Here is a 57,671-nt window from a genome sequence, read left to right as displayed (position 1 = left end):
AATCCTGTTATCACCATCTTTGATCAATCTGAAAAGTTCATTGCTAATGGTACTATTGAATTTAAAGAACAATGAATCCGTTGCTTTGACACGAGGGTTAAAGGACAGCTCTGCTAATGGTGTGTTTTCATAAGCAAATTTTTTATTGCTGAATATACTGGCTGCAGTCACATAAAATGGTCGTGAAGTCGTTGGCTGTGTCGGATCAATTGGTGTCAGGGTGATATCATCCGTAACACGATGAACAGCGATTTTTTGCACTTTGGTTGTATCACCAGAATAGTATTTGTTTGGACTTAGAACCAAAGACACAGAATCCAATACCGCATCATCTGGAATGGCGGTACTGTTTATTGTACCAATTCCCAAACGCATATAAGAAGTTGATTTGACAGTACCAGTGACAGCATTGCTATTTTTTCCTACCAGAATCGTCCCCGTATTTGAAGTTGGAAGAGGATCCAATTGGTAAGTGGAAACTTTCACGGAAACAGTATCAATTGGTACTACGCCAATCGTTTCATCTCTTGAGTTATCCAAAGAAAGTGAAATGTCTTTATTACAACCGACAAAAGCTGCCAACGTAAAAAGTGGAAGTAAAAATTGTATACTACGTCTCTTAAAGTTTTTGATCATATTAATTTTTGAATAGTGCAAAAGTAATCAATGCTTACTGTTAATCAGTGTTATATTTTGTTAAATATGGTTAATTACCACAGCGATTGCAAATCTAGTAATTTAAATTTGTTTTCATTATGGGTAGAAGATTTAAATTGCTGATCAGCTTGATCGTTTTAATAGGCACAGGAATCACCGTTGTGTTGGGGATCTGGCTTTACGGAAGTTATACCAATCGGCGGGATCTTTTTCTGTCCACAGCTGAGCGGTCGCTCTTTAATGCGGTGCAGGAGGTATACCAGGCGGAAAATGGTGATCAACGATTGGATGGACCTGAGACCGAAAGAGATCAGCTGCTCAACGATGTGAAAAAAGAACTTCTACCTGCGGTACCGGAGACGGAGCTTGATCAGGCTTTGCAAAGGGTACGTGCCCGCCAGCCGCACAAAGAGCATGCTTTTCGTGGAGATCCTGATCGAAAAGGTAAAATGTATTCCAAAGATCGTGATCATCAGAATGCCATTATTCCGCCCTTTTTGTTCCGTGATTTTGAAATGAACAAAACGAATCTAGACCAGATCGACAATAAATTCAAAGAATCACTGAGCAATAAAAGCATTTCGGTACCCTATGAACTAAGTATCGTGACGATTCCACGTGAACAGGTGAAGGACGTACGTCGCGAATATAGGGAAAAGAACCTGGCCTGGACCAGACCGATGATGGTCAACCCCCTAAAGAATGAATTCCTCGTTGTCAAATTTCAGGAGGATTGGAAATACCTGCTGTACAGCTTGAGCTGGCAGTTACTGATTTCGCTGTTGTTGATTGGTCTTTTGTTAGGAACCTTCTTTTACCTGATGAAAACCATTTTTAAACAGAATAAAATGGCGGAGCTCCGAAAGAACTTTGTTGACAATATGACCCATGAATTGAAAACTCCAGTATCCACCGTAATGGCGGCGATTGAAGCCATACAATTATACGGGGTGCGGGAAGATAAGGTAAAGATGGACCGTTACCTTGATATTTCTAAAAAGGAACTTGAACACCTCTCCGGCATGATTGAAAAGGTCTTGCAGATGGATATTGACGCCTCTCGGGGAATAGTATTGCAACGGTCGGATTTTGATATTGTCGCGATGGTGGCAAGTGCGATTGAAGTGGCTCAGCTTAATAAAACAAAAACAGTCGAGGTGGAGCTCTTTGCTGATCCTGGATCGATCCTGATCAAAGGAGATGAGTCCCATTTGAAAAATGTCATCAATAATCTATTGGAGAATGCCATTAAATATGCTGGACCACATGTTAAGATTAAAGTTGAAATAAAAGGGGCTAAGGAGCATGTCCAGATCCATATTACGGATAATGGCAAAGGTATTGCAGCAGAATACCATCAGCAGATCTTCGATATGTTTTTTAGGGTACCTTCGGGCAACTTACATGATGTGAAAGGTTTTGGACTGGGGCTTGCTTATGTTAAGCAGGTTGTCAAACGCCATGAGGGCAAGATCAGTGTAGCGAGTGAGCTGGAAAAAGGGAGTACTTTTATGATCAGGTTACCATATTAACCTAAAGAAAGCTATCTTCAACATAACGTTAGTATAGAAAAAGCATTATTATTGAACAACAGGAATTATGATTAATATTTTATACGTAGAGGACGAACCGAGTCTGGCGATGATTGTTGCAGATAGTCTGGAGGCCAATGGTTTTCATGTCGTACACTGCAACAATGGGCAGGAGGCCTTGGATTCTTTTAGCATAGCGAAACCGGATATAATGGTTGTAGATGTGATGATGCCTGTCATGGATGGGTTCACCTTGGCGGCAAAAATCCGCGAGATGGACACCTTGCTTCCCATTATCTTCTTAACAGCGAAAGTGCAGACAGAAGATGTGGTCCGGGGATTTCGTCTCGGGGGAGATGACTATGTCAAAAAACCGTTTAAAATCGAAGAATTGGTCGTACGGATCGAGTCCCTGTTAAAGAATAGCCCCAAAATGCTCTTTGGACAGAAGCTGATGATCGGTGATTATACACTAGACAGTTTAAAGCACCAGCTGATTTATCAGGATGAAATGCTCAAGTTGTCTTTTCGTGAAAGTGAACTCCTCCGTAAGCTCTACGAACAGAAAGATAAGGTGATCGCCAGAGAAGAGATCATGCGTGCTTATTGGAGCCACGATAAGTACTTTACAGGACGAAGCCTAGATGTATTTATTAGCCGTATACGGAAGTATTTAAGCCAGGACCCAAGGATCAAAATTACCAATATACGAGGGGTCGGCTATATGCTTACAGTGGATTGATAACTGTGTTCCACGTGGAGATTTTTTATTCTTTTCGCATTCGATTAGCCTTCCCACCCATACCCCGTATATGATAGGTGAAACTCAAGATAGCATATCGGGTAATTGCATTGGATTGGGATACACGTACCCAAAGGTCGTTGACCTGTTGATTGACGTTTTTATTGTCATTAAAAATATCAAAAACCGTTAGATTGATCTCTGCATTTCTCCTTTTGAACAGCTTCTTGCCGACAGAAACATTCCACAATAAACTCGTTGTGCTGGGGGCGTTGAGGATACTTCCGTTATATAAATAATTGAACGTCGAATTTAAGGTCCAGCTTTGCAATAATGTCAACGCAATGGAATTGCTGATGGTATGTTTATAAACAGAATAATTGGATTTTTCAGTTGCCGAATTTTTTGAATACGATAAATTCCCATTATAATCCAATCCGATGATCAGTTCCTTACTGAACGCTGTGTTCACGCCAACGCGTTGACTCATACCATATGTTTTTGCATCTACTTTTTCCAGATTCAACAAGGTGTAGTTTTGATTGAAATATAGATTATTATTTAGGTTGATATTGAGCTTTAAGGGTTCTATACGATAACCAAGGCTATTGTGCCACTTTAGGTTGTAGACACCATCAAAATTTTCGGGTTTGATATATTGCCCTCCCGGTCCCAGTATGACATCGTTCTCAATGGTAAATGCCGAATCGGTTGTAAAGATGGTATTTGAAATCTTATCCTGAATAAAATCTGCCGTAAAATCTGATGTAAAGCTTCGGCCAGAAGCCTTATTGATAGACCTAAACTGCATAACCAGGTTGTGGTCATATTCCTGTTTTAGGTTTGGGTTGCCTGAAGTAATACGTAGTGGGTTCTGATTATCTATAAAGTCTTGTAACTGTTCAATTGCAGGCGTATTTGTTTTGGCATTGTAGCGTAATTCAATACGTGTTTCCTTGTTGAAATTATACTGGAAATTTAAGTTTGGCAGCAGACTGTTGAAATGGCTCTTTGTTTTTAATTTGTTTGGAAATAGTTTGTCGTTTAACTGATTGGCGGTCTGATAATCCAATCCGATTTGAAATCGTATACTATCTTTTTTATTGAATAAATAGGATACCCCAGCACTATGGTAAACAAAGTCATTGCGAAATTCATTCGAAAGACGGTTTTTCAATTCTCCCAATTGTTCGGTTTCTGCGAGGAATTCATACGTTTTACGGTCAGAATAACGGGCCGTATTTCGGAAGGTGTAATTACCCTGCAAACGGGAATATTTATCCAGCATCTCCGTATAGGCAATTTTTGAGCGAAAGCCATTGTTGTCACCATTGGAGTAATTACGATTGTTTGTGGTGTCAATTCGACTAAACTCCCCATTTCTATAATAGGTATTCAGGGCATAGTTTGCGGCATTCCCCTTGTTTGTGCTGAAAGAACCATTAAAGTTGAAGCTAATGGTTCGTCCCGGTTTGTTTAGCCTACGCATATAAGTCAGATCCCCGCCCCAGTTGAAATTTTCGCCAAAACTACTATTGTTCCTGTCGGATTGGTTGAGCATTTCGCTCAGGTTTAATAAGGTACTGCCCAGCGAGCTGCTATGTCTATTGTTGCTCTGGTAGGAGAAATTGGGCTGTATGTCCAATTTTTGAATAGAATCTATTTTCCAGTTCGCGCGCAGGGAGAAAGCGTGATTGTTTGTGTAGGTGCTGCCAGATTGCTGTTGATTGTTGATCTGGTTGGCTCTATTGCCTGCCGTATATTCCGTTTTGTTTTGGCTGATGGTATTATTGTCGGTATAGTTGTAGGTATAATTGGCGTTGAAATCCATCCGGTCCGCAAAAAAACGGTCGAGATAGTTGAATCCAGCATTGAAACGTGTTGTGACGCCCTGTCCTGTACGCCCCCGCGTGTTGCCTCGTGGCGCAAAACCATTGGGCTGATTGACGTTATTGGTATTGATATCTATGGAATATTGACGCTTTGGATTCATTTTGGTGACCTGCGTATTGATGGCATACTTCTCATCCGGACCAGCTCCGCCACTGATTTTGCCAAAATAAGATTTTCTTTTATCCGGTTTGGTGACAATATTGATCACTTTCTGGCGTTTGCCATCATCAAATCCGCTGAATTTTGCTTGTTCGGTTTTGTCATCAATAAGCTGAACTTTGGCAATGACATCCGCAGGTAAGTTTTTAAGGGCGACTTTTGGATCGGTGCTGAAAAACTCGCGACCATCAATAATAATCTTACTTACGGCTTCCCCCTGCGCCTTTACATTACCATCTTCGTCAATTTCTACACCCGGGATTTGTTTGACCAGTTCGTCGGCATCCGCAAATTCAGGTGTAACATATTTTTTGGCATCAAATTCTAAGGTATCGCCTCGCACCTGTATACTCGTCGGTGAGATGCTGATTTCGTCCAGTACGATCTCCGAGCTGTTGAGCTTAAAATTGACCTCCACAGTTTTACCAGCTAATTTGATCTTCCGAATATCTGCCGTATAGCCCATTGGCTGTACCGAAATCAGATAATCACCATTGGGAAGTGTGATACTGGTAAACTTGCCCAGGATATCCGTTGGTGTTTGCAGCTTACTGGAGTCTTTTAAGGCAATGATCGTAACACTGGCACCTGAAATAGGTTTTGAACCGTTGCTATCCATGAGCTTCCCCGAGATATACTGCTGGGCAAAAGCATTCATTTTTAACAGCATTAAACTAAGGGAGAGTATAACAGTTGTCCAGGTCTTGATTTTCATTGGTTGAGGATGTCTGCGTGGCTTTAGGCGTTGTTGTTGGTTCTATTTTTTTTATTTGTCAAATTTATGCGACTATTTGATACGAATTACTATCATTTTAGTTACAATAATCCTAACTGAACGGAAAGATTAGATATATTTGCAGTAGAATTAGAAATCAACTGAACGGCATAGTATATGAAAGAAAGTGTTTTGAGTAGAAAAGAGCGTATTATGAAAGAAGCATTGCTGCTTTTTTCAGACCAGGGCTATACCAATACGTCTACCAAAACAATAGCGCAGAACGCTGGCGTTTCTGAGGCTTTGATATTCAAACATTTTGGTAACAAAGACGCACTCTTGGTCTATTTGATCAAATCCGGATATCGCAAGGTCCTGACCCATCACCGTGGGATGATGACCTATCGTGAACCCAAAGACTTCTTACGTACTATGATCAACCTTCCCAATAAGTTGGTCAGTGCCGAACCCATATTCTGGAAATTACAGGAACGACTGTCGCATCACCCGTTCTCCAAACAACAACATGAGCAGTTTATGAAACCAGTGCAGCCGATTATCCATCGTGCTTTTGAAGAACTGGGCTATGAAAATCCTGAATTGGAAACGCAATTTCTCCTCTTGATCATTGATTCATTTTGGAAAAAGGAAGCCATCGGCGAATTGGAGCATGTTATGGAATTGACACTGTTTCTGGAGAAAAAGTATAATTTGCTTTAGATTATAGTATTGAGTATCTAGTATTGAGTATTTAGATTCTGGTTGTTTAAGCTTACAGCTGATACCTCATCTTATCTTTTAGTACCTAGTATTTAGTAATGAGTATTTAGATTCTGATTGTTTAAGCTTACAGCTGGTACTTCTTTTGCTTTTACTCTTGGGTATTTTAGGCTTGCTTAAGCTTATTGCAGAGACTTAGCTATAACTGGCGTTCATTACCTAATCAAATCCATAACCAGATTCATCCCGAAATCGGTTCCCGACAAAATCAACGATAAACAATAGGTACATCCGGCAGCACTTCTCAGGTATTGTATCATTATATTCCCCTTTATTGTGTTCGAAATGCATCTTGTTGCATGTTTTAATAAAATTGTTGCAAAAACAATTTCATATTATCCAAAATAATAACGTTATTAGTATTCTATTTAAGACATTATACAAACTAATTTATGTTCAAAAAATTCAGTCTGGGCCTATTGGCATTGGCCAGTGCGCTATCATTTGCGAAGGCACAGGACAAGAAAGATTTTGTAAAATACATCAATTCCCAGCATGATTGGGTAGATGCCGTATTTAATACCTTGACTCCAAAGGAAAAAGTGGCCCAGTTGTTCCTTGTAAGGGCACATACTAATCTTGGTCAGAAATATATTGATTCCGTGGCGCAGGTTGTTCAAGATGAACATCTGGGTGGTCTTGTGGTTTTCCAGGGCGGTCCTGTGCGTCATGTGGACATGTTCAATCGTTATCAGTCTTTATCTAAAGTGCCCTTAATGATCACTTTTGATGGAGAATGGGGGCTTGGTATGCGTATGCCGGATTCTACGTTGTCATTCCCTTATCAGATGACGCTCGGTGCTGTGCAGGACAATCAATTGATCTATCGCATGGGACGTGAGGTTGCGCTGGATTTTCATCGTATCGGTATGCATTTCAATTTTGCACCAGATGTGGACATCAATAACAACCCCAAAAATCCGGTCATCGGTATTCGTTCTTTTGGCGATAATAAATATAATGTCACCAAAAAAGCGAAAGCCTATATGGACGGTATGGTGGATGGTGGTATCTTGGCTTCCATTAAGCACTTCCCGGGACACGGTGATACAGATGTAGATTCACACTATGACCTGCCTAAGCTTCCTTTTGATAAAACCAGATTGGATACGCTGGAACTGTACCCTTTCAAAGAACTTATTAAAGCCGGTGCACCAGCGGTTATGGTTGCGCATATGAATATCCCTATTTTGGATGACACCCCGAATATGCCATCCTCTATTTCTAAAAAGGTTGTTACAGATCTATTGCGGAATGAACTTGGCTTTAAAGGCTTAACAGTGACTGACGCGATGGATATGAAAGGCGTCAAAAAATTCTTCCCGAATGGTGAAGCCGATGTTCAGGCAATCATTGCCGGACACGATCTCCTTGAGGTATCCGAAAATAGTAAACGCGCAATTGACCTTATTCTGAAAGCAATTGAAGAAGGTCGGATCTCGCAGGCAGATATTGATGCACGTGTGAAAAGAGTATTGGCTGCTAAACTCTGGTTAGGCCTAGACAAATACCAGGCAACCCCGCAGCAGAATCTGTATGCCGATTTACATAGAACGTCTGCAGTTCAGCTGATTGATGAATTGTCCAATGCTGCTATTACAGCCCTCAACAGCACCGAAAAATTAAAATCCCTTAAAAAAGATCTACCTACAGCGATTATCAATGTCGGTGTTGCTGCCAATCAAACATTCCAGAACGAACTGGCGTCGGGATTGACCAACGAAACACAATATTTTGTGCCAGACAGCTTGAGCAAAGATGATATGAAACGTCTTGTGAAAGAAATCAAGAAAAACAAGCAATACATCATCGCTGTACACGATACGCGGTTACGCCCACGTCCTACAATGCAATTGAATGAAAATGTACAGAACCTGATGAAGAAGTTTGCAAAAAAATCCATCTTGACCCTATTTACAAATGTATATGCATTAGATGGGGTAGAAGCATCGAAGAAAGCGAAGACAATTTTGCTCGCTTATCAAAATGATGCTTTTATGCAGCAAGCTGCTGCCAAAACAATATTGGGACAAAATGTTCCTAAAGGAAAATTGCCTGTTACCATCAATAAAAAATTCAAGTACGGACAGGGCAAATAAAGTCGCTATAAAATCACACCAATAAAAGAGCCCTCCTGGATCGCGCTGCTGTCATCAGCACAGCGGATCCGGGAGGGCTCTTCTTATTTTTTTGTCAATGTCAATCGTACAGACGAAGATTAGCTCTCCTCATCTTCCTCCCGACTGTCAGAAGGACGACTCTCATTTTTCAGTCGATCTATTGCGGTGACGACATATTTATAACGTTGATTCTGTTTGATGTCATCATCTGTATATTGGAGTTTATCGGCATCGTATGTGATAAAGATAATTTTGCTTGGATCTTTGATATTGATGTGCTCACCTACGACAAATCGATAGACGACATAACCATAGGCCGATTGACCATCGCTTGCCACATCCGGTTTCTGCCAAAAAAGCGTGTTCATTTTTCCGTTGGCGGATGATTTTACCAGCAAGCCGAAAGGAGCGTTTGGAGGAATGCTGTCCAGCCAAGGCATCGTCGGGGGTAAAGCAGGGCTACGATATAGGTCATTTCGCATGGAGTCCTGTAATCCGGCCAAATTGTCCATGAGCGATTTGGAACTGAAATAGATACTTCCTTCGACATCGTGTTCTTCGCGTAGGTGGCGTACCTGTCGGGGGATCTGACTTTTGTCGGTCCATCCGGTTTTATTTTCTGTTACACGGTAAGCTCCATGTCCCACATAAAAATGCCGACCATAGGTATGCCGTTGCCACCAGGATACCAGAACCTCATATGCCGCGGCGCGGTTTTTAAATGGAAAGTAAATCTGTGGATTGATATAGTCGATCCAGCCTTCCTGCATCCATTTTACACCATCGGCATAGAGCTCACGATAGGCACTTAGCCCACGTGTTTCCGAGCCAATACTATTGTTTTCCTTATTATCCCATACACCACATGGACTGATTCCATATTTGACATAAGGTTTTATCCTTTTGATCGCAATGCCGAGGTCACGCACGAGCATGTTCACATTATTGCGTCGCCAGTCTTCAATATTTTCAATGCCATTATTATACTGGGCAAAAGTCAGCTGATCCGGGACGGATGTATTCCGGCTATCGGGATAAGGGTAAAAATAATCGTCAAAATGAATACCATCCACATCGTAATTCTTGACAACATCCATAATGACATCGATGATATATTTACGGACATCGGGCAGCCCCGGGTTGAAAAGTTTTTTTCCTGCGTATGTAAAGAACCATTCGGGGTGACGTTTGGTGATATGGTCCTCTGAGAAATGTGCGGGATTCAAGGTAGTTGAGGCCCGATAGGGGTTGAACCAGGCGTGCAATTCCATGCCTCTTTTATGTGCTTCCTCAATGGCAAATTCTAAAGGATCATAAAATGGCGACGGGGCCAGCCCTTGCTTTCCTGTCAGGTATCTGCTCCAGGGCTCACGACCTTTGCCATAAAAAGCATCTGCTGCAGGCCGCACCTGTAGGATGATTGCATTTAGACCCGCACTACGGTGCTGGTCCAGGAGGTCTATAAACTCCTGCTTTTGCTGGGCAACGTTGTTGCCCGCTCTGACCGAAGGCCAATCTATATTACCTATGGTTGCAACCCATACACCACGAAACTCTCGCTTAGGTATTTGTTGGGAATATGTTCTGATCGAAAATAAACAGATAAAAAAAGCAAAAAAAGAATATAAATATGTTTTTCCCGTCATTCTATAAATTGTAGCCAACAAAGATAGGGAAGCATTTCTTACTTTTTCCCTAAAAAATGTAAGATGTTTGTTGGATACTTGTTAAAAGAATGTCAGCTTGGTTTTCAAATTGATAATAATGCAAATACAGGTAACATTGTACACTTATTTGTGCTAATTTAGATGCGGTTTTCACAAAAGCTATGAAAAGCGAGCTAACCGCAACAATAAAGATTATGAGCAAAGAACAAATATCCGTTTTTGATATGTTTAAGATTGGTATCGGACCATCCAGTTCGCATACCTTAGGTCCTTGGCGTGCAGCCCAGCAATTTACCCATGTCCTCAAGACAAAAGGTGTATTGAATGAGGTCGATCAGGTCAAGATTTTGCTTTATGGATCTTTAGCCAAGACCGGTGCTGGACACGGTACAGATATCGCTGTTCTGCTTGGACTGAGTGGCGATGATCCCGTTACCTTCGATGTGGATCAGGTGACACCAAAAGTGGCGCATATCAAAGCGGTAGGCGAACTGGAGGTTGCAGGTGAGCGCACGATCCCATTCTCCTATCAGGAAGACCTCCTGTTTTTGTACACGGAGAGTTTACCCTTCCATCCAAATGCCGTTACTTTTCAGGCTTTCCTGTCAAGTGGTAAAGCCATTACCGAAACCTATTATTCAATTGGTGGAGGCTTTGTCGTTCAGGAAAATGATACTGAAAGTGTATTATCCGAAGTGGATCTTCCTTTTCCGGTGGATACCGCGCAGGAGTTGCTACACTGGACGATGAAAACAGGCTTAAAGATATCAGAACTTGTCCTTGAAAATGAGTGTGCATGGCGGGAGGAAAGTGAAACTGTTGCCGGAGTCCTGAATATCTATAAGACGATCTATGAGTGTATCTATCGTGGCTGTCACACTGGTGGTACACTGCCAGGAGGCTTGAATGTGGAACGTAGGGCTGCAAAATTAAATAAAAAATTGATGCAGGGGCGTAGCTACCAAGATTATGAATCATGGATAACGGCAATTCGTGAAGGTGGACAGAATTTTCAATATATCCTAGACTGGGTAAGCTGTTTTGCGCTTGCTGTCAATGAAGAAAATGCTTCTTTTGGACGTGTTGTTACCGCTCCTACCAATGGTGCTTCGGGGGTTATACCAGCCGTTTTGCAGTATTATATTACTTTCCATGATGGTATGCGAGAAAATAGAATTGTGCAGTTTATCCTAACAGCTTCGGAGATCGGATCCATCTTTAAAAAGAATGCGACTATTTCGGCTGCTATGGGTGGTTGTCAGGCAGAAATTGGGGTATCCTCAGCAATGGCTGCCGGTGCGCTGACAGAAGTGCTGGGCGGATCACAACGGCAGGTGCTGATGGCTGCGGAGATCGCCATGGAACACCATCTCGGATTGACCTGTGATCCGATCGGAGGACTGGTACAGATCCCTTGTATCGAACGCAATACCATGGGGGCGATAAAGGCGATTACAGCAGCGCAGCTGGCTTTACAGTCAAATCCTGACAAAGCCAAAGTAAGCTTGGATACTGTGGTCAAAACCATGTGGGAGACCGCTTTGGATATGAATGCCAAATATAAAGAAACTGCAGACGGCGGCTTGGCAGTCAATATTCCATTGAGTTTGCCGGAATGTTAGGGGTCAACTGAGTCTTCTTGTTTTTTGTATCTTTGCTGCAGTAGAATATATATACTCATAATTAGTGTACGCGAATGAAATATTGTGCAATCGCCTCCGGAAGTAATGGAAACTGTTATTATATCGCCAAAGATGATTCGGCGATCTTAATTGATGCTGGTATCAACAGTAAGCATATTCATCTCCGGATGTATAATCTCGGGATTATTCCGACACAGATTAAGGCAATTTTCATTACACACGAACACTCCGATCATATCCGCGGATTGTCAGTTTTTGCAAAAAAATACAATCTGCCGGTATATATCACGAAGGGAAGTTATGAAGGATCCAGACTACATCTACCATCCCACCTGGTCAATATCATTGCGCCCGATGAGGAGGTTGAAATCGGGGGGCTTAAAATTTATGGAATCCCCAAATATCATGATGCAAAAGAACCCTGTAGTTTCCTTGTCTCTGATGGAGTTCATAATATCGGTGTGCTGACCGATATTGGACGGCCCTGTGAAAATGTGCAACATGTGATCCAACATTCGGATATTCTCTTGCTGGAATCCAATTACGATGAGGATATGTTGCATACGGGAAGATATTCCTATTTTTTGAAGAATAGGATCAGCAGCGGGTGGGGGCATCTTTCCAATCGTGTTGCGGTTGAATTATTCAATCAATATAAAACCGATCGTCTCAAACATCTGATCTTAACACACCTTTCCGGTGAAAATAATACAGTTGATCTTGTTCATGCGACATTTGAACCCCATTGTGAACATATCAAACTTCATGTGGCTACGCGTTATCAGGAAACGGAATTGTTTGATATTACCCAGATCTTAAATAAACAAACGGTTTCATCACCGACGGTCTGTCTTGGTTAATTAAACTAAGCACTGCTTCTAATAAGGTGACCGTTACTCATGCGGTCAATCACCACTCCGAATAAACTCAACATGACTCCTGATAAAATCAACGATCACTCTAACTTTTTTGCTGATACTGATCCGCTATGGGAACTGCTAAATAGAGAGATGGTTTCATTGTCGACAACCTGCTTCGGAAAATGAATGCATCCGCACCTCATATAGTCGATCACCAGTCCGAATAAAGTCGACCGCTACTCCTGATAAAATCAACCGCTACTCCTGATAAAATCAACGATCATTCTACTTTTTTTGCTGACACCAATCCGCTATGGGGCACCCTAACGGAATGAACTAAAGAAACCGTCCGGATGATTTAATTAATCAAGATCTTGTAAGTTCTTGTTTTACAATTGGATTTCGTGAAAAAATCGTAGAAAACTCCAGAAACGAAAAAATTAAAATATAGTTGATATCCAAATAATTCCTTTTATATTTGCTTTGTTTTTAATCAGTCTAAATTATTTAACAAGAATTTGCTGGTCTAATTAAAGACAAAAACACCATGCAATAGACGGCAATCTATCACATGGCGAAAAGCTACAGACAGCGGCAACTGTCTCTAGTTGACTGAAGCAGCTCGCTGCTCCAGTTGCTTCCGATATAGGATATGGAAGAACTTGCAAGATAACGAAATTTGCGGTTTTATTCGTTAACCGTTTTTTTTACCTGTAAGCTCCTCCATAATAAGTTGAAAAACTATACGCATCAATCAACATATTATGAAAATTTTAACATCACTCTTTGCATTCCTTACAGTATTGTTTTACTGTAACAGCAGTTCCGCTCACGCACTTTGGATAGAATCCGCTCCTCATGGTACAGTCAATCAGTCGCATGAAGTAAAAGTCTATTATGGTGAATATGTTACCAATGAAAGAGATCAGATTGAAAAATGGTATTCTGATGTGAAGGATTTCACCTTGTTATTGTATGTTCCGGGAAAAGCCCCTGTTAAAGTACAATTGACCAATAAAGGAGATCATTTCAGCGGTTCATTCCAACCAACTGAGCAAGGAACTTACTTTTTATCGGTCGTAAAGGCACCTAAAGATCTGGGTGGCCAGACAAAATATGAGTTTTCCTCACTAATGCCCGTTGTCATTGGCAAATCAAGCAAATTGGACTATAGCGCATTAAAAAATCCGTTACAGGTTGAGTTGCTCAATTCAGCAAATGCAAAGAAAGGCGCTAGCTTACAGGCTAAGATAACCAGCGAAGGAAAAGTTGTTCCAAATGCCAAGGTATCTGTTTTCTCGTCCACAGGCTGGGGAAAAGAATTTGTAGCTGATGCCAATGGTGTTGTTACCTTCGATGCCCTTTGGGCTGGTGCTTATGTACTCGAAGCAAGTACATTTGTCGAAAAGGCAGGTGAGCATGAGGGAAAACCCTATGCATCGTCTTGGCAGGGAAGTACAACCTTTTTTGCCGTAAAATAAAAATTGATACCTACAACTTAGATGGATTCATTTTAAATCTCACATTCAAAATGAATCCATTCTTTATTACATATCTACCAGTGAAATACGCATGAATAAAACTTTATCCTTTCTAGCCATTCCGATGATCAGCTCAGTTTTTTCTGTGGCGCAGGCGCAGAGCAAATTGAAGATTGACGGTATCCTTGTCAATGAAAAATCCGAACCTATTTCGGGTGCAACAATTAAACTATCGAATACAGGTGTGACTACCAGTACCGATAGTGAGGGACACTTTACTTTTTATAAACTTGCTCCGAATACTTATACGATCGAGATCAAAGCATTTGGTTACAGCAAACATACGATAACAGCAGTCCTTAATGGAGAAGACAGTCGTCTGGGACAGATTAAGCTCAGCAACCAGTCTGAGTCTATCGATGAGGTTGCCGTTTATGGAAAATATTATCAGAACTATAAATTCGACAGCATATCCGGATCACTACGTTTAAAGACACCTATTTTGGAGCTGCCGCAAAATATCCAGGTAGTTTCTTCAGATCTGATGGCCGATCAACAGGTTTTCGACATTGTTGATGGCATCACACGTAATATCAGCGGTGCAACACGTCAGGGACACTGGGACAATCAATACGCCAATATTCGCATGCGCGGATCCAAGATCCCTGCTTTCCGTAATGGTATGAATATCGAGGCTTCATGGGGACCTACCGCAGAGGATGTATCCATGATCGAACGTATCGAGTTTGTCAAAGGTCCAGCGGGTTTTATGCTTGCTAGTGGTGAGCCGGGAGGTTTCTACAATGTTGTCACCAAAAAACCAACAGGCCATACCAAAGGATCCGTGACACTCAATACCGGAAGTTTTGATCTATACCGCGGCGCTGTCGATTTGGATGGAAAGATTACCAAAAGCAATAAATTGATTTACCGCCTGAACGTTGCAGGTCAGAAAAAAAAGTTCTTTACCAAATACAATAATAGTGATCGTCTTGTCATCGCTCCGGTGTTGACTTATAATATCGATTCGCTGACGGCGATAACAGCCGAGTATACTTTCCAGGGATCGTCTTATTTGACCAATGGAAACTATACGTTCTCACCAAAGGGTTTTGCTGACCCAGGTATTGCCAACGACTTTTTCTATGGTGATCCAGGGATGAAACCCGGTAAACTGCGAGATCATAGCGCCTATCTTTATTTTGATCGAAAACTTAGCCAAAAGTGGAAATTCCATGCGCAAGCCGCTTATTTTAATTTCGATATGAAAGCAACCAGTACCTGGTTGGCTTATATGACTGCCGAAGGCAATATGCCACGTACTTATAGTATCGCCGATGAGCATGGCGAAAATAAATTTGGACAGTTCTCTTTTAATGGGGAAGAGCGCACGGGAAATATCAGACATCGGATTTTGGCCGGAGTGGATTATGGTAATAAAAAATTCTGGGGTGATTTTAGAAGTTTGCTGCCCGAGGACCCCATTACAAAATTGAGTGTGATCCCCTGGGATCCGTTAAATGTCTATAATCCCGTTTATGGCATTCCGGAATCCGTTTTCCCAGAAGCTGACCGTTCATTGAGCATTAAGGAACGGGCAAAGAGCCAAACGTATATTACAAACTCATCATATACTTCCTTCTATGTCCATGACGAAATGGCTTTCTTAAGTGAGCGCCTGAAATTATCTTTGGGATTACGTTTTACCTCATCCAGTGTGGTTTCAAAAACAGATGCAGATCCTACAAAAGATAAGGTATGGAGCCCACGTGTGGGATTAAACTATTTGGTGACTCCTTCAACAAGTGTTTATGCCCTGTTCGATCAGTCCTTCGTACCTGTCGCGGGAACCGACTGGGAAGGCAATGCTTTCAAGCCTATACGCGGTAACAGCATGGAAGCTGGGGTGAAGAAGGAATGGGCTGGCGGAAAATGGATTTCTACATTAAGTGCTTACCAAATCAAACGAAAAAATGCGACCGTTCCCGATCCGGATCCTTCTCATGTTGTGGGTAATACTACATTTCAAATACAATTGGGTGAGACAAAAACAAGAGGTATAGAATTTGATATCACCGGTGAAATTGTGAAAGGTTTAAATGTCAATGCAAACTATGCATTGACGGATTCGAAAGTCTCCAAGGATACAAGAGCAGAGAACGTAGGAAATATCACTCCTAATACGGCAAAACATACAGCAAATGCATGGGTAACCTATCGTCTACAGCAAGGACCATTGAAAGGACTAGGTTTTATAGGTAGTGTACAGGGTATGTTTGACCGCGCTATTGGCACGACGAAAGAGTCTAATTTCAAGAACTACCTACGCAATGATGCTGGTATTAGTTACCAGTATAAGAGGTATAATGTTTCGTTGATGGTCAACAATGTACTCGACAACCGGAAGCTAATGACTTCAGGTTCGACAGGAGGGAGAAATGCAAAGATTACGGAAAGCGTTGCTTACTACACTTATATTGTTGAAGAACGACGCAACTTCCGTCTAGGTGTAACCTACAAGTTTTAATTAAGCGATTCTATATAAATCATTTATACGATGTATAGCACACTTTTAATAATTATACTTATTGGCGCTTACCTCTTTTACAACAGCAGCAAAAAAGTGAAGTTCCAGCATAGATCCGAGTGGTTGAAAAAGCTTTGCGCGCAGACTCAGTCTGTGCGTATCTTGAGTATTGGTCTGCTACTTTTACCATTTGCGGTAATCCTTTATGTACAGGGTTTTGGTGCTGGATTCTTTGCTTTTTTTGCCTATGTCATGTGCATGATGAGTCTTGTCGTTTTATTGAACCCTTACCGTTATTTAACAGGGTACCAAGTTCTCGGATTGTATGCCGTCAGTCTCTGTGTTGAATTTTTGATATCCTAATTGATTTCTTATGCCAGCAAATAAAAAATACCTGAGTTCGCCCTTGCAACGATTCCTGAAGATTACGGCCGGATTTATCGGCGGTTATGTTGTTATGCTCTCTTTTCATGTATTGTTGACTAACATTTTTGAGAAAAGAGATGTTGTGATGACTGCCGGATTTACAGGTTATCTACTTTGGGCGGTTCTGATGCTCCTGGCTTTTCTTTCCAAAAGCGGATGGAAAATATGGGGAATTTATTTACTCTTGGCGGCGGTTTTTTCGTTGCCTTATTTGTTAAAGATGTAATCAATCATGAACAACAGAAATTACAATATCTATTTTAATACCCATACCATCAGTGGCATTATCATCTGTGCGCTCCTGTACGTGATATTTTTTGCAGGTTCCTTTGCATTTTTTAGAAATGAGATTGCAGCCTGGCAAAATAATGCGTCGTACAAAACATACAAGGAAAACCATCAGAGCTTTGACAAGCTTCTGGATTCTCTAAAGGGTGAAGCCAACCTCCATGGGCGTGATATCAACTTCTATATGCACCGGGAGGGGACTTCTGCTTATGTGGGGTACACCGCGTCAAACGACACGATACTCAATAAGGAAAATCTATCCAAGATTACGCCTGAACAGAAAGCGGAAAAAAAGAAAGGCCGGAGAAGGAGAGGTGGAGATGATGATTCGAAAAATTTCACCTATAATTTTGTCAATCAAAAAGTAGGAGACTATGCGCAGAACTATGATATGGGCGAGTTTTTATTCCGCTTACATTTTCTGGCCCAACTCAATCAAGTACCCATTAGCGTAGGAATAGCGCCGTTCGGATACCTCGTTGCCGGAATTACAGCCTTTATCTTTTTATTTGCATTGATAACAGGGCTATTATTGCATTGGGACAAATTAGTGTCGAACTTTTTCGTGTTTAGGCCATTCAGCAAATGGAAGACTGTCTGGACAGATATGCACACCGCCCTAGGGGTGATTGGGTTCCCTTTTCAGTTTATTTTTGCCGTTACAGGTACATTTCTGATTGTTAATTCAGTTTTGGCATTGCCTTTCAGCAAATTGCTGTACGATGGTGACCAGCAGAAAATGTATCAGGATATTGGTGTATCCGCTAAGGAGGACTACGCGTATAGCTATAAATCTCTAAACAAGGATGTGAAAATCGCTCCTTTCTTGGATATGGCAAAGACAAAGTGGCCAGAAAGTGAGTTCCTGCGTATTGTCGTAAAAAACTATGCGGATTCAAATATGCATGTTATCATGGAGCTTGAGCCGCATTTTAACAGCAGCTTTGCCGGATCTGGAATATTGACCGTGAAGGTGGCCGATAATAAAATTGTAGAAGAGAAATCACCCTTAACAGGGGCGAGCTATGGGGACTATGTCCGCAGTATTATCTACCGTTTGCATTATGGCGACTATGGTGGATATCCGCTCAAAATGGTCTATTTTATCTTGGGAGTAATGGGCTGTCTGGTTATTATTTCAGGAATTCTGATCTGGTTGGTTGCACGGGATAAAAACAATGTCATTCCAAGAAAACGCAAATTCAACTTTTGGGCTGCTAATGTTTTTACGGCGATATGTTTGACGATGCTCCCGGTTACAGCGATTACATTTATTGCGATCAAAGTCAGTCCTAAAGTTGATCAGGACTTTATTTATCGGGTCTATTTTTACGCATGGTTGCTGCTGTCACTTTACTATATCATTCGTCGCAGTATAAGAAGGACAAATCGCGAAACGCTATTGGTTGGAAGTATCCTTGCATTTATCGTTCCGATAGCCAATGGTCTGGTGACACATAATTGGCTTTGGAAAACATTTGTTGACGGTCAACGTGATTTATTTATTGTCGATTTTCTTTGGTTGATGATTGGTATCATCGGACTATTGGCCTTCTATAAGACAAAAAAATTCTTTCAAAAAATTCAGTAATTAGAAGGCGTCCTAAAAGGACGCCTTTATTATTTGGGGGACTTTAAAAAGCCCTTTTTGCTATTTTATACGCTAAGATTTCGCACCTAAAAGCAGAAATACTTAGGGCAAAAGATATAATTTCAAGTCATATATTGCATGTCGTTGGGTACCTATAGATTACGTGTTATAAAATATATTTGAGGGGCTGCTTGAATAAAGCAGCCCCTCACATATATAAGATACCGCTAAAGCGCTAATAAAGTACTTTTCGCCTTATACAATTTGGGAGGAGCTACGATACTGGACGGGTAGCGCGTTTTCGCTGATCTGTTGCCCCTTGTTCGATAGTTGTTCGGAGATCCTTCGGGTGGGCGTTGCGACTGCTTCGGGACTGCGTTGGGACAACGTCGGGTTTGGTTTGACTGTTCTTCGACTGTTGTTTGCCCTGCTGTCGATGATTGACCGAAGCTGAATCGACCAAATGTCAAGCCATTACCGAGGCAGTCCCAAGGTTGGGGCGAAGCATGTACGGAGCGTACTCGAATGTTGTTGGCACTTGAACGGACTTGAGGGGACTTTAAGGGAGTTGAAGGGACTTTATGGATCTTAGCTATCTTGGTCGTATGTGTTGTTAAAGGGAGTGTTGTTTAATTCATACGATTATTGTATTTTTAAAGTATACCAATTTAACTTAATGGGATGAGAAAATCTTCCGGCAAGAGTAAAAAAGAACGCAAGCGAGGGGACGCTTATGAGCTGAGTGAAAATAGCAAGTTAACAGGGCTTGATTTTACGTACAACTGTAATTTGGCGAGCCGATTGTATCAGATTTTAAAATCGATTTTACGAGTCGCCTGTGAGCGTAGTACCTATTTACGGTTACAAAATGTACTATATGAGGCCGTACGTAATGATCGGGAGCACGATCTCGGGAGCTTACGGCTCGGGTATGGATCAGTAATCCCCTTGAAAGGTTTTCGGTATTCCAAACGGGTCAGTTGGAACAATTTCTTTATGAATCACCCAGTCGTACATTTTGATGAAGCCCAGCAACAAGTTCAGGTTCAGCTCCATTTGGTGGGTATCCGTAAATTTGAATTAATCCATGAAAGACTAGTTAAAATAGACATAAAAATATATTGTGTGGTGATTAAACTAGATGATCGCAATACTATATTTTACCATAGCAGTAAAACCTTGGAGCTAAGAAAAGAAGATCACAAAGTGAATCGTGGAATTACTTTTGCACTGGAGGACTGCAAAGATGCTGTTATTTTATGCCTAGCGACAGTTAGGTGTTGGTTGACGACCCCTGATGGGCGTGAAGAATTTATGTCCAACGGTGGGACCTTGATGACTGGTGAAATTTTCGATGCGCTCCTGATCCGTAGAGGTAAGCATACGATATTCCCCGAAGAAAAATCTGATAAACTGCCACCGCCTATTTTACCAAGTCACGATGATGAGGTTGACTGGGATTAACCGATTAGATGACGGCTTTAAAAAAGCGGCCCAATCGCATTAGGTCGTTCGCTGTCTTTTCGTTCCAATCGACGGCATAGTTCAGTCGGATACAATTTTTGAATTGATCATGTTGGGTAAACATTCGGCCTGGAGCAAAGCTCAATTTTTGTTTTAGCGCATAATCGTATAGTACCGTAGAATCAATTTTTGGATCCATTTCCAACCAGAGCACAAAACCACCTTCGGGCTGTGACATTTTGGTGTTCTCGGGAAAATGGGCCTCGATACTGTTTCTAAAATTGATGTAATTGCTATACAGCTTCTTTCTAAAGGTGTTGAGATGATGGTCATACCTTCCGATTTGAAGGAACTTGGCCACTGCTTCCTGATAAATAGCCGGCTGCGAGATGGTCTGGATCAGCCGTTGTTTGAGGATCTTGTCTTTGTACTGTCCCGGTTCGACCCAACCGATCCGAAAACTTGGCGCCAATACTTTGGTGACAGATCCGCACCACATGACTAAGCCTTCCTCATCAAAGTATTTACAGGGCTTGGGTCTTGAGCTTCCGAAATAAATATTTCCATAAAGATCATCTTCGATCAAGGGAATATGATGGAAAGCGAGGAGCTTGACAAGTTCTTTTTTATGTTCATCGGGCATCAGCGCACCCAAAGGATTGCTGAAATTGGAGACAAAGCAGCATACATCGATTTTATGGATTACTTTTTTCAGGGCGTCCAGTTCAATACCTGTAATGGGATGTGTCGGAATCTCAATTGTCTTCAATCCCAATACCTGAAATGCCTGAATAAAGCCAAAATAGAGGGGACTTTCCACGGCAATGGTATAACCGGGTTTTGTAACCGCACGGAGACAGCTATAAATGGCATTCATGGCACCCGAAGTGATAATCAGATCTTCGTCGCTTATTTTTCCTTCCAGTACGAGCGACCATTTGGCAATCTCTTTACGTAAAGTCGGACTACCCTGTACCTGTCCATACTGATCGCCGTAATCGTGCAGTTCGTGTACTGTCTCCAGGATACATTTATTGAGCTTTTGAATGGGGAGCAAAGAAGGACTGGGCAGTCCCAAAGAGAATCGCGTAATTTCCTTATCCTCCAACGAGTGAAAAACTTTATCAATCAATGCCGCGGGATCTTGCTTCTTTTCGTCAATCTTAAATGTTGAGATCGACGGTATGGACATCCGGCGTTGGCCGGCCAGACTGACAAAAAAGCCAGATTTGGGGCGAGACTCAATCAGCGATCTGCTCTCGAGTTCCATGTAGGCGCTTTTTGCCGTATTTAAGCTCACATTATACAATTTTTGTGCGCTACGGACAGAAGGAAGGCGGTCACCGTAGGTCAAAGAGCCATTTTTGATCTGGTTCTCTACGATGTTTGCAATTTTTTTATACAATTGTTGCTGCTCCATACTTATACTAATTTACTGTTTCCCTTTGGATTTACCCAATTATGGAAATGACGGATTCCCCTTTTTAGTGCTTCCTCGTCGCCAAACATATTTAGAAGTTGTTGTTCGTAATAAGCCTGCGCTTTGCGCTTAAATACCGTTGATAAGTCTTCCGAAACTTCAGTTTGATAAGAAATTTCAACAGTAAGGCTGTTGTTTTCGGAGACCGTAGCAGAAGAAACAGCTGCTATTTCTTCGTTTTGCGCAAGCAAGAGAAAGGGCATGTGCAGCAAGTTTTTGTTGCTCACTTCGGACTGAACCTTTTTTAGTAGGGAGAGATCAGAGAGATCAACCTGTCTGATGGAATACGATTGATGTGTTGAAGTCGACATGGCAATAAATCTTTTTTGCTAATTTAAGAAGGGTACAGGCCGAATTTGAGGTACAGAATTAGGGTAAAACTAGGGTACAGATGAAAAAGTAAAAAATATGACCGGGAGTTGGTGGTTTTTAATTTCCATTTAAGATATTTACAAGAGTTAATGATATGTCTCAAGACCAATAAATTATGACAGCCTATGCATAACTTGTTCCCGCTATTTATCGCCATGATTACGGCCATCGTTCTACTTGAAATGCTGGCAACGAAACTTCGGGTTGCTTATCCCATTTTACTGGTTTTGGCGGGCTTGATTGTCAGTTTTATTCCAACATTACCCGTTGTTACGATCGACCCGGATGTTATTTTTCTGATTTTCCTTCCACCCTTGCTATGTGAGGCTGCATGGTCGATTTCGTATAAGGAGATGAAGAAATGGTGGCGTATTATTGGAAGTTTTGCCTTTTTGGTGGTTTTCTTCACCGCACTATCTGTTGCGGTAGTTGCCAATCATTATATTCCTGGTTTCACGCTCGCAATGGGATTTCTGTTGGGGGGTATTGTTTCCCCGCCAGATGCGGTCAGTACGGGGGCCATTATGAAGTTTGTGAAAGTTCCAAAATCTACTTCTGCAATCCTGGAAGGGGAGAGTCTGCTGAACGATGCTTCCTCTTTGATTATTGTCCGTTTTGCACTGATAGCCGTGGGTATGGGGCAGTTTGTATGGCAGGAGGCAGCGGTATCGTTTATCTGGATGTTGATCGGTGGAGTAGGTATCGGTGTTCTGTTGGGTTGGTTTTTTATTCAGGCACATAAACGCTTACCGACGGATGCACCTTCGGATATCGCACTGACCTTGATCGAACCCTATTTTATGTACTGGATTGCGGAGCAGTTTCACAGTTCTGGGGTGCTGGCTGTGGTTGCGGGAAGTCTGTTGATGTCCAACCAGCGGCTTAAATTTCTGAACAGTACCAGTCGTGTGCGGGGGCTGAGTGTCTGGGAGAGTTTTGTGTTTATCCTGAATGGGATTGTATTTTTTATTATCGGTCTTGATCTCCCAGAGATTGTGGCCGGCTTGCGTGCAAATGGCACTTCGCTGCGGGAGGCGATCGGTTACGGTCTTTTGGTGACGGCAGTCCTTATCCTTGCCCGCGTGATCAGCGCCTATGCTGCAATGATTGCGACACTTATCTTTCGCCCAAGTGTTGCACCTAGGGCACGGTCTTCAAAACAACGTTTCTTTATGCCACTTTTACTGGGCTGGACAGGAATGCGGGGAGTGGTTTCCTTGGCAGCTGCGCTTTCCATTCCTTTGGTCATGAATGGTACTGTGATTCCGCAGCGACATCTGATTCTATTTATCACCTTTGTCGTCATTCTCTCAACCCTTTTGGTTCAGGGACTCACTTTACCCTATCTGATCAAGCGAACGAAGCTCTTTGATATCGTTCTTGCTGAGGCGCCCGAAGAGGTGGCCAAACAGCAGATGAAGCAAGGCTTAAAACAGCATGTCTATCAGTTTCTCAAAGATAAATATGAGAAAGAAGAACATAATCGGGAGGCAATGGAGAGGATCCTGCGACATTGGGAGGAAAAAGTCAATGCTGCAGATGATTCGTGGATGAATGAACGCACGAAAGTGATTTTCATTGAATTGTTGGATGTGCAGCGCGAATATCTGGAAAAATTGAACTGTGAGTCGGAGATTGATGAGGATCTCATCCGTTCGCAGCTCTATCAGATTGATTTGGAGGAAGAGCGCTTGCGCATGATATAATGCCATGGTATCCCATTGATCTGAATAAATAATAATAATTGTAGCCCTTTGGGCTTGGTACATAAGTTGAATTGCGATGAAAGTTATAATAACAGGGGCCACCGGAATGGTCGGAGAAGGTGTTTTATTGGAATGTCTTCAAAATAATAAAGTAGAGGCGGTATTGAGCATTTCACGTCGTACTGCTGATATACCACATCCAAAGCTAAAGGAGCTTTTGGTGAAGGATTTCACGGATCTTTCCGAAGTTGAGGCGGAGATACGGGGCTATGATGCCTGTTTTTATTGCGCAGGTGTCAGTTCCGTTGGCATGAAAGAAGATAAATACCGCTATATCACCTATGATACGACATTGGCATTTGCAAAATCGCTTTTGAAGATCAATCCCGAAATCAGCTTTATCTACGTGTCCGGGGGGAGTACGGATAGTACCGAGCAGGGGAAGGTGATGTGGGCAAGAGTGAAGGGCAAGACGGAGAATGATCTGGCGAAATTGCCGTTTAAGAAGGAATACAATTTCCGGCCGGGCGGAATGACCACCGTTGCAGGACAGAAACATGCCAATCCATTTTCATTTGTTGCCAAGATTATAAAATTCTTTGCCCCTTCGGCGGTGTTGTCCCTACATGAGGTGGGGCGGGCGATGATTCATGCTGTGGAGCGGGACGATGTGAAAAATATATTGGAAATCAAGGATATCAGGGCTTTGGCTTAGTTTAGGCATGGACATGGGGTCTTTCGATCGTTATTTCCATTTCCAGTCTAGTTCTTCCTGATAGGCGATATGAAGGCGTTGGCTAAGCTCTACCAGGAAAGCTTTAAATTTGGCTGTATCTTCGATCTGCTGTTTTGGAAAAAACAGTTGATCGGCCATTTTTAGTTTGATAAAAAATGCGAAGGTCGTTTCAGTGATATATTCAAACTGATCGTATTGATATTTGGACTCCATTTGTGTACTTTTGATCTGGAGATAATTATCTTCAAAGCTGATTGTGTGTAAAATGCCGATCCGATTTTGAAATTCGGGACTTTTGACATATTTGGTGAAATAGCGCTTGTAGTATATCCCAAGATATTTTGGGAAAAACAGAAATGCGATTATGCTGACTACGATAATCAGAATGGCCAGTTGACGTTCATAATAGAAAAACGGGACGGCAAGTATCAGCATAAGCAGCATAAACATGAAACGTGATTTTTTGCGTGCTTTAATTATTTGGGGTGATTTGGACATGCTGAACAGCAATGCATCCAGTTGATCTTGCTCGGAAAGGGTTAGTTGAAGTTCTTTCATGACGTAAATGTATTAAATTGATGAGATAATCGGAATATTTCCGATTATCTGCAAATAATTTGACATGTCTTTTTAACAGCTTACTATTTTTCCAAAGTAATTTTCAATCTCTTCGTTGTATTTTTCGATAAATAGCTTTGTAAGTTCCGTAATCTTATAATAGCGGATCGACCTCCTTTATAATCGGCAGAGATTCATTAAAAAGGGGATCCCTATAGGTTGAGGTTTGTATATATAAAAGTCGTATTATGATCGCAAATAGATTTTGGAAATTTAGTCGTATATTTGAGTTAAGTGTTTAATTTTTATACGAATGACGACTATTACTGCTGAAATATCGAATAAGAAGGATGTCAAGGTGCTAAGGGAGATTCTTGATCGTTTTGGTATTAAATATCAAATTAATGAGGAGTCTGGGACAAATACTTTTTCTGCTGAACAAATAGCATCTTTTGAAAAATCTCAAAAGGAATTTTTAGATGGAAAATCTTCTGCGAGAGATTGGAAAGACATCAAAAAAAATCTAGATGGCCTATACGCTTAAACTTTTAAAGCGGGCTGAAGATGAACTACATCATTCATGTGAGTGGTATGATTCTCAAAAACGAGGATTGGCAAGACAGTTTCTCAAAGAACTAGATTTGCAGTTCAAATTTATCGTAAAAAATCCTGAACTATATCAAATTCAAGGCCAAGGAAATTTGAGGTTCTCACCTTTGAAGAAGTTTCCTTTTGTGGTTATATATTGGTTTGATGAAGGTATGAAAATAATTTATGTTGTTTCTATATTTCATACCAGTAGAGAGCCGATAATATAAGGTTGGGATTGGTCGCGAGCGAGCTTCCAGTGCTTGACGAAACTCAGTAAGAATCATGCTATTCACCAAAAGTAATGCTTTTTGGTGAGTTCATTCACTAAAAAGCATTACTTTCAGTGAACGGGGTGGTAGGATTTGGATTCCGAGATTGATTAAATGTAGCCTGATGTATACAGATATTTACTCTATTTTCTCGACCTGAATAGCACTTGCTATTTTCCCAAAGTAATCTTCCATCTCTTGGTTACATCTTTCGATAAATAACTTTGTAAGTTCCTGTAATCTTATAATGGCGAATGGATCTCCCTTATAGTTGGCGTTATACCTAAATTCCTGCTGGGCTTTGATAATTTCTTTAAACAGTTTGACATGGTCGCTGTTGTTGAGACAAAAGGTCGCGTGCGCTTCGGGAACAATTAATCGGCATAGGTTCATTAAAAAGTGGAGCCCAACAGTTTGAGGTTTGTATTGTAGAACAGTACTGATAACACCGAGACAGGTTTGTTCTAAAACTTGTGATAACGAATGATATCCACCTTCGATGCAAAAAAGCCAATTGTCTTCAAAAGCATTGTAGATGCAGCGGGCGTTATTGTAGCGGTTTCGCCATTGTTGACGAGCATAATCCAGGTCGAGTTGAGGAGCAGTGATGCTGTCAGGTTTGATATTTTCAATTATCGCATTTTGAAACCAGATATCACCGACTTTTATTAGCGATAGAAAGAAAGGATTGCCTTTGGAAAGTTTTTTGATAAAATGTGTTGTTTCTTCAGTGACCAAGGTCAGTGACACATTTTTCGGCAGGAGATCCATTGTCTTCTGTTGTAGGTTGGCGAGGTCTGTATTTAGGCTATCATATGCAATAAAGAGGTAATAAGCATGCGTTATCTGATCTTTTTTATTGTTTTGGAGCAGACTATTGTACTTATGTTGATCGGAATGATAACCGAAGCAGGCAACCAACGAAGGGGTGCAGTGTAACTCCAGCGTATTTAAGATTAGATCGCGGTAGTTGCTGTTACATTGATTTGTGTTGTAAATAACAGTGTTATTTTTGGATTTTTCAATCTTCCTGTGCTGGATTTGTTTTGGGCTAAGTTGTTCTCTAATTTCTTCGAATAAAAGATTGGAATAATCGTAGATCCAGTTTAATGCATTTATAGCAATTTGATAAGCTGTTTCTAGTACGTCTTTGTTGATGGTATAGTTCTGATTATAGCGGTATTGAATATAGACTTTCTCAATCTTATTAAGCGCTCGTTTTTTTTCGTCCGTATCCACTAAGTTGGCTAATTTGGAATCAAACGTTTTGAGATAATTGATATTTACTTTAAGCGAATGTGATTTTTTTTCATCACTTATCAACATGTTTTCTGCTGCTCGGAGTGAAAGTTCAATAGCTTGATGGAGCATAAATGCTGCATGTGGATGGTCTTTTTGCTCCAGATAAAAGTTATAGCCATCAATAAAAGACTGGATCTTGGTTTTCTCTTTCGTGATATACACTTTAGTCTTCTCAATGATTTGCTCGGCAGAATCATTGGGTACTACAAGTTTTGTTTCCTGTGCTGGATTTTGATAAATGCGGTTCCGGGGTTGACAGATGAGGTAGGTTCGCCCCAGTCCTTGGGTGATTTTCTTTTGTATCTCACGAGGGAAGTGTAAATTGAAATAAAGATTGGGGTAGCAGCCAATTGCCTTTTTAATTAGATTACGTGCTTTGTCAAAATGGATACCTGAATCTGATGAAAGATTGATCTGTAGCATCTGATATTTTTTGCCATCGTGGGCATAGGTCCATTGATAGATTTCATCAACGGGGACGATACAAAGTATTGCCTCGATAATAGGTGTGAGTGTAGTAATCATAACTAGGTGTTAATTAATAGTTGTATTTATTCTTACGAATTTCCTAAGCAATCGACTTGGTGAATATTATCTCATCTTTATTGGCGAGGAGATAGCAAAGTTCAATCAGTTTTTGAAAGTTGAAGAGGAATTCACGGATATCCAACTCCCCATAGTATAAATTGCCTTTATCCAATATAAATCCTCTTTGAATAAGATCTGTAATGTTGTCGCGCCAATCAACAATTGGATAGGTAAATAGCATTTTAATGAGATGATACTCTGGATAACTCGTTTCGAGCAGTGATAGAGCAGTGAAATTTCCAGTTCTATTTTTATCCCGGAACAAATAATATGAGGAAACCTCTTGATGTGGAGTTAATGTCATTTCGGCATCTCTATCAACAAACCCAAAAATTTCCTCATATAAAATATCTAGGAGTGTTATCGATTGCGTGAATAGCCAAAACCTACTTTCTGGAATATATACTTCGAATGCCTTATCCCAGTTTTTAAAGTTTTTTTCTGCTGAAACATATAAACCGTTAATGAAGGCCTGCCAGTCATGCAAATCTTCCCCACCCAGAATGTTTTTGATTTTTTGGATGGTTTTCATCTGATGTGGACTTTTCTCAATTTCAGTGGGAAGTATGTTGATCTTTTTTGAGGTTGAGGCCTCTGCCGTCAAATTTTCGGGAATTTCGTTATTTACATTTTCTTCTTCGTGAGTTTCTGGGGTACTTAGAAGAGTTCCATCTTCGTAGATCTTTTCGAGAGAAATCGCCAAAAGCATAATAAATTCTTTTATAGCTAAGATTTCATTGCCGTTATTGCCTAGAAATCCGTTATCTCTGTCTCCTAAACTTATCCATAAATCATCTAGAATTTTGTACCATTTTTGTAGAGATTGATAAGAAAAAAATCGACGAATACCGCCTGTCGGTGATTCAATATTGCTTACCGATGAGTCTGCTGCTAATTTGTAATTCCAGTAGTCTGAATCGCATTTGTTGAATTTCAAAGGTTGTTTTATTTTTTTTAGTTTGCATTTCCTAAAAATGACATACGCAAGTTCTACCTGTTCAATTAACTTTTTGGTAAGATATCCGAAAGAGGAATTTGGAGGGTTCATTTTTGAATTTGAAGCCGCGTTAATTAACATATTTAGGTCGGCTAACCAACTACTTATATCCGTTTCGTTTTCAAAAAATTCAATAAGATATTTCAGCGGATCTTCAATATACTTCTTGCTTAAATAGCGAAAATGTTTCGCTTTTAGTTTCTTTTGCGTATTTTTCATGCTAGGAATGTTTTTTGGTTAAATAATGTGTTTATAATTATCAATGGTAAAGCTAATTTAAGCACTAATTTTCGATAAAACAAATTTTGTATTGATAATTATTGATTATGAGTTCTTTTTTAACGAGAATTAAGGTTATTGCTGATAGGGAGGGGTTAAGTGTAACAGCATTTGAATCGGCTATTGGAGCCAGTAGAGGCGTATTTACACGTGCACTTAGCAATAATACTGATGTTCAGGCTAAATGGCTGATTAGTGTTGTCGAAAAATATCCGGAATATTCCTCCGAGTGGTTATTGAAAGGAGAAGGAGAAATGCTTAAGCCTGTTTTAGCTAAGGAAGATGAAGAAACGTATCTAACTCCTGAATTGGAAAGAATCACAAACGGGGAGATTAATACGTTAAAGCAATTGATTTCGTCACAAAATATCACTATTAAATCTCAAGAAAAGACAATTATATCATTGGAGCGATTATTATTGTCGTTGGAGCGTGAGATTGAATCGCTACGGAACAAATAGATTCTAACCATAAATTTTTGTTTTCTTATCCGAGACGGGAAGCTACTTGGTTATTGTTTGCATGGGAATAAGTTGTTCAATCGCTGTGAGATCAATAGGAATTAGCGGGTCTCGCTTTTTTGCAGAGATAAGCTCCTGCGCAAACGGGAGATTTGGTTTGTTGTTTGGTTTAAAATAATAGCGTCTTAAAAGTAGAATAATTGTGAACGTAAAAGAACGCGTATTGCTGATCGCTGAAAAAAAGGGCATCAGTAAAACTGAATTTTTTAAAGATGTGGGGCTCTCCTATGCCAATTTTAAGGGCGGTCAGAAAAATACAGCGCTGAGTTCGGATGCAATGATTGCGATATTGACTCGCCATCCGGATATTAGCCCTGCTTGGTTATTGATGGGCGAAGGCAAAATGATGCGCGCTGCGGAAACCGTTAGCCCTGAACCACAGATGGCCGCGAGCAGTTCCGAAGGTTCGTCCGTTTCCAAACAATTGGTCGCTGCGCTAGAACAGACGATCAAAGCGCAGGAAAAAACAATTTCCGCTTTGGAGGGACAGGTGGTACTGCTGAATCGTAAATAAAATCCAAAATAAGATCAACCCTTCGTTCGCTAAATAGCTGATTATAGCGATTTCCTTGGCCTTCTTTTTGCCTATTTTTGTTAGGTATCAGAGGTGCTGTTGTTATGTTAAAAATGCTGAGCTGCCCTTAGGGATGGGGTTCAAGGGATTTAGCCGACTTTGATGAATATCTGCATCGCTATTTAAAGAAATAAAGCTATATGTTTAGAAAAGTATTACTCCTGTGCTGTATCCTATACAGTTGTTTTGTGAACCGAAGCATGGCGCAGCCAGCGGGTGAACGGCCTGTGTATACATCCAAGTGGGGCTATCTCTATCGGGAGGCTGGAAATAACAATGATCCTTTGGGGGTATTTATTACCGAAGCGCCGATTTATCTGCTCGACTCGACAAACATGCAGTATAAGGTGCAGGTCAGCAACGGCGATATCGGATTTATCGACCGACAACCGCTGAAGAAATTCATGGACGGAAAAAAATCTGCTGGTGAGCCCGCTAAGTATTTCTATCGGGGAGTCGAAGGGTACCAGTGCCCGCACTATTATGTGCAGGTGTCCGAATTACGTGTCCGTAAAGCGCCGTCAACGACAAGTACCGCTGTGCGCCGCGCACCGCTCAATGAGTTACTGTGCATTGATTATGTTCCTTTATATCCTGATGGCTGGGTGTATATCGGTGATCATTTTCATGAGAACCCTGAATATGTTCAATTGAAATTTTTGGGTTCCGTCCTGACCTACGATAAAGTACTGAAAGATTATTTGGCGGTAAAAGGTAAGGATCAAGAAAAAGAACTGGTTCAGGTTGGAAGATTGCGGGAGCTGGCCTGGCGGGAGGAGAAAAACTTAAAACAGGCCTTTTCCTATTGGAAGGAATCTTATGCCGCCTATGGGGTGGAAAATCCGAAAGTCGATATTGATTTTGAATTGCTGTTGGCCAGTAAACTGGATAAAAAGCCTGATTTTGAAGCCTATGAAAAGAAAATGAAGGCGCTGAATTTGCATTTTATCTGGAAAGGGGTGTCGCTCGTGGACGGAGAGATCAAGGATGCGCAAATGAACCAATTGAAGATGCAGCGTGTGGCTGAGATACCGGATATGCCCGAATGTGGCTGGGAACCGCGTTATTTTTATAAAACCCCGAATATGATCGTGGCATTCGAAGAAAATTACAAAAAGAAGATCGTCGGAACGGTCTATAAGCTATACTTTACGGATGGTGAGATTTTGGTGATAGGCAATGAGCGTATGGACGCCAATTACACGGAAAGGGATTTTATCAATCATTTTGGCGATATGGTCTCTGCAAATATGATCGAGGAGCCGCATGTATACCGTCTTCAAAATGGCGATGCAGGTCAACTGATCATTACCTTTAAAGATGGTAAATTGTATAGCTACGACTGTATGTACTATTGTTAGTCGACCACAGTAAGACGCTAAATAAAGAAACGTATTCTACAGAGGTTCTCTGTATTTAAGGATAGCATAAACGAACAAGGACCTGCTCAAAACAGGTCCTTGTTCGTTTCTATGATTTCTAATGCTAGATTACTTCCATTTCAAAAAGTCTGGCAATGTGTCCGCGAAGTTTTTCCTTCACTTCATCCATATCGACTTCTTGACCAAGTTCTCGCTTCAATGAGGTCACGTCTTTGTCGTCGATACCACAGGGGATGATATTGCTGAAATAATCCAGGTCTGTATTGACGTTAAAGGCGAAGCCATGCATGGTGACCCAGCGTGAGGCGCGCACGCCCATCGCGCAGATCTTGCGGGCCGTGGGCTTGTCTGGCTCGATCCAGACCCCCGTAAATCCGGGGTATCTCCCCGCCGGAACACCATAATCGGCGCAGGTCAGGATGATCGCTTCTTCCAATGTCCTTAAATAAAGGTGGATATCGGTAAAAAAGTTGTCGAGATCCAGAATCGGATATCCCACAATCTGACCCGGTCCATGGTAGGTGATATCACCGCCACGGTTGATCTTATAGAACTTCGCTTCTTTTTCTTCCAGGCCTTTCTCATCCAGGAGCAGGTATTCTTCGTGTCCGCTTTTTCCTAAGGTATAGACATGGGGGTGGGCTGTGAAAATCAGGTAGTTTGGCGTGTCTGTCGTTGTCGCATTGACCCGATTGTCGTGTTTGACGTCTAATACACCCTTGAAGATGGACTCTTGTCTGTCCCAGGCTTCCTGATAGTCTACAAGTCCCCAATCTTGGAACTGCACCACTTTATTCATTGCTTATTTTTTTAAGAAGACGGATCGTCAGTAACGATCCGCCCTCATGTTTGTCAAATTAATACAACAGGTTGTTGTATGGATAACGTTCATTGTGCATCTTCACGATGATATCGTAAAGTTTCTGTTTGAACTCTTCGATATTTGTCTTGTTTGTTGCAGATAGGAAGATCGCCGGATCGGAATTTTTCGCCATCCATGAATTGCGGAAATCATCCAATGTAATCTCTACCTCTTCACCATCGTGTCCCTCTTCAACAGCCGGTTTGTACAAGTCAATTTTGTTGAACACTGTAATAACGGGCTTATCTAAAGCTTTCAGATCTTTCAATGTCTCATTCACCGCCTGAATATGGTCTTCAAAGTTAGGGTGTGAGATATCCACCACGTGGATCAGCACATCTGCTTCTCTGACTTCATCCAATGTAGATTTGAAACATTCCACCAGGTGATGCGGTAATTTGCGGATAAAACCTACCGTATCGGACAACAGGAACGGAAGATTGTCGATAACGACCTTACGTACCGTAGTGTCCAGCGTTGCAAAAAGTTTGTTCTCGATCAATACGTCAGATTTGGAGATCATATTCATGATCGTTGATTTACCAACGTTCGTATAACCTACCAGAGCTACGCGGATCATCTCGCCACGGTTTTTGCGCTGGGTTTCATTCTGCTTGTCAATCGTTCTCAGTCTTTCCTTGAACAGCGAAATTTTGTCCAAGATAATCCGTCTATCGGTTTCGATCTGCGATTCACCGGGACCACGCATACCGATACCCCCGCGTTGACGCTCCAAGTGAGTCCACAAGCGGGTCAATCGTGGTAAGAGGTATTGCAATTGCGCCAGTTCCACCTGGGTTTTTGCCTGTGCAGTTTTCGCATGTCGGGCAAAGATATCCAGGATCAGATTGGAACGGTCTAAGACTTTGCGTTGGAGTTCTTTCTCGATGTTACGTAATTGGGATGGGGATAACTCATCGTCAAAGACAACGATGTCGATCTCTTCGGCTTCGACATAGGCTTTGATCTCTTCAAGTTTTCCGCTACCGACAAATGTCGCTCTATCCGGAAAAGCTAATTTCTGTGTAAACATGCCTTTGGTCTCTCCACCGGCTGTCTGTACGAGAAATTCAAGTTCTTCCAGATATTCCCTTGCTTTTGCCTCAGTCACGCCTTGGGTGATCACACTGACCAAGACGGCTGTTTCGGGTTTTATTGCTGTATCGTGTATTTTAATTCTGGCCATTTTGTACTATTAAGTATATTGTAGCGTATGGAGCGCGTTCAGCTATGTTCATAGCGATCGTCTGCCTCTTATCATACTTCCACTTTTAATTTTTGTTTTGAAAAAGGTGAATTTAAGAAAAACCAATAAGTTTTTTGTGATTTGCTTACCAGGGCAACTCAAAATAAGTAAGCGGTCAGTCGCCATCTTTTGCCTAGTAAAAGAAGGGGATATTTTCTATATCATGTTCATAATGATGCAAAAATAAATAATTTTGATTTTATATACAAATGAATTGAGCGCTGTTCACCCATAAGTTATTTATGACGATCTGTTTACTTTATTTTTGATCATCTGGTCTCAGGGGAAGTGAAATAGTACTTAAAAGCTTGCATGCGATATGCTGTAGTTCCGCGGAACCCTGTTGATAGTCTCCCCTGGAGGATATTGGGAGTTGGATTGCGCCAATAGTTTATTGAATGCCCAACTTATGGAACATTTTTGTGGGCACTGAAAGTGCCATCATCTGGTTTGTACCGAATATATAGCACTTTTTGTTTTGAATTTGAATGCGCCAGTGCTGATTGGTTGATAATCAGGATATCTTGTCCCAGGCAATGCCATCTGATTTTCGGGCCAAAAAGCTTCTGAGTAGATAATTTTTTTCGCTCTGAAGCGTGGGGTCTTCTTTGAATATGGCAATCACAGTGTTTCTACATTCGGTCAATAAGGCCTGGTCTGTTGCCAGATTGGCCATCTTAAGGTCGAGGACACCGGATTGTTGTGTACCGGAGATATCCCCGGGACCGCGTAATTCCAGGTCAACTTCGGCAATCTCAAAGCCATCATTGGTGCGTACCATGGTATCCAGTCGGAGGCGTCCTTCTTTGCTGAGCTTATTGCCGGACATCAGGATACAAAAGGACTGCTCGGCTCCACGCCCCACACGTCCCCGTAATTGATGCAGCTGGGAGAGACCAAATCGTTCGGAGTTTTCAATGACCATGACCGAGGCATTAGGCACATTGACACCAACTTCAATCACAGTCGTTGCCACCATGATCTGTGTTTCGTGTTTCACAAAGCGTTGCATCTCAAAATCCTTATCCTTCACGGGCATCTTGCCGTGGACAATACTGATCTTATATTGTGGGAGGGGAAATTCGCGTTGCAAATTTTCCAGCCCTGCTTCTAGATAGATCAAATCCAGTTTTTCACTTTCTTTGATCAGGGGATATACCAGATAGACCTGTCTGCCTTTGGCGATTTCTTCACGCATAAAGCCAAACATCCGCAGACGGGAGCTTTCAAAGAAATGTACAGTCTTAATCGGTTTACGTCCTGCCGGAAGTTCGTCGATCACCGAAATATCGAGATCCCCATACATGGTCATCGCTAGCGTCCGTGGAATGGGCGTAGCTGTCATGACCAGCATATGCGGTGGGATGACATTCTTGCGCCAGAGCTTGGCGCGCTGCTCTACACCAAAACGATGTTGTTCATCGATAACGACGAAGCCAAGATTCTTGAATTGCACCTTATCTTCAATCAATGCATGGGTCCCGATCAGGATGTCGAGTGTTCCCTCTTCGAGGGCCTGATGGATCAGCCGACGTTCTTTGGTGCCGGTCGATCCCGTGAGCAGCTTGATGCTGACAAGATCATCACCGACGAGCTGTTTGAGTCCATGGTAATGCTGTGTAGCCAAGATCTCCGTCGGCGCCATCATACAGGCCTGAAAGCCATTATCAACTGCAAGCAGCATGCTCATCAGGGCAACCACCGTTTTACCGGAGCCTACATCGCCCTGCACAAGACGGTTCATCTGCGCGCCGGTATTGGTATCGATACGGATTTCTTTAACAACACGTTTCTGTGCACCTGTCAACGGAAATGGAAGTCGCTCATTGAAAAAAGTGTTGAACTTTTCGCCTACCTTATTGAAGCGCTGGCCCCTGAATTTCTGGGTGTTCAGTTGTTTGTTGTTGAGCAGTTTGAGCTGGATGAAAAACAGTTCCTCAAATTTGATCCTTTTGATTGCCTGGTTCAATTCCTTTTGGTTGCTCGGGAAATGAATGGACGCTAAAGCCTGCTGGTGGGAAACCAGTTGGTGTTTTGCCATTATTTCCTGGGGGATCGTTTCTCCGATACTCCGAAATACAGTCTCCAATGCGGTCTGCTGCAACCGTTGGATGCCTTTGGTGTCTAAATTGAATTTTTTGAGTTTCTCCGTGGAGGAATAGACGGGCTGTAAGCTCATGTTGCCCGCCTGTTTGACCTGCGGATTGTACAGGTCCATTTCAGGATGGGTGATGGATAGCTGCCCATTAAATTCACTGGGCTTGCCATAAATGATATAGGCTGAACCTACTTTCAGAGACTTTTGGAGCCAGGGAATAGACTGGAACCAGACGAGCTCCATGGAGCCGGTTTCGTCCTTGAATGAGCCGACGAGCCGTTTAGTCCTTTTCTCTCCCACGAGCTGTAGTGAAACCAGCCGTCCCAAAACCTGTGCGGCCATCATATCGGGGTGCAGCTTCCGGATCTTGTGGAATTCTGTGCGGTCGATATAACGGAAAGGGTATTGGGTTAATAGGTCACCAATGGTAAATACCTGTAACTCTTTCTTGAGCACATCTGCCTTTTGGGGACCTACACCTTTGAGGTATTCTATCGGGGTAATTAAACTTAATTCAGCCATTCTTCTCGAATGGCTAAAATACGAAAAATTTAATTTTTACGATTTAAATACTTCTACAAATGGCTTTCCATCCCTGCATTGAACTGGCCTTGCCATGTTTGGACATTCCCCCTGACAGCTTGTTTTTTCCAGACTGAGTTTTCTTTCGGTAAGACGATTGTATAGTTGGATTTTTTCTATCATCTCATTGGATCGGAGGGTTTTGTGTACGGCGATTCCTTCCATACAACAGCCTGTTCGTAAAAAATGACTTTGCCAATCGTTTGGATTGCTGCAGGCAACGTCTTTATAGAATTCCTGAAGCTCTTTGTATTTTTTTGGTAATTCCACGTTGACTTCTTCGAGGGAAAGGTTATGTGCAAAACGGAGTTTGGGTTTCCCGTTGTCACAGACTTTCCCTAGGGGCGGGTTGGGCACTGGCATCGAAAATTGTTGTGTATCATAGAAAATTTTACCTTCGCGTTCGGCCGCTTTATTCCGTTCATCGTGCAGATAATCCAGTTCCTGCTGCAATTTTTCAAATTGGCTTTTCAGTGACGAATGTACCAGATAATAGGTATAGTAGGGACGTTGTATAATTTCAAACTCTTCAATACTTGTGCAGGGAACAGATTGGAGCAGGGTGCTTATCTCCTCCGCTTTTTTATTAGCTAGCTCAGACCAATAATCATATGATTTAGAACTGTCTTTTGAGCAGGCTATAAATAGTAGAAACCCAATAATCGGGAGTGTAAATATTATTTTTTTCATGTTTGGTTAAATTGGGCTTTTGGTACTTTTAAATTTTTAATCTGTTTAATGTTTATATTTTGAATCGGTTTATTCGTATTTAATCGTTGCCTTTCCTTCCTTGCAAATGACATCTAGCGGTTTTCGATAGGGCGTGCAATTGATTCTTGGCGCCATCATGGGCTGGTATATTTCCATGAGCTTATTATAGTCATTGATCATGTTCTGTAAGATGGTCTTATCAACGGAGTGGTGGTAGGCGATATGATTGGTACCACATACGGTCTGGATATCTATGATTTTCCAGTCATCGGCATGGGAACATTCTTTTGGGCTGGCAAGCGCTATAATTTTACTGTATTTTTCATTTGAAAGTGTTTCCAATTCCTTTTCGGTTTTTTCTTTATAGGGGTTTTCAAGATGGGATTCGGATTTACAAACAACAAATAGCATAGTACATGCGAGCAGGGAGGTAATGCCTAGAACGGACAGATTTTTCATAATAGCGTATTTGGTTTTCTGACTGAACGAAGAATTTTGTGCTGGTGCTACAGAGAGGATTGAAAATTTCTCATGACTGCGATTTTTTAAGACTGTGGTTTGTGCTGACCATAGGAGGGGGGAGCCTTAGCGCAAAGCAGAATCAGAACGATAAAAAAATCGGCTTAACCTTATGGTTAAGCCGATTCGGTATTGCAGGGAATTCTTTTAGAAATTTCCTTTCGCAACATCCCACCAAAGGCGGGTACCGCCATTGTCAGGACCACCTAAAAGTGATATTGCGTTTTGTACTTCAGCTCTGTTGGTGTTGTATTCGTTCTGTGGGAACGGCAAACGACGGATCTGTATTTTGGTGTCGATCAGTCCACCGCTGTTATTGACAACCACAGGAAATAAACGTGGATATCCGGTACGACGGAATTCACTCCATGCTTCTTGTCCTTCTGGGAAGATTGCCAACCATTTTTGGGTAATGATACGTTCCAGTTTTTCCTCATTCGTGGCGCCATCGTTCCACTTGATGGTTAGCGCACTAGGTGAAACGGCGTCGTTTTCCGCATTGAATGGGTCCTTATAGGCCGCCGCTTTGCTTGTATTGTCATTTAAGTATGCACTCAAGCCGGAGCTGACACCCCATTGTGCGAATGAAGTCTCCACGCCCTTCTCATAAAGTGACTGCGCTGTTCCGCCTGTATTTCCCCAGCCTCTTAAAGCTGCTTCGGCACGTAAGAAGTAAACTTCTGCAGCCGTCATTAGAATCGGTGCTGTACTTGCGGTGAAGGTTGGTGTGGTACCTTCCGTATTCAGTGCTGAAAGTTTTTGATATTTGTCTTTTTCAATACCCTCTGCACCCGTACGAATACCAATGTATTGGCCTGCCACTGCTGTCAGTGTAGGATCGTTTGAAACGGGGGACATGTATTTCGAGATCCGAGGATCTTTCAGTCCGACCATATAGGACGAAAGGGTTGCATTGATACGCGTATCGGCCCAGTTTTTGGCGATAAACCAAAGTGGATTGCTATAGGTTCCGTCTGTTGGTACGGTAACCTTGAAATTATCGGAATTGCTTTCCAAAACACCACCATTTGCAGGATCCAATGCTTTTTCTGCCTGTGTTTTTGCTAGCTGTGGGTCAACTTTAACCAAGCGCATCGCAAGGCGTAAGCGCAGGGAGTTGGCAATTTTCAACCAATTTTTAAATCTTACCTGATTATCGGTATTTGGGAAAACCAAATCAATCTGGTCGATTTTTGCCGCCATTGGACTATCTGCTTTATAGGCCTTCAGTACTGTTGCCGCTTCATCAAGTTCTTTAAAGAAGCTATTGTACACATCCGACTGTTTGTCGTACGGAATTGTATTGGATGTACCTACCTGACTGTAAGGAATGGGGCCATAGATATCCGTAACCCGGCTTGCCGCTTCTACTTTGATGACCAGCGCCGAACCCCATAATGCTGGATATGTTTCTGCAAGACCATTCTTTTTCAATTTATCGATCGCCTTGATGACATTGAGGTATAATACTTGGAAAGGCTCGCCATTCCAGCCATTTACCATAGCATAATTGAGGTTGTTCTGTCCACTATTGAACGGTGTTGGCGACATAAAGAAGCCTGAATAAACATCCGCATTCAGATTCTGTTGTACCTGGTATGAGTTTGGATCGCCAGCACCTGAAAAATTATAAATAGACATTTGAGCGTTCCGTAGGAAAATGACAAGATCTTGTCCATCTCCTTTTAAGTCCTCATCTGTAACGCCAATATTGTTTTTGTTGTACTCTTCAAAATTTTTGGTGCAGCTCGTCATAGCGCCTCCTAAAATTAATAGAGCAAGAGAGAACTTTGATATATTTTTTATTGTAAATTTCATTGTATTTCTGTTAGAACGTTGCGTTTAATGTTAGACCGTAGTTACGTGTTGCTGGCATCATAAAGATATCAACACCACTTAGCGCGTTGCCAGTAGACATGGTCACTTCAGGATCGAAAGGTGCCTTTTTGGAGATATAGAATAGGTTTCTTCCGACAGCATTGACACGAAGTTTTTTGAAGAAGCTATCTTTAATGTTAAAATCATAGCCAAAGGTTAGCTCACGCAATCTCACTACAGTTCCGTCATAGATATATTGGCTACTCACAGGCCCCATACCGGCAGTTGAGGTGTACCATTGCTCTGCATCCACTTTTGTGACTGCTTTACCATCTGGTGTTACACCATTGACGATCACACCACCATTTGCACGTGCATCACCAGTTACTTTCGATACACCATAACCGTCAAGTAAAGATTGTGTCACCGACATGACGTCATAGTTGAACTTGCCATCGATGAGGAAACTTAAATTGAAGTTCTTGTAGTTAAAGCTGTTGTTCCAGCCCATTTGCCAAATTGGATTGGAATTTCCAAGTTTGGTATAAACGTTGTTTTTTTGTGGAATTCCGTCCGCAGAAATAATAATGCGACCTTGGTTATCGCGTACAAAATCCTGTCCGTAGATATCACCGAAAGATCCTCCAACTTCCAATTTGGAAGCAAAGTTATTTCTACCTTCTCCGGTCAGGTTAAATTCAGGGACAGCATCCGCAAGTTCAATAATCTTGTTTTTGTTGTAGGTGAAGTTTACACTTGTGTTCCAAGTAAAATTATCATTCTTGATAGCATCCAATGAAACCAACGCTTCGATACCCTGGTTTTGGATATTTCCAGCATTGATCGCATATTGTTTGTTCAGTGAAGCGTGACTTGCTGCTACCTTAAAGAACTGATTTGTTGTATTGGTTTTGTAGTAGGTCACGTCGACATTCAAACGATTATTCCACATACGCCATTCTGTACCGATTTCCAATGACTTCGTCTTTTCCGGTTTTAAAGTTTTCAAAAAAGCGATATCATTAACGGTTAATACCGCATAAGGATTCACGGTATTTGTTAACAAACTTGTATAAGGCGGAAGGTCGTTACCCACGACTGCATAAGAACCGCGGATCTTGGCCATATTGACAAATTCAGGTAGGTTCAACTTGTCATTCAGTACGATACCTAGACCTGCTGAAGGATAGAAGAAGGATTTTGTACCAGTGAAAGCCAGTGTACTTGACCAGTCATTACGAGCTGTCAGATCCAAATAGATCCAATTGTCATAGGCTAAATTGGCCGAGGCAAACACCGATTGTAATTGTCTACGGTTGGCAGATAATGTGGAAGTGACAGGTGTGGTTGTATTTTGGATAAAGAATTGATTTGGAACCTTCAAGCCGTCTTTTCCTGTCGTGAAATCTGTTCCTTCTGTTTTCCAATCGGTGATACTTGTACCGACCAATCCTGTGATCTGCAGTTTGTCGCTTACATTAAAGTTCATATTAGCAACGACATCACCATACTGCTGTGTAATGGTGGTATTTGTGTAGCTATATGCACCATTTTCGCGGGCAAGAATTTTCTGTGTACCGGCATATGCTTTTCTATCCCAAACTTCACTCGTCCGGTCTACACTACCACGTGCCTGCACGCTGATCCATGGTGCGATTTTGTATTTTGCACTTCCGTTCAACAATAAGCGATTTCTGGTCGATCTTGTCGAATTCCGGTTTGCAATCCACCAGGGATTTTGTTGTGTGGTTTCATCATCCGAAAGTGTAAACCAATTCTGTTCATTGAGACTACGACTTGGATTAAATTTTTCGTAAGTTTTATAATCCGCAATATTCAAACTTCGAGGTAAAAGATAAAGGCCGACTAAAGGACTGTAGTAAAAGCCCGAAGTAGGTGCATTATCCAATTTTTGTGTAATGTAGTTTGCACTTGCTTCAACCGTCAATTTATCATCAAAGAATGTTGCACTCTCTTTGAGGTTGAAGTTGTGACGCATCAGGTCATTTTCTGGTAGTATTCCCTTTGCAAGGGTATTGGCATAAGAAAAGTAGGTTTGATTTTTTTCATTACCACCAGATAGCGTTAGTGAATTTGTGAAATTACTTCCCGTACGGAAGAATTCACCTACATTATCGTAGTTAGCGCCATTCGTTTTATCACCCCAACTAAATACACTTGTATTACTGTTTTTGCCTTTAGAACCTTGACCATATTGGCTCTGGAACTTCGGTGTTGATACAGCTTGTTCGATTTGGGCACTTGATGAAAAGTTAATTGTTGTACGGCCTTGCTTTCCAGATTTGGTTGTAATCAAAATGACACCATTGGCGGCTTGACTACCATATAATGCTGCTGCTGAAGCCCCCTTTAGTACGGAGATATTTTCTACATCTTCAGGGTTAATCATAGCTATTGGGTCGCCACCATCGCGTTGACCACCGAACACATTATCTGGTTGGCCGGCTAAAGTTTGGTTATTGATCGGTACACCGTCGACAACATAAAGGACTTGGTTATTGCCGGAGGCAGATTTGTTACCACGTAAAACTACTTTTGCGGAACCGCCTGGCCCTGAGGAGCTGGAAGCGATATTAACCCCTGCTACTTTACCATTCAGGTTGTTGGCCAAGTTGGTGCTTTTAACCTTGTTCAGTTCATCTCCACTAACCTGTTGGGTAGAGTAGGTCAGTGATTTCTGTGCGCGGCTAATACCCAGCGCGGTCACGACAACACTTTCAAGCTGTTGCGTCTGCTCATCTAGGCTTATTGTAACCGTTGTTTCTCCAGGTCCGAGTGTAACCGTCTTATTTTCGTAGCCAATCGTGCTGATATTCAGGACACGATTTTTATCGTCTACATTGATCTGAAATGTTCCCTTACTGTCTGTGGAACTTGCTGTTGACGTTCCCAATACCTTAATGGTAGCGCCCACGAGTGGAGTTTTTGATTTTGCGTCGACAACCGTTCCTTTCACTTGGCTGCTTTGCGCATGTAGTAAAGATGCTGAAAAAAGCATTGTCGGAACAATACTCAACATCTTCAGTGTAGTGTATAATTTGTTATTCATGTAGTATATGTGTTATATTCAGTTTTTTATATACATATTTTCACAACAGAAGTTATTTTCCACGGTAATGGGCTAATTCCATTTAGCATGTCGGTTAGGGAAAACGATATTGAATAGAGCTGGAGAGCGAAATAAATGATTATTGTATGTTATTCAATACCCCAATTGATAGGAGTGAGGGAAAGTGTGATTTCCTTTAATTAGTACTAATTTACTACTGTTGATTAAAAATCAAAAATTTTAAGAAACAAAATTGATACAAAACTGGGCTTATTTATGTTAATTAATTGATTTTTAGTAATTTGTTGTTTTGTAATTTTTTGTGCTCTGCCAAAAATGTATCTTTTTTTGGGGTATATAAATACCAAAAGGCCTCAAAATTTTATAGTCGAAGCCTTTGGATATTAGATGAAGTGTAGTTTTAGTGAGCCTAGCCTAATGTTTCCTGATCTGTCGGAAATTGCTACTATTGAAAAGTACAATTGCCATCAATATAATGCTATAAGCGACATACTTGACAAAAGGAACCGGTTCCTGAAAATACGTCGCGGCCAATGTGAAAGCAATGATTGGATTGATGTATAATAGGACACCTGTTGTGGTTGAGGAAATACCGATCAAAGCATACATGCTCAGGAAAAGCGGGATAATGGTAAATACAACAGCGATCAGTAAAATTGTACCCCAAAAAATAGGGTCAGTGGGGATGTCGTGGTGATTATAGATCAGCTTCGGGACAACAAATAATGCACATATACTCAATTGGAGAACCAACTGGTTGAGTTTGTTGAAACCTGTCGATATGCGCTGTACAATAAGGTAGAAGGCGTAGCAGGTCGCGATGGTTGCAGCCCATAAAACATCATTCAATGAGCCCTTGGCCAGTAGACAAACACTGCCAAAGGCAATGAGCAAGGCTAGCTTTTGCAAGGGGCGCAGTTCTTCTTTTAAGATAAAATAGGCTGCTGCCGCGGTGATCAATGGGCAGGTGAGATAGGCCAATGCCGCGGATTGGATGCTGATGTGATTGACGGCATAGATATAGGTAAACCAATTCCCGAAGATCAATAGCGATGCGAGAATAGTGAGACCGGTCTGTTGAATTTTGCGGTTCCGTGGGAGGTCTTTGAATTTTTGAATATCTGCACGCAGCATCTTTCTTTGAAATAATAGGAGATAGAGCCAGAGCACCGCTAAGGCTGTTACGATCCTAAAATATAGAATGTCTTCGGCAGGATATTCGCGTATCCACCGAACAGGAATGGACATGAAGCCCCAAATAAAGGGTGCCAAAAAAGCCGCGAAAAGATATTTTCCGCGGCTTACAGTTTCGTTATTATTTTCCACGGATTAATCTTTCCAGGCAATGACCGAAATTTCGACATTGACATTCTTTGGTAATGTCTTCACTGCGACACACTCACGTGCTGGCTGTGCGTCCTTGAAATATTCGGCATAAACATCGTTTACAAGGCCAAAATTACCCATGTCACTTAAAAAAATTGAGGCCTTGACAACATCCTGAAATGTATATCCTGCATTTGTTAAGATGGCTTCCACATTTTTCAAAACCTGATGTGCTTCATCTTTTACGCCTGAAGATATCAGTTCCATGGTTTCAGGAACAAGTGGTATCTGTCCGGATACATAGAGGGTATTTCCCGCTTTGATTGCTTGATTATAGGGGCCGATCGCTGCTGGAGCTTTGTCTGTATTTAAGATCTCTTTTTTTGACATGGTCGCTTGTTTAGGATGAAAAAAATATTTTATAGATCAACCCCAATAAAAAGACAATAATAGCCGTTGCATTAATGATATGCATGGCTTTGATACTGCCATTGGTTGGTCGGTCAGCGTTGCGCTTTCTGAAAAAGTACATGGAACTAAGTTACGACAGTAAATTAAAAAGTTAAAATTAAAAAGTAAAAACTTTGGGATAGCGTGAAGACAAATCCTAACTTTAGTAATAGAAGCATGCTGTGTAAAATTTGCTGTTAAGCCTACAAGGAAAGGAAAGACCGAAAAGGCCTACAGATGTTACAGTGCGGATTGTTACAGTGAATTTCATATCGGAAGCTTTTTGGGAGGATTGTAAGTCAATATATTCAGCATGAAAAGTATCCCATTTGAAGCGTTGAAAAGGAAAAATGTAAAAAATATTTTGATGAAGAAAACAGCATTAATAGGTGGTAAGATCTATACCGGGAATGAAATTATAACACATAAAGCATTGCTTTTGGATGGTGGGGTAATAGCCGGGACGGTCGATGATAAGGATATCCCAGCGGGATATCAGTCGCTAGACGTCAAAGGTGCTAATATCTGTGCCGGATTGGTTGATCTGCAGCTATATGGCGATGGTTCGGATCTTTATTCTGCTGAACTTAGCCTCGCGTCATTGGAACGGATCTCCAATGGATTGATTGATAAAGGGACGACTTCTTATATGATGACTTTGGCGACGAATACTATTCCAGTATTTAAAGAAGCTATTCGCATTGCTGAGGATTATCATCATGACGCATTTTTGGGACTGCATCTGGAAGGTCCATTTTTGAATGCAAAAAAACGAGGTGCTCATCCTGAAGAACTGATTATAACACCGACGAAAGAACGGATCGAAGATCTGCTCGGGGGAACGCAGGTTGTCAAAATGATGACAATTGCTCCTGAATGTATTTCGGATGAGGTGCTGAAGTATTTGCAAACGTATCAGTTGTTGCTGAGTGCAGGGCATAGTAATGCTACTTTTGCCGAAGGGACTCATGGCTATGATGCGGGAATTCCGACAAGCACACATCTGTTTAACGCCATGTCACCATTGCATCATCGCGAGGTGGGTTTGGTCGGAGCTGTTTTTAACCATCACAAAGCCTGTTCGAGTATTATTGTCGATGGACATCACGTCAGCTTTGAAGCGGTGAAAATTGCTAAAAAGCAAATGGGCGACCGTTTATTTATGATTACTGACGCTGTTGCAGCATGCGATAAGGGGATCTATCAGCATGTGTTGAATGATGGTTATTACGCCTTGCCGGATGGCACGATTTCGGGGGCAGCAATTTCCCTATTTGAAGGAATCCGAAACTGTGTAGAGCAGGTAGGGATTCAGTTGGACGAAGCGATCCGGATGTCGACAACTTACCCAGCGAATCTACTAGGAAGAAGCGATATCGGAAACCTGAATGCAGGAAGTATGGCCAATGTCATCGTGTTTACAGATGATTTCAAGTTGGAGCATGTTGTCTTTAAAGGGGAATTGCGCTATTGATGAGCCTGTTCGGGAAGATTACCTTGTAATCTGAAATTGACTATATGATGTGATTTTCATCTGATAGAAATATATTTTTAAGAAGGATGAAAGAACGCTAAATTTCTTTTCTATTGAAATTTAGCTTAGTTTTGGGGGTTATTTTGAAGAAAAACACTATACTTTATCGCTTAATGAAACGTTCCTTATTATTTTTAGCTACGGCAGTCTTTCTTTTGTCTTCTTGTTCATCCAAGAAAAATAAAAAGGAAGAACCTGTTAATACGAAGACCAATGTTGAAATTGTAAAAAAAGATCCGCCTTCGGTTCCAAAAAGAGAGCGGATGAAAAATACAATCGAAACTAAAGAGACTAAAGAACAGCCTGCTGTTGAAAAGAAGAAGGATATCGTTGTTGAACTTCCAGCTGTGCCACGCGAGTTTCGTGCTGCCTGGGTTGCTTCCGTTGCGAATATCAACTGGCCGAGCAAAAATTACCTTAGTACTGCTGAGCAGCAGCAGGAAGCGATCGGTATTTTAGATTTTTTAAAAAACAACAATTTTAATGCGGTTGTCTTCCAAGTACGTCCTTCAGCGGATGCTTTTTATAAAAGTGATCTTGAACCGTGGTCTTATTTTTTGACGGGAACTGAAGGTCAGGCGCCGTCACCTTATTATGATCCACTTGAATTTTGGGTTGAACAGGCACACAAGCGGGGAATCGAACTTCATGTTTGGTTAAACCCTTATCGTGCGCACCATACCGCCGGTGGTGCAGTGACTTCGGCTTCAATGGCACGCAAGATGCCTGAATCTGTTGTGAAATTAAAACAGGGGTACTACTGGTTTGACCCATCGAAACAGTCGACACAGGATCATGCTGCCCGTGTGGTCATGGATATTGTTAAGCGCTATGATATTGATGGGGTGCATTTTGATGATTATTTCTATCCTTATGCTGAATACAATGGTGGCCAGGACTTTCCGGATTCAGATAGCTATAATGAGTTTAAACGTAATGGTGGCACCCTGTCGCGTGGTGATTTTAGAAGAAACAGCGTGAATACCTTTATCGAACGCATCTACAAGGATATCAAAAAGGAAAAGAACTTTGTGAAATTTGGGATCAGTCCTTTTGGGATCTGGAAACCAGGTTATCCTGCGGGAATACAAGGATCAAGCCAATACGATATGTTATATGCTGATGCTAAACTGTGGTTGAATAAAGGCTGGATCGATTATTTTGCACCACAGCTTTATTGGCCTATCCAACCGGCAAAGCAAAGTTATACGGCTTTGTTGAAATGGTGGGAAAGTGAAAATACAATGGGTCGTCACCTTTGGCCGGGTATCAATACCGTTGGGAGACGTGGTCCGGAATATGTACAGGAGATTGTCAATCAGGTTGCTGCGGCCCGGAATATTTTGCCAGATAATCGCGATGGTGTTATCCATTGGAGTTTGGCTGGTCTAACAAAAAATCCGGCAATGACGCAGGCGCTTGTGGATGGGCCTTATCAAACTAAAGCCTTGGTACCAACAACACCATGGCTCAATGCGAATCCGTTGTTGAAACCGAGCTTATTGTTGACGCCACAGGGGAATAATATTTTCTTAAAATGGCAACACCAGCAAGTTGACCAGGTGGCGAAATGGGTGTTATACCTGAACTATGGTGGTCAATGGACGTATGAGATCTTGGAACCAGGCGTAACAACGAAAGATGTGCCGACGACATTGAATAATAAAAAATTGCAATATGTTGCGGTTAAAGCGATCGACCGTTTGAGCAATGAAAGTCCTTATATTGCTGAAAAAGTAAAATAGCGGTATTTTTATATGACTTCAAAGAGGGCTATCTGAATCTGTTCAGATAGCCCTCTTTTCTTTTGTGCATAGTTAAACCCTCATCTTCGGATATCATTTCGGTTGATCGGGGATGATTTGTCTTTTTTTGATCAGAAATAGTGGGATTTGCTGAAACACAGTGATTTTGTTTTGAATTTCAATCTGTCTAGGGTAAATTTAGGGATATGGAAGAGATATATAAAACCGTTAGTGATTCGGTGATCCGAATTTCACAGTTGATGTTACCATCCAATGCCAATTTTGGCGGAAAGATCCATGGAGGCTATATTTTGTCCTTGATGGATCAAATAGCCTTTGCGGTGGCCTCTAAGTTTTCGGCACATTATTGTGTGACGGCTTCTGTTGGTAAGGTTGATTTTTTGAAGCCGATTGAGGTGGGGGAGCTGGTGACCTTGATCGCTTCAGTTAATTACGTGGGCAATTCGTCTATGGAGGTGGGGATTCGGGTGGAGGCGATGAACATCCAAACGGGTGAAACAAAACATTGCAATTCCTCTTATTTTACCATGGTCGCTAAAGATGAAACGGGTAAACCTGCGCGGGTGCCTCGGTTGATTTTAGAGAATGAGAAAGACGTGTTTCGATTTTATCGCTGTGTGGTAAAGATGGAGGTTGATAAAGAACGTGATCGTGCGATTCATGATCTGGAGCGGGACTCCCTAGAGCAGCAGGCTTATATCAGGGCGCATTATGATGTCAAGATTGCATTAAAAAAATAGCGGGCTATCTTGTTGTGATAGCCCGCTATTTTTTTAGATTTCTGGATCTGCAGGTGTGTTCGGATTACCGATTCTTTCCTGATCCGGGTAAGGATAGAAATTCCGGTTGCGTTCCGCTGTGTTTTGCGGTGGAGCAGGGCGACCAAACCGTCTGCTATCTTCCAGTCGTAAGCCTGACATAAATAATTCTGCACAGCGTTGTTTATAGACTTCGAGCAGTAGATCATTTTTGTTGATGGCTCCAGCATATGCGGGCAGCCCGGCATTGACATTGAATAGATCGCTAGCCGTTTGAGTACGAACTTCATTGATCAGATCGCGTGCTTCGGTCAATGAACCGTTGTTGCGTAATAAGGCTTCGGCTTTGATCAGTTTCATTTCGTCGGGTAAGTAAACGGGAACTTCTCCATTCTGTGTCTCCGAAAAGCCTTTAAGCTGGAGTGTTGCGCCATTAAGTTTAGTGTAGAAGTCAAGACGTTTATCGCCAGTTTCAAATAGACCTGTCGGGAGGCCTAAGTTTTCCCTAACAACGTAATATTTCAAAATACTGGTTTGATTCCAAAGGGGGTTAACACTTATTGCTGTATAGGTGAACGTACTTTTCTTCGTTAAATCAACAAGGTTAGCTTCGCTATAGGCCTGCTGGTAATTTCCGGCCATGAGGTTGAAGCGAGCATTGAAGGCGTGTAGGCAATTCAGCAAGTTAATGGTTGAGCCGGTTACCGTCGATGTAAATTCCGATGATATAGGAGTTTGTTGCACCAGGGCAATTGCCGTGTTCAAGGATTTGATTGCTTCCGCAAGAACAGCTTGTCTATCAACGAAGGCTACTTTGCCATCCTTTTGAGTCTGTGTATTCGCTTTCTCAAAACTTGTTGCCAGTGCGCCAAGCGCTATTGCTCTGTATAAATGAGCATTTGCCAATGTGCCAGATAGTGTTCCGCCCGTTAAGGTGCTGATAGAAGAAGCATTGTTCAGCACGCTTTCACTCATACCAAGGAGTTTTTGCATACTGGACCATAATGTCAGAATATTTCCGTTTGCAGTGGGTAATTCGGTGCCCCCTGCTTCGAGTTCTAACGTGTTGGTAAATGTGGCAACGCCTTTGAGTTCACGCGCTGTGACTGCGGGGTAAAAATAAGTTGCGGCTATCCCATTTGTCGAATAGTACATCTGTAAACCCGCGCTAATGGCAATAATCCCTTCCCGAGTTGTTGGAACAGCACTTCCACTTGGTTGATTTATATTTGGGACATCCATTTTACAGCTATTAAGGCTCATGGCCAGTGCTGCAAATAGGAATAATTTATAGTTGAAAATCTTTTTCATTGAGATATTTTTTAAGGATGATATAATACCTGCGAATGGTTTTATTAATTCAACGATTCGAGGGTCTCTAAACATCATGGTTATCCTAAATTGTTAAGTTAAAATGTTAGATTAACTCCTGCAATAACCTGTCTTGGTAGTGGGACTTCAACGAAATCGAATCCACGGACAGCATTGCTCTGGCCTGCAGCATTAACTTCAGGATCCCAGCCGCTATAATTGTCGAAAGAGAATAAATTGCGGCCAGCAAGAGAAAAACGGATATTTTTAATCTTTGAGTTTGGACGTGCCCAATTGTAAGATGCGGACACTTCTCTTACTTTGACAAAGGATCCTTTTTCAATCCAGTTTTCCATAATGGAGAATAATGCTGCGGAGGTGCCTTTGGGGACTTCGCCACGTAGCTCTGGTTCATAGCCTGCAAGACCACCATATAAGTCACGGTCACCAACACGTCTGGTGAAATTAAAGACATCCTGTCCGACGACGGCATCCAATTGAGCTCTAAAAGTCCATTTTGATCCGACATTGATTTCGTTGATCAAGGATCCAGTCCAGTCTGGATTAGGGTCACCAATGACTTTTTTAAGTGTGGCGCCTGTAGGGACACCATTGTTGTCTTTTCCAACTTTGGCTGTTGTCGGAAGGCCAGCAGCATTGTGATAAATGGATCCATCCTCATTGCGGGCAAAATAAGTTGCGTAAAAGGCACCCAAGGGGGATCCGTTGACTGCTGCAACTTGTCCGAATCCGGCAGTGTACATTAATATTCCTCCTGGGACATTATTGACGACGTTTTTGTTATGGGAGTAAACAGCCGTAATATTCCATTTGAAGTTTTCTTTTAATACAGGAACCCCACGTAATAGAAACTCCATTCCCCGGTTGGTCATTGTGCCAATGTTTGCGTATTGGGACATATAACCTGTGGAAGGTGTCAAGTTGATGTTCATAAGGAGGTCTTTGACATTTTTTCGATAATAGGAAAACTCTAGCCCTAAACGATCATGGAACATGCTGAGGTCTGTCCCTACTTCGAACTCTTCCTGACGTTCGGGTTTTACACCTTCATTGCCCATGAGGTCCGTGGGAATAATTCCATTAATGCCGCCAGTGTTCAGCGGCGAATAGTTGGTGTATCTACTGAAGGGGCTCAATGCGGTAAGGTTTCCCGATTGACCATAAGAGGCCCGGATCTTAAAACTTGAGAAAACATTGTTGATGGCCGAATTCTGCCAGAATTGTTCATTGGATAAGACATAGCTTCCGCTTACCTTTGGATAGAATTGGCTACGATTCTCGCTCCCAAAAACAGAGGACATATCATAGCGAATAGCACCTGTTAGATACAGTTTCTCTTTGATCCCGAATGTCTGTTGGAAGAAGGCCCCGAAAATATTCATATCGGAGCGGAGTTCTGTCGGTACAACGACGCCATTATTGACTGTTTCACCGCCATATCCCATTTGTGTGGCCTTCATGTTGGTCGACATGTTTTTTTCAGTTTGAAAAGTTAGACCCGCACCGGAAGTCGACTCCAGCCAGTCTCCAATCTTTGTCTGATAGGAGGCGTTGAAATCGTTGTTTAGCATGAAGGTGCTGATATCTGCACGCTGTGCGTAGCCCTGCTCGTAAGATGGTGTTGTGTTCCCTGGTGGGATGTAGGCTGTCCCGAGCGAATTGGTGTTGTCAAAACCAAGCACATAATTTAATGTTAAGCCCTCGAGCGGATTTGCTTGTAAGGAAAGATTTCCGATAAAGCGACTTGTGCGTTGTGCAAACTTGAAGTTGTTAATCGCTTCTAATGGGTTGGTACGTTTTACAACAGCGACAGGTGTTGTGGAAGGGTATTTCCCATTTTGGTCTTTTTCGGGATTAATAAAATTATTGCTGAAGATAAACCCGGTTAATGCACCATAAGCCTCGGTCATGCCACCATTGGGCATTTCGTTAGAATGGCTATACACATAATTCATCCCTGCACCAAGTTTCAGCCAGGGGTTGAGATCCTGGTCCAAACGAGCGCGGAGTCCACCACGGGTAAAATCCGTATTCTTAATAATTCCTTGGTTATTGAGGTAAGTGCCACTGATATAGTATTTTGTGCCGGCGGTTCCACCTGAAATAGACATGTTGTTATCTGTACCAATACCGGTCTGAAAGATTTTGTCCTGGTAATCGTATCTTGTGACATCAGTTTGCGTCAGATCGGTAGCGGTTGTATTGACAAATGTTTTGTTATAGGTGTTGTACGGAAGTTTTTTTCGTAAAGAAGAGGTTTTCAGGCTTGAGCTAAAGGTAAAAGTAGGTTTTCCTTCTTTTCCCTTTTTTGTTGTAATCAGCACGACACCATTGCTGGCCCGGGATCCATAGATGGCCGCCGCTGCGGCACCTTTGATAATCTCAAAGTTTTCAATGTCAGCCGGATTGATGTCGACCAATCTGTTTTGACTATATCCACCTAGGTCCAATAGCTCCGCAGAAGAGTTGTTGACAATAACACCATCCACAATATACAGTGGACTGCCGCTCCCAACGATGGAACTAGGGCCGCGTAATTGCACGCTGATACCGCCGGCGGGGTTCCCGGAGTTTTGAGAGATTAGTGCGCCGGCGACTTTTCCGGTTAAGGCCTGGTCAATGGAGGTTGCATTACTATTGGCAATATCCTTGGCGTTGACGGTCGATACGGCATTACCTAATACTTTACGGCTTGTTCCAACAGCATTACCGATAACAATTACCTCATTCATCCGCACTAAATCCTCTTGGAGACTTGGAGCGAGGGTAAGGGTTGTCTGGTTTCCTAGCTCGATACTGGTCGTAGTCGGAGCATAGCCTACATTGGATAATACAAGATCGTACTTTCCAGGATTGATGGATGTGGTTAATGTAAACTCTCCATTGGCATTGGTGCTGACGGACTGGTTAGTTCCTTTGAGTTTAATGGTTGTTCCGGGGACAGATTGTCCGGTGCGGGAATCTGTCACTTTACCTTTGATCGTGTAATTTTTTTGCTGTGCTAATGCGGCGGAGCTTGCTCCGAGCAGCATTAAAAGCGCATAATAGCGATAAGGTGCTTTGCTGGTTAGTAAGTGTTTTATCATAAATTCAGATTTTAAGCCAATAGAATGCCTATTGTGGTCTTATTTGATATAAATATAGGATTTTAAACAGCTTGTCTATGCTGTTTTGTAATTTTCTTGCTATATTTTGCGTTTTTATGTGTTTTTTAAGTGTATTGCTGGGGTGTTTTGCTGTCTGAGGATGCGGTAGTTCGATTATTTTTAATTCTTTTTCAAATACTTATGCATAAACTTGCATAACTAAACTGCTTTTTATAGTATTGTATTATAATTGGTGTAAACCTCGGGCTGGAACCTCCCGTTATGATCAGTTATTAACAACTAACTAAATACCATGAATAAAAAATTACTCTTATTCTGTTCAGGAGTGATGCTATCTACCAGTTTATGGGCACAGACCAAAACGATTACAGGTAAGGTGACGAATGCCTCAGATGGTGGGTCTATGGCAAATGTTACTGTCAGCATCAAAGGTAAACCTGTCAGCACACAAACTAATCCAGATGGAAGTTTTACGATTAAAGCCGAGCCCGGGGATATTTTGATCTTTAGGGCTGTGGGTTCTAAAGAAAAACAACAAGCTGTTGGTACGGATGCTACTGTCAATATTGCTTTGTCAGGCAGTGAAGAAGCTTTAGAGGAGGTTGTTGTCACGGCAATGGGGATTAAGAAGGAGAAGAAAGCCTTAGGTTATGCTGTTCAGGATATCAAGTCGGATGAATTGATGAAGAATAAGAATCCGAATGTAATCAATTCATTAAATGGAAAGATTGCTGGTTTAAATATTACGAATTCTGGGGGCGCCCCGGGAGCTTCAGCTTCTATTATTATCCGTGGGGGAACTTCCCTAGAGCGAGATAATCAACCTTTATTTGTCATTGATGGTATGCCGATAGACAATTCGACAGGTGTCGGAGATATGTCTGCATTTGATGGTTCAACGAATATTTCGACAACCTCAGGAAATAGGGCGATGGATATAAATCCAGAAGATATTGAATCTATCTCTGTTCTCAAAGGGCCGACTGCGGCGGCTTTGTACGGTATTCGAGCAGCGGCCGGAGCGATAGTGATTACGACAAAAAAAGGTAAAGATGGTGCCGTTTCAATAGGGGTAAACTCGCGTGTAAGTGCAAATTGGGTAAATAAATTACCGAAACAACAAGGAATTTACAAACAGGGGACTAGTTTGTCCGGAACTGTCGATCCAAATAGTAACTTTTCTTGGGGGAATAAATTTGCTGATGGTGAAACAGTTTATGATAATTTACGTGACTTCTTTAAGACTGGTTATACCTATGACAACAATTTTAATGTAACCGGTGGTAATAAAAATGGTAACTTTTATTTGTCAGGAGGTAATCTCAAACAGACGGGAATTATTCCGACAACAGATTATGATCGAACAAACTTTCGTTTAAACGGAGAACAGCGTTTAGGGATAATGACTTTTGGAGGTAATGCGGCTTTCTCACAGAGTAAAACAACTAAAACCTTGACTGGGACGGGGCTGTGGGGAACAGGAGGTAATGGTTATTTGGAATCTATTATTGCTTATCCACGTAATGCTAATATGAAGAACTGGCAGAACGCTGACGGTAGTCAAAATTTATTGCTTCCCGCGATCTCCCTGGAAGCAAATATTGATAACCCGTATTGGACTGTTAATATGAATCCCCAAACGGATAAAACAAACAGGTTTCTGGGAACTTTCTATACGAATGCTAAATTCACCGATTGGTTAGATTTTACCTATCGGTTAGGATTGGATAATTATACCTCAACCTATACTTCAAAAATTTCAGCGGGATCATCTGTTGTGGAACAATATCAAAAAGGGATGTTGTCACAAAATATTACCCAGTATACGTTTACAAACCATAACTTCTTGCTGAATGCGCATAAAGTAGTGGCCCAAGATTGGGATTTGAGTTTATTACTGGGGGCTGCTACAGAAGACTTAAATACTAAAACTAATGCGACTAAAGCGCAACGGTTTATTTTGCCGAACTTTTATGCGTTTAATAATGCGGCCGATAAAGACAAATTTGTTTATGATAACCTGACCCAAATTCGCCGATTGGGGGTATTCGGAGATTTTAAGGTTGGCTATAAAAATTTTGCGTACTTAGGTGCGACGCTGAGGAATGACTGGTCCTCAACCTTGCCAGTACAGAATCGGTCATTTATGTATCCTTCTTTTAGTGGAAGTTTGATCTTTTCTGAATTACTGCCAAAAAATGATGTTTTTACATATGGTAAGTTAAGGGCTTCTTGGGCAGAAGTAGGTAAGGATGCGCCAGCTTATCAAACAAACTCTTATCTTGAGATTCCACAGAATACTATAGGAGGAGGTTTCCGTAACTCATGGACTTTAGGGAATTCTAATCTTAAGCCTGAAAAAACACAATCTTTTGAGATCGGTACTGACTTGAAATTTTTGCGCAATCGCTTGGGTGTTGAATTTACTTATTACAATAATAAGTCCGTGGATCAGATCCTGTCTCCAAGAGTTGATAATGCTACTGGGGGTATCTTTCAATATGTAAATGCAGGTAATTTGCAGAATAAAGGTTTAGAGCTGACAATCAATGCTACACCAATAAAAAGAGAAAATTTTTCGTGGGATCTAGCATTGAATATGTCTCATAATAAAGGCAAAGTAAATGCTTTACCTGGAGGATTATCCATATTATATGTAACGGATGTTCAGGTTGCTGATGGTAAAGCAGCTTCCTTTAATGATGGTGACTTCATGGGGATAAGTGGTAAAAAATGGAGAACAAATGAAAATGGTGAATTATTGTTAGATTGGACTACAGGATATCCGTCATCGGATGGGAATGCAACTTATCAGGTTGGAAATCGTGAACCTAAATTCTTGGGCGGATTGAATAATAGTTTCACATATAAAAATTGGAACCTTTCGTTTTTATTTGATTTTAGAAAAGGGGGAGATATATTGAATGGAACAGAATATCAGCTAGCGTACTACGGTCTGAGTAAAAATACTGAAAATAGAGGTGATAAAATGTTGCTAACTGGGGTTGCTACTAATCCGGCAACAAAACAACTCGAGCAAGTTACGCGGGAGATTACTTTAGACCAATATTATTATCAAAATATCTATGCACAACAAACCGCGAATTTTGTCGAAACAGTGAACTGGTTGCGTTTACGTTCTGTTAACTTGTCTTATGATTTGCCAAGTTCTGTCTTCCAGAGCGTGAAGTGGATCAAGGGGGCGAACTTTACACTGAATGCGACTAATTTATTGTTGTTTACGAATTATTCAGGTATGGATCCAGAGGTCAGCGCTGCTGGTGCTGGTGTAAGGGGCTCCGGTTCTGTTGGGGTGGATTATGCTGGGGTGCCTAATACGAAGAGTGTGACGTTTGGTGTTAATTTAAAATTCTAATAGAATGAAAAGTAAAATATTGTTATTTATAGCGATTGGCGGGGCTTTGATTACTTCATGTAAAGACTGGATGGATGTAAATGATAATCCGAATAATCCAAATACTTCTGTTCCCACTGCCGATCTTAGGCTTCCTCCAATTTTAGCTCAGTTTGTGGACGGTTATGAGAGTGCAGGAACTCGGGGCGCAATTTTATCGCAACAACTTGTTTCGGCCAATAATTCAGCTAATAACTGGAATTTGACGCAGTGGAATATTACCAGTGCATCCATTAACTGGCCTTATCAATCGTGGTATGTCTATTGCGCGGTGAATATCCCTGATATGTTAAAAGCAGCGGAGAAAGCTGGAGCGAATCACTATTATGGCGTGGGAAAAGTCATGTGGGCTTGGGGTTTTGCTAACCTAGCGGATATGTATGGAATGGTTCCCTATGATGAGGCATTTGTTGGGGGAAATATGACGCCTAAATATGATCAAGGTGAATATATCTATGAAAAAGCGTTGAAGGAATTGGATCTAGGGATCGAATATTTGCAAAAAAGTCAAAATGAAGGAGCTCCTGAGCTTGCAAAGGGAGATTATCTGTATGGAGGGGATGTTCAAAAGTGGATTAAGTTGGCTTATGGTTTAAAGGTAAGAATGTTAAATCATTTGTCTAAAACTAATAAATACGATCCGACTGCAATATTGGCAAATATTGAAAAAGCGCCTAAAACGACGGCCGAATCTGCTATATACCAATATCAGGATGAAGCTGTTTCAGGGAATGCCGCAACAAATTCATTGCAATATGCGAATAATAATACAAATCGTTTAAGTCAGTTGTATCTCAATTATATCTTGAATAACTATACTGGTGCACCGAAAGGAAATAATAATGTAGAGGATCCCCGGGCTTCTTTATTGATACCTAATATTATCACAAATGGTGCTCAGTCTCGTACAGCGGGGGTAGATCTGTCGACTTTATCTGCTAATGGTTTCCCTTCTTCTGAGCCTAAATATGGCGCTTTAAGATCTTCTGCTACAAGTACCGGAACTTGGTATACAACTAAAAGCGCAAAAGGTCTTTTGTTGACGAATGCTGAAATGTTCTTTGTCAAATCGGAGGTTTATTTTAGACAGGGAAATAAAGTTCAAGCGCTTCAAGCATATAAAGATGGCATCAAAGCACATTGTGACTTGCTTGGT

The 57,671-nt window shown here is 41.6% G+C and carries 45 protein-coding genes (2 of these 45 only partly in view); 24 read left to right on the top strand and 21 right to left on the bottom strand.

Annotated features, from left to right (window positions below; translation table 11 throughout):
* Positions 1 to 636 carry the 5' portion of a DUF4270 family protein gene (locus tag DFQ12_RS17740; protein WP_120260378.1) on the bottom strand. 774 nt of this gene lie to the left of the window's left edge, so 636 of the gene's 1,410 nt are visible here — the first part of the coding sequence; the start codon lies at positions 634 to 636; its stop codon lies off the left edge, out of view.
* Between the two features lie 119 nt (positions 637 to 755).
* On the opposite strand from DFQ12_RS17740, the gene DFQ12_RS17735 reads away from it, so the two are divergent.
* Together DFQ12_RS17735 and DFQ12_RS17730 are read left to right on the top strand one after the other, a co-directional pair.
* Positions 756 to 2,189, top strand: coding sequence for a sensor histidine kinase (locus DFQ12_RS17735; protein WP_120260377.1), 1,434 nt, complete (start codon positions 756 to 758; stop codon positions 2,187 to 2,189).
* A 67-nt stretch (positions 2,190 to 2,256) separates the two neighbouring features.
* Positions 2,257 to 2,931, top strand: coding sequence for a response regulator transcription factor (locus DFQ12_RS17730; protein ID WP_120260376.1), 675 nt, complete (start codon positions 2,257 to 2,259; stop codon positions 2,929 to 2,931).
* 25 nt (positions 2,932 to 2,956) lie between these two features.
* Here the strand turns inward: DFQ12_RS17730 and DFQ12_RS17725 are convergent, their stop codons facing one another.
* Positions 2,957 to 5,698 carry an outer membrane beta-barrel protein gene (locus DFQ12_RS17725; protein WP_120260375.1) on the bottom strand — a complete coding sequence of 914 codons (2,742 nt, stop codon included), beginning with the start codon at positions 5,696 to 5,698 and terminating at the stop codon, positions 2,957 to 2,959.
* A 177-nt stretch (positions 5,699 to 5,875) separates the two neighbouring features.
* Here DFQ12_RS17725 and DFQ12_RS17720 point away from each other — a divergent pair, with 177 nt between their 5' ends.
* Positions 5,876 to 6,418: a TetR/AcrR family transcriptional regulator gene (locus DFQ12_RS17720; RefSeq protein ID WP_120260374.1), complete on the top strand. Its 543-nt coding sequence runs from the start codon at positions 5,876 to 5,878 to the stop codon at positions 6,416 to 6,418.
* A 219-nt stretch (positions 6,419 to 6,637) separates the two neighbouring features.
* On the opposite strand, the gene DFQ12_RS28515 is transcribed toward DFQ12_RS17720, so the two are convergent.
* Positions 6,638 to 6,769, bottom strand: a complete 132-nt coding sequence (locus tag DFQ12_RS28515; protein WP_279634414.1) for a hypothetical protein — start codon at positions 6,767 to 6,769, stop codon at positions 6,638 to 6,640.
* 101 nt (positions 6,770 to 6,870) lie between these two features.
* On the opposite strand from DFQ12_RS28515, the gene DFQ12_RS17715 reads away from it, so the two are divergent.
* Positions 6,871 to 8,577 (top strand): glycoside hydrolase family 3 protein, encoded by a 1,707-nt coding sequence (locus DFQ12_RS17715; protein ID WP_120260373.1) that lies wholly within the window; start codon positions 6,871 to 6,873, stop codon positions 8,575 to 8,577.
* Positions 8,578 to 8,696: 119 nt separating this feature from the next.
* Here the strand turns inward: DFQ12_RS17715 and DFQ12_RS17710 are convergent, their stop codons facing one another.
* Entirely contained in the window at positions 8,697 to 10,244 is a 1,548-nt protein-coding gene (locus DFQ12_RS17710; protein WP_120260372.1) for a glycoside hydrolase family 10-like protein, read from the bottom strand.
* A gap of 215 nt (positions 10,245 to 10,459) precedes the next feature.
* On the opposite strand from DFQ12_RS17710, the gene DFQ12_RS17705 reads away from it, so the two are divergent.
* The 8 genes from DFQ12_RS17705 to DFQ12_RS17670 all read left to right on the top strand — a co-directional run bounded on the left by DFQ12_RS17705 (position 10,460) and on the right by DFQ12_RS17670 (position 20,545).
* On the top strand, positions 10,460 to 11,887 hold the full coding sequence (locus DFQ12_RS17705; RefSeq protein ID WP_120260555.1) for an L-serine ammonia-lyase: 1,428 nt from the start codon (positions 10,460 to 10,462) through the stop codon (positions 11,885 to 11,887).
* Positions 11,888 to 11,961: 74 nt separating this feature from the next.
* Complete coding sequence (locus tag DFQ12_RS17700; protein ID WP_120260371.1) at positions 11,962 to 12,768, top strand: MBL fold metallo-hydrolase; 807 nt, start codon at positions 11,962 to 11,964, stop codon at positions 12,766 to 12,768.
* Between the two features lie 764 nt (positions 12,769 to 13,532).
* Complete coding sequence (locus tag DFQ12_RS17695; protein ID WP_120260370.1) at positions 13,533 to 14,249, top strand: DUF4198 domain-containing protein; 717 nt, start codon at positions 13,533 to 13,535, stop codon at positions 14,247 to 14,249.
* Between the two features lie 91 nt (positions 14,250 to 14,340).
* Positions 14,341 to 16,776, top strand: a complete 2,436-nt coding sequence (locus DFQ12_RS17690; RefSeq protein WP_120260369.1) for a TonB-dependent receptor — start codon at positions 14,341 to 14,343, stop codon at positions 16,774 to 16,776.
* 30 nt (positions 16,777 to 16,806) lie between these two features.
* Positions 16,807 to 17,139 carry a hypothetical protein gene (locus tag DFQ12_RS17685; protein ID WP_120260368.1) on the top strand — a complete coding sequence of 111 codons (333 nt, stop codon included), beginning with the start codon at positions 16,807 to 16,809 and terminating at the stop codon, positions 17,137 to 17,139.
* A gap of 10 nt (positions 17,140 to 17,149) precedes the next feature.
* Positions 17,150 to 17,428 carry a hypothetical protein gene (locus DFQ12_RS17680; protein WP_120260367.1) on the top strand — a complete coding sequence of 93 codons (279 nt, stop codon included), beginning with the start codon at positions 17,150 to 17,152 and terminating at the stop codon, positions 17,426 to 17,428.
* 6 nt (positions 17,429 to 17,434) lie between these two features.
* Positions 17,435 to 19,081 carry a PepSY-associated TM helix domain-containing protein gene (locus DFQ12_RS17675; protein WP_120260366.1) on the top strand — a complete coding sequence of 549 codons (1,647 nt, stop codon included), beginning with the start codon at positions 17,435 to 17,437 and terminating at the stop codon, positions 19,079 to 19,081.
* Positions 19,082 to 19,762: 681 nt separating this feature from the next.
* On the top strand, positions 19,763 to 20,545 hold the full coding sequence (locus DFQ12_RS17670) for a hypothetical protein (RefSeq protein ID WP_120260365.1): 783 nt from the start codon (positions 19,763 to 19,765) through the stop codon (positions 20,543 to 20,545).
* A 4-nt stretch (positions 20,546 to 20,549) separates the two neighbouring features.
* Here DFQ12_RS17670 and DFQ12_RS17665 read toward each other — a convergent pair whose 3' ends face one another.
* Entirely contained in the window at positions 20,550 to 21,965 is a 1,416-nt protein-coding gene (locus DFQ12_RS17665) for an aminotransferase-like domain-containing protein (protein ID WP_120260364.1), read from the bottom strand.
* A gap of 2 nt (positions 21,966 to 21,967) precedes the next feature.
* Positions 21,968 to 22,336: a hypothetical protein gene (locus tag DFQ12_RS17660; protein ID WP_120260363.1), complete on the bottom strand. Its 369-nt coding sequence runs from the start codon at positions 22,334 to 22,336 to the stop codon at positions 21,968 to 21,970.
* A gap of 186 nt (positions 22,337 to 22,522) precedes the next feature.
* Between DFQ12_RS17660 and DFQ12_RS17655 the strand changes: the two genes are divergently transcribed.
* A complete protein-coding gene (locus DFQ12_RS17655) occupies positions 22,523 to 24,103 on the top strand; it encodes a Na+/H+ antiporter (RefSeq protein ID WP_120260362.1) in 1,581 nt (526 codons plus the stop codon).
* A 76-nt stretch (positions 24,104 to 24,179) separates the two neighbouring features.
* Entirely contained in the window at positions 24,180 to 24,818 is a 639-nt protein-coding gene (locus tag DFQ12_RS17650) for an NAD-dependent epimerase/dehydratase family protein (RefSeq protein ID WP_120260361.1), read from the top strand.
* A 30-nt stretch (positions 24,819 to 24,848) separates the two neighbouring features.
* Here the strand turns inward: DFQ12_RS17650 and DFQ12_RS17645 are convergent, their stop codons facing one another.
* A complete protein-coding gene (locus tag DFQ12_RS17645; RefSeq protein ID WP_120260360.1) occupies positions 24,849 to 25,397 on the bottom strand; it encodes a YcxB family protein in 549 nt (182 codons plus the stop codon).
* Positions 25,398 to 25,710: 313 nt separating this feature from the next.
* On the opposite strand from DFQ12_RS17645, the gene DFQ12_RS17640 reads away from it, so the two are divergent.
* Both DFQ12_RS17640 and DFQ12_RS17635 read left to right on the top strand, forming a co-directional pair.
* Positions 25,711 to 25,941, top strand: coding sequence for a hypothetical protein (locus DFQ12_RS17640; RefSeq protein WP_120260359.1), 231 nt, complete (start codon positions 25,711 to 25,713; stop codon positions 25,939 to 25,941).
* Positions 25,925 to 26,215, top strand: coding sequence for a type II toxin-antitoxin system RelE/ParE family toxin (locus tag DFQ12_RS17635; protein WP_120260358.1), 291 nt, complete (start codon positions 25,925 to 25,927; stop codon positions 26,213 to 26,215). Before DFQ12_RS17640 ends, DFQ12_RS17635 begins: the two co-directional genes overlap by 17 nt.
* A gap of 180 nt (positions 26,216 to 26,395) precedes the next feature.
* On the opposite strand, the gene DFQ12_RS17630 is transcribed toward DFQ12_RS17635, so the two are convergent.
* Both DFQ12_RS17630 and DFQ12_RS17625 read right to left on the bottom strand, forming a co-directional pair.
* Positions 26,396 to 28,084 (bottom strand): HEPN domain-containing protein, encoded by a 1,689-nt coding sequence (locus DFQ12_RS17630; RefSeq protein WP_120260357.1) that lies wholly within the window; start codon positions 28,082 to 28,084, stop codon positions 26,396 to 26,398.
* A 43-nt stretch (positions 28,085 to 28,127) separates the two neighbouring features.
* A complete protein-coding gene (locus DFQ12_RS17625) occupies positions 28,128 to 29,363 on the bottom strand; it encodes a hypothetical protein (RefSeq protein WP_120260356.1) in 1,236 nt (411 codons plus the stop codon).
* A 107-nt stretch (positions 29,364 to 29,470) separates the two neighbouring features.
* Between DFQ12_RS17625 and DFQ12_RS17620 the strand changes: the two genes are divergently transcribed.
* The 3 genes from DFQ12_RS17620 (at position 29,471) to DFQ12_RS17610 (ending at position 31,879) form a co-directional block, all read left to right on the top strand.
* Positions 29,471 to 29,884, top strand: coding sequence for a hypothetical protein (locus DFQ12_RS17620; RefSeq protein ID WP_120260355.1), 414 nt, complete (start codon positions 29,471 to 29,473; stop codon positions 29,882 to 29,884).
* A 202-nt stretch (positions 29,885 to 30,086) separates the two neighbouring features.
* Entirely contained in the window at positions 30,087 to 30,458 is a 372-nt protein-coding gene (locus DFQ12_RS17615) for a hypothetical protein (protein WP_120260354.1), read from the top strand.
* A 200-nt stretch (positions 30,459 to 30,658) separates the two neighbouring features.
* Positions 30,659 to 31,879, top strand: coding sequence for an SH3 domain-containing protein (locus tag DFQ12_RS17610; protein ID WP_147420440.1), 1,221 nt, complete (start codon positions 30,659 to 30,661; stop codon positions 31,877 to 31,879).
* A 124-nt stretch (positions 31,880 to 32,003) separates the two neighbouring features.
* On the opposite strand, the gene lipB is transcribed toward DFQ12_RS17610, so the two are convergent.
* The 10 genes from lipB to DFQ12_RS28580 form a co-directional block, all read right to left on the bottom strand.
* Entirely contained in the window at positions 32,004 to 32,699 is a 696-nt protein-coding gene (lipB, locus tag DFQ12_RS17605) for a lipoyl(octanoyl) transferase LipB (RefSeq protein ID WP_120260352.1), read from the bottom strand.
* A gap of 58 nt (positions 32,700 to 32,757) precedes the next feature.
* Positions 32,758 to 33,948 (bottom strand): GTPase HflX, encoded by a 1,191-nt coding sequence (gene hflX / locus DFQ12_RS17600; protein ID WP_120260351.1) that lies wholly within the window; start codon positions 33,946 to 33,948, stop codon positions 32,758 to 32,760.
* Between the two features lie 574 nt (positions 33,949 to 34,522).
* The gene (gene recG / locus DFQ12_RS17595; protein ID WP_120260350.1) at positions 34,523 to 36,628 is read right to left on the bottom strand and encodes an ATP-dependent DNA helicase RecG; all 2,106 of its coding nucleotides are present in this window, start codon (positions 36,626 to 36,628) and stop codon (positions 34,523 to 34,525) included.
* A 36-nt stretch (positions 36,629 to 36,664) separates the two neighbouring features.
* Positions 36,665 to 37,378, bottom strand: a complete 714-nt coding sequence (locus tag DFQ12_RS17590; RefSeq protein WP_120260349.1) for a hypothetical protein — start codon at positions 37,376 to 37,378, stop codon at positions 36,665 to 36,667.
* Between the two features lie 69 nt (positions 37,379 to 37,447).
* A complete protein-coding gene (locus DFQ12_RS17585; RefSeq protein WP_147420439.1) occupies positions 37,448 to 37,858 on the bottom strand; it encodes a hypothetical protein in 411 nt (136 codons plus the stop codon).
* Between the two features lie 207 nt (positions 37,859 to 38,065).
* Positions 38,066 to 39,736: a RagB/SusD family nutrient uptake outer membrane protein gene (locus tag DFQ12_RS17580; RefSeq protein WP_120260347.1), complete on the bottom strand. Its 1,671-nt coding sequence runs from the start codon at positions 39,734 to 39,736 to the stop codon at positions 38,066 to 38,068.
* A 10-nt stretch (positions 39,737 to 39,746) separates the two neighbouring features.
* Positions 39,747 to 42,806, bottom strand: coding sequence for a SusC/RagA family TonB-linked outer membrane protein (locus DFQ12_RS17575; RefSeq protein ID WP_120260346.1), 3,060 nt, complete (start codon positions 42,804 to 42,806; stop codon positions 39,747 to 39,749).
* A gap of 435 nt (positions 42,807 to 43,241) precedes the next feature.
* Positions 43,242 to 44,153: an EamA family transporter gene (locus DFQ12_RS17570; protein ID WP_244211780.1), complete on the bottom strand. Its 912-nt coding sequence runs from the start codon at positions 44,151 to 44,153 to the stop codon at positions 43,242 to 43,244.
* Positions 44,154 to 44,156: 3 nt separating this feature from the next.
* A complete protein-coding gene (locus tag DFQ12_RS17565) occupies positions 44,157 to 44,543 on the bottom strand; it encodes a RidA family protein (RefSeq protein ID WP_120260345.1) in 387 nt (128 codons plus the stop codon).
* A gap of 10 nt (positions 44,544 to 44,553) precedes the next feature.
* Positions 44,554 to 44,685 carry a DUF6728 family protein gene (locus DFQ12_RS28580; RefSeq protein ID WP_310446321.1) on the bottom strand — a complete coding sequence of 44 codons (132 nt, stop codon included), beginning with the start codon at positions 44,683 to 44,685 and terminating at the stop codon, positions 44,554 to 44,556.
* Positions 44,686 to 44,916: 231 nt separating this feature from the next.
* On the opposite strand from DFQ12_RS28580, the gene nagA reads away from it, so the two are divergent.
* The 3 genes from nagA (at position 44,917) to DFQ12_RS17550 (ending at position 48,643) form a co-directional block, all read left to right on the top strand.
* The gene (nagA, locus tag DFQ12_RS17560) at positions 44,917 to 46,077 is read left to right on the top strand and encodes an N-acetylglucosamine-6-phosphate deacetylase (protein WP_244211779.1); all 1,161 of its coding nucleotides are present in this window, start codon (positions 44,917 to 44,919) and stop codon (positions 46,075 to 46,077) included.
* A gap of 173 nt (positions 46,078 to 46,250) precedes the next feature.
* Positions 46,251 to 47,882 (top strand): glycoside hydrolase family 10-like protein, encoded by a 1,632-nt coding sequence (locus tag DFQ12_RS17555; RefSeq protein ID WP_120260344.1) that lies wholly within the window; start codon positions 46,251 to 46,253, stop codon positions 47,880 to 47,882.
* A 206-nt stretch (positions 47,883 to 48,088) separates the two neighbouring features.
* A complete protein-coding gene (locus DFQ12_RS17550) occupies positions 48,089 to 48,643 on the top strand; it encodes an acyl-CoA thioesterase (RefSeq protein WP_120260343.1) in 555 nt (184 codons plus the stop codon).
* A gap of 33 nt (positions 48,644 to 48,676) precedes the next feature.
* Here DFQ12_RS17550 and DFQ12_RS17545 read toward each other — a convergent pair whose 3' ends face one another.
* Positions 48,677 to 49,972 (bottom strand): RagB/SusD family nutrient uptake outer membrane protein, encoded by a 1,296-nt coding sequence (locus DFQ12_RS17545; protein WP_120260342.1) that lies wholly within the window; start codon positions 49,970 to 49,972, stop codon positions 48,677 to 48,679.
* A gap of 98 nt (positions 49,973 to 50,070) precedes the next feature.
* Positions 50,071 to 53,079 (bottom strand): SusC/RagA family TonB-linked outer membrane protein, encoded by a 3,009-nt coding sequence (locus tag DFQ12_RS17540; protein ID WP_208642580.1) that lies wholly within the window; start codon positions 53,077 to 53,079, stop codon positions 50,071 to 50,073.
* 313 nt (positions 53,080 to 53,392) lie between these two features.
* Between DFQ12_RS17540 and DFQ12_RS17535 the strand changes: the two genes are divergently transcribed.
* Both DFQ12_RS17535 and DFQ12_RS17530 read left to right on the top strand, forming a co-directional pair.
* On the top strand, positions 53,393 to 56,476 hold the full coding sequence (locus DFQ12_RS17535) for a SusC/RagA family TonB-linked outer membrane protein (RefSeq protein WP_120260341.1): 3,084 nt from the start codon (positions 53,393 to 53,395) through the stop codon (positions 56,474 to 56,476).
* Between the two features lie 4 nt (positions 56,477 to 56,480).
* Positions 56,481 to 57,671 carry the 5' portion of a SusD/RagB family nutrient-binding outer membrane lipoprotein gene (locus DFQ12_RS17530; RefSeq protein ID WP_120260340.1) on the top strand. It continues 369 nt past the right edge of the window, so the window shows 1,191 of its 1,560 coding nt (coding positions 1–1,191); it begins with the start codon at positions 56,481 to 56,483; its stop codon lies beyond the right edge, outside the window.

This window comes from Sphingobacterium detergens (assembly GCF_003610355.1).
GTDB lineage: Bacteria > Bacteroidota > Bacteroidia > Sphingobacteriales > Sphingobacteriaceae > Sphingobacterium > Sphingobacterium detergens.
The sequence above is the reverse complement of the archived record's forward strand: the minus strand, read 5'-3'. Positions and strand labels throughout refer to the sequence as shown.

Bases quoted from the DNA above. Each gene is read 5' to 3' on its own strand.
- DFQ12_RS17735 (WP_120260377.1), top strand. From the start codon at position 756: ATGGGTAGAAGATTTAAATTGCTGATCAGCTTGATCGTTTTAATAGGC.
- DFQ12_RS17730 (WP_120260376.1), top strand. From the start codon at position 2,257: ATGATTAATATTTTATACGTAGAGGACGAACCGAGTCTGGCGATGATT.
- DFQ12_RS17725 (WP_120260375.1), bottom strand. From the start codon at position 5,698: ATGAAAATCAAGACCTGGACAACTGTTATACTCTCCCTTAGTTTAATG.
- DFQ12_RS17720 (WP_120260374.1), top strand. From the start codon at position 5,876: ATGAAAGAAAGTGTTTTGAGTAGAAAAGAGCGTATTATGAAAGAAGCA.
- DFQ12_RS28515 (WP_279634414.1), bottom strand. From the start codon at position 6,769: ATGCATTTCGAACACAATAAAGGGGAATATAATGATACAATACCTGAG.
- DFQ12_RS17715 (WP_120260373.1), top strand. From the start codon at position 6,871: ATGTTCAAAAAATTCAGTCTGGGCCTATTGGCATTGGCCAGTGCGCTA.
- DFQ12_RS17710 (WP_120260372.1), bottom strand. From the start codon at position 10,244: ATGACGGGAAAAACATATTTATATTCTTTTTTTGCTTTTTTTATCTGT.
- DFQ12_RS17705 (WP_120260555.1), top strand. From the start codon at position 10,460: ATGAGCAAAGAACAAATATCCGTTTTTGATATGTTTAAGATTGGTATC.
- DFQ12_RS17700 (WP_120260371.1), top strand. From the start codon at position 11,962: ATGAAATATTGTGCAATCGCCTCCGGAAGTAATGGAAACTGTTATTAT.
- DFQ12_RS17695 (WP_120260370.1), top strand. From the start codon at position 13,533: ATGAAAATTTTAACATCACTCTTTGCATTCCTTACAGTATTGTTTTAC.
- DFQ12_RS17690 (WP_120260369.1), top strand. From the start codon at position 14,341: ATGAATAAAACTTTATCCTTTCTAGCCATTCCGATGATCAGCTCAGTT.
- DFQ12_RS17685 (WP_120260368.1), top strand. From the start codon at position 16,807: ATGTATAGCACACTTTTAATAATTATACTTATTGGCGCTTACCTCTTT.
- DFQ12_RS17680 (WP_120260367.1), top strand. From the start codon at position 17,150: ATGCCAGCAAATAAAAAATACCTGAGTTCGCCCTTGCAACGATTCCTG.
- DFQ12_RS17675 (WP_120260366.1), top strand. From the start codon at position 17,435: ATGAACAACAGAAATTACAATATCTATTTTAATACCCATACCATCAGT.
- DFQ12_RS17670 (WP_120260365.1), top strand. From the start codon at position 19,763: ATGAGAAAATCTTCCGGCAAGAGTAAAAAAGAACGCAAGCGAGGGGAC.
- DFQ12_RS17665 (WP_120260364.1), bottom strand. From the start codon at position 21,965: ATGGAGCAGCAACAATTGTATAAAAAAATTGCAAACATCGTAGAGAAC.
- DFQ12_RS17660 (WP_120260363.1), bottom strand. From the start codon at position 22,336: ATGTCGACTTCAACACATCAATCGTATTCCATCAGACAGGTTGATCTC.
- DFQ12_RS17655 (WP_120260362.1), top strand. From the start codon at position 22,523: ATGCATAACTTGTTCCCGCTATTTATCGCCATGATTACGGCCATCGTT.
- DFQ12_RS17650 (WP_120260361.1), top strand. From the start codon at position 24,180: ATGAAAGTTATAATAACAGGGGCCACCGGAATGGTCGGAGAAGGTGTT.
- DFQ12_RS17645 (WP_120260360.1), bottom strand. From the start codon at position 25,397: ATGAAAGAACTTCAACTAACCCTTTCCGAGCAAGATCAACTGGATGCA.
- DFQ12_RS17640 (WP_120260359.1), top strand. From the start codon at position 25,711: ATGACGACTATTACTGCTGAAATATCGAATAAGAAGGATGTCAAGGTG.
- DFQ12_RS17635 (WP_120260358.1), top strand. From the start codon at position 25,925: ATGGCCTATACGCTTAAACTTTTAAAGCGGGCTGAAGATGAACTACAT.
- DFQ12_RS17630 (WP_120260357.1), bottom strand. From the start codon at position 28,084: ATGATTACTACACTCACACCTATTATCGAGGCAATACTTTGTATCGTC.
- DFQ12_RS17625 (WP_120260356.1), bottom strand. From the start codon at position 29,363: ATGAAAAATACGCAAAAGAAACTAAAAGCGAAACATTTTCGCTATTTA.
- DFQ12_RS17620 (WP_120260355.1), top strand. From the start codon at position 29,471: ATGAGTTCTTTTTTAACGAGAATTAAGGTTATTGCTGATAGGGAGGGG.
- DFQ12_RS17610 (WP_147420440.1), top strand. From the start codon at position 30,659: ATGTTTAGAAAAGTATTACTCCTGTGCTGTATCCTATACAGTTGTTTT.
- lipB (WP_120260352.1), bottom strand. From the start codon at position 32,699: ATGAATAAAGTGGTGCAGTTCCAAGATTGGGGACTTGTAGACTATCAG.
- hflX (WP_120260351.1), bottom strand. From the start codon at position 33,948: ATGGCCAGAATTAAAATACACGATACAGCAATAAAACCCGAAACAGCC.
- recG (WP_120260350.1), bottom strand. From the start codon at position 36,628: ATGGCTGAATTAAGTTTAATTACCCCGATAGAATACCTCAAAGGTGTA.
- DFQ12_RS17590 (WP_120260349.1), bottom strand. From the start codon at position 37,378: ATGAAAAAAATAATATTTACACTCCCGATTATTGGGTTTCTACTATTT.
- DFQ12_RS17585 (WP_147420439.1), bottom strand. From the start codon at position 37,858: ATGAAAAATCTGTCCGTTCTAGGCATTACCTCCCTGCTCGCATGTACT.
- DFQ12_RS17580 (WP_120260347.1), bottom strand. From the start codon at position 39,736: ATGAAATTTACAATAAAAAATATATCAAAGTTCTCTCTTGCTCTATTA.
- DFQ12_RS17575 (WP_120260346.1), bottom strand. From the start codon at position 42,806: ATGAATAACAAATTATACACTACACTGAAGATGTTGAGTATTGTTCCG.
- DFQ12_RS17565 (WP_120260345.1), bottom strand. From the start codon at position 44,543: ATGTCAAAAAAAGAGATCTTAAATACAGACAAAGCTCCAGCAGCGATC.
- DFQ12_RS28580 (WP_310446321.1), bottom strand. From the start codon at position 44,685: ATGTACTTTTTCAGAAAGCGCAACGCTGACCGACCAACCAATGGCAGT.
- nagA (WP_244211779.1), top strand. From the start codon at position 44,917: ATGAAAAGTATCCCATTTGAAGCGTTGAAAAGGAAAAATGTAAAAAAT.
- DFQ12_RS17555 (WP_120260344.1), top strand. From the start codon at position 46,251: ATGAAACGTTCCTTATTATTTTTAGCTACGGCAGTCTTTCTTTTGTCT.
- DFQ12_RS17550 (WP_120260343.1), top strand. From the start codon at position 48,089: ATGGAAGAGATATATAAAACCGTTAGTGATTCGGTGATCCGAATTTCA.
- DFQ12_RS17545 (WP_120260342.1), bottom strand. From the start codon at position 49,972: ATGAAAAAGATTTTCAACTATAAATTATTCCTATTTGCAGCACTGGCC.
- DFQ12_RS17540 (WP_208642580.1), bottom strand. From the start codon at position 53,079: ATGATAAAACACTTACTAACCAGCAAAGCACCTTATCGCTATTATGCG.
- DFQ12_RS17535 (WP_120260341.1), top strand. From the start codon at position 53,393: ATGAATAAAAAATTACTCTTATTCTGTTCAGGAGTGATGCTATCTACC.